The organism is Syntrophales bacterium, from assembly GCA_023229765.1.
In the GTDB taxonomy this organism is placed as follows: domain Bacteria; phylum Desulfobacterota; class Syntrophia; order Syntrophales; family UBA5619; genus DYTH01.
In genome coordinates this window covers 1-53,618 of the sequence record JALNYO010000022.1, presented here as the reverse complement: position 1 = coordinate 53,618, position 53,618 = coordinate 1, and the positions used below count along the sequence as shown (strand labels likewise).

General features: G+C 51.9%; 48 protein-coding genes. 18 read left to right on the top strand and 30 right to left on the bottom strand.

What is annotated here, in order from left to right:
* The 10 genes from M0P74_11950 to M0P74_11905 all read right to left on the bottom strand — a co-directional run.
* A partial coding sequence (locus M0P74_11950) for a fumarate hydratase C-terminal domain-containing protein (protein MCK9364294.1) occupies positions 1-206 on the bottom strand: 206 nt, incomplete at its 3' end.
* Between the two features lie 12 nt (positions 207-218).
* Entirely contained in the window at positions 219-1,058 is an 840-nt protein-coding gene (locus M0P74_11945) for a fumarate hydratase (GenBank protein MCK9364293.1), read from the bottom strand.
* A 299-nt stretch (positions 1,059-1,357) separates the two neighbouring features.
* The gene (locus M0P74_11940) at positions 1,358-2,512 is read right to left on the bottom strand and encodes a mandelate racemase/muconate lactonizing enzyme family protein (protein MCK9364292.1); all 1,155 of its coding nucleotides are present in this window, start codon (positions 2,510-2,512) and stop codon (positions 1,358-1,360) included.
* Positions 2,513-2,586: 74 nt separating this feature from the next.
* Positions 2,587-3,144 carry a Fe-S-containing hydro-lyase gene (locus M0P74_11935; protein MCK9364291.1) on the bottom strand — a complete coding sequence of 186 codons (558 nt, stop codon included), beginning with the start codon at positions 3,142-3,144 and terminating at the stop codon, positions 2,587-2,589.
* A 57-nt stretch (positions 3,145-3,201) separates the two neighbouring features.
* Positions 3,202-4,044, bottom strand: a complete 843-nt coding sequence (locus M0P74_11930) for a fumarate hydratase (GenBank protein ID MCK9364290.1) — start codon at positions 4,042-4,044, stop codon at positions 3,202-3,204.
* Positions 4,045-4,069: 25 nt separating this feature from the next.
* Entirely contained in the window at positions 4,070-5,347 is a 1,278-nt protein-coding gene (locus M0P74_11925; protein ID MCK9364289.1) for a TRAP transporter large permease, read from the bottom strand.
* 19 nt (positions 5,348-5,366) lie between these two features.
* The gene (locus M0P74_11920) at positions 5,367-5,900 is read right to left on the bottom strand and encodes a TRAP transporter small permease (GenBank protein MCK9364288.1); all 534 of its coding nucleotides are present in this window, start codon (positions 5,898-5,900) and stop codon (positions 5,367-5,369) included.
* Positions 5,901-6,040: 140 nt separating this feature from the next.
* Complete coding sequence (dctP, locus tag M0P74_11915; GenBank protein ID MCK9364287.1) at positions 6,041-7,069, bottom strand: TRAP transporter substrate-binding protein DctP; 1,029 nt, start codon at positions 7,067-7,069, stop codon at positions 6,041-6,043.
* A gap of 26 nt (positions 7,070-7,095) precedes the next feature.
* Positions 7,096-8,460 (bottom strand): adenylosuccinate lyase family protein, encoded by a 1,365-nt coding sequence (locus M0P74_11910; GenBank protein MCK9364286.1) that lies wholly within the window; start codon positions 8,458-8,460, stop codon positions 7,096-7,098.
* Positions 8,461-8,532: 72 nt separating this feature from the next.
* Positions 8,533-9,246: a GntR family transcriptional regulator gene (locus tag M0P74_11905; GenBank protein MCK9364285.1), complete on the bottom strand. Its 714-nt coding sequence runs from the start codon at positions 9,244-9,246 to the stop codon at positions 8,533-8,535.
* Positions 9,247-9,332: 86 nt separating this feature from the next.
* Between M0P74_11905 and M0P74_11900 the strand changes: the two genes are divergently transcribed.
* Positions 9,333-9,770 carry a hypothetical protein gene (locus M0P74_11900; GenBank protein MCK9364284.1) on the top strand — a complete coding sequence of 146 codons (438 nt, stop codon included), beginning with the start codon at positions 9,333-9,335 and terminating at the stop codon, positions 9,768-9,770.
* Positions 9,771-9,936: 166 nt separating this feature from the next.
* On the opposite strand, the gene cimA is transcribed toward M0P74_11900, so the two are convergent.
* Complete coding sequence (gene cimA, locus M0P74_11895) at positions 9,937-11,571, bottom strand: citramalate synthase (protein MCK9364283.1); 1,635 nt, start codon at positions 11,569-11,571, stop codon at positions 9,937-9,939.
* Between the two features lie 639 nt (positions 11,572-12,210).
* On the opposite strand from cimA, the gene M0P74_11890 reads away from it, so the two are divergent.
* Positions 12,211-12,426: an acetyl-CoA carboxylase biotin carboxyl carrier protein subunit gene (locus M0P74_11890; protein MCK9364282.1), complete on the top strand. Its 216-nt coding sequence runs from the start codon at positions 12,211-12,213 to the stop codon at positions 12,424-12,426.
* Positions 12,427-12,525: 99 nt separating this feature from the next.
* On the opposite strand, the gene rimO is transcribed toward M0P74_11890, so the two are convergent.
* From rimO to M0P74_11845, 9 genes are all read right to left on the bottom strand, one after another.
* Positions 12,526-13,914: a 30S ribosomal protein S12 methylthiotransferase RimO gene (gene rimO / locus M0P74_11885; GenBank protein MCK9364281.1), complete on the bottom strand. Its 1,389-nt coding sequence runs from the start codon at positions 13,912-13,914 to the stop codon at positions 12,526-12,528.
* Positions 13,911-16,112: a DNA translocase FtsK 4TM domain-containing protein gene (locus tag M0P74_11880; protein ID MCK9364280.1), complete on the bottom strand. Its 2,202-nt coding sequence runs from the start codon at positions 16,110-16,112 to the stop codon at positions 13,911-13,913. The genes rimO and M0P74_11880 overlap by 4 nt, the downstream gene beginning before the upstream one ends.
* The gene (locus M0P74_11875; GenBank protein MCK9364279.1) at positions 16,105-16,833 is read right to left on the bottom strand and encodes a 1-acyl-sn-glycerol-3-phosphate acyltransferase; all 729 of its coding nucleotides are present in this window, start codon (positions 16,831-16,833) and stop codon (positions 16,105-16,107) included. The genes M0P74_11880 and M0P74_11875 overlap by 8 nt, the downstream gene beginning before the upstream one ends.
* 82 nt (positions 16,834-16,915) lie before the next feature.
* Positions 16,916-18,265 carry a methylenetetrahydrofolate--tRNA-(uracil(54)-C(5))-methyltransferase (FADH(2)-oxidizing) TrmFO gene (gene trmFO / locus M0P74_11870; protein MCK9364278.1) on the bottom strand — a complete coding sequence of 450 codons (1,350 nt, stop codon included), beginning with the start codon at positions 18,263-18,265 and terminating at the stop codon, positions 16,916-16,918.
* The gene (gene topA, locus M0P74_11865) at positions 18,262-20,763 is read right to left on the bottom strand and encodes a type I DNA topoisomerase (GenBank protein MCK9364277.1); all 2,502 of its coding nucleotides are present in this window, start codon (positions 20,761-20,763) and stop codon (positions 18,262-18,264) included. Before topA ends, trmFO begins: the two co-directional genes overlap by 4 nt.
* Positions 20,764-20,765: 2 nt before the next feature.
* The gene (dprA, locus tag M0P74_11860) at positions 20,766-21,950 is read right to left on the bottom strand and encodes a DNA-processing protein DprA (GenBank protein ID MCK9364276.1); all 1,185 of its coding nucleotides are present in this window, start codon (positions 21,948-21,950) and stop codon (positions 20,766-20,768) included.
* 212 nt (positions 21,951-22,162) lie between these two features.
* Complete coding sequence (locus tag M0P74_11855) at positions 22,163-23,842, bottom strand: iron ABC transporter permease (protein MCK9364275.1); 1,680 nt, start codon at positions 23,840-23,842, stop codon at positions 22,163-22,165.
* Positions 23,843-23,879: 37 nt separating this feature from the next.
* A complete protein-coding gene (locus tag M0P74_11850) occupies positions 23,880-24,968 on the bottom strand; it encodes an ABC transporter ATP-binding protein (GenBank protein MCK9364274.1) in 1,089 nt (362 codons plus the stop codon).
* An 81-nt stretch (positions 24,969-25,049) separates the two neighbouring features.
* Entirely contained in the window at positions 25,050-26,057 is a 1,008-nt protein-coding gene (locus M0P74_11845; GenBank protein ID MCK9364273.1) for an extracellular solute-binding protein, read from the bottom strand.
* 308 nt (positions 26,058-26,365) lie between these two features.
* Here M0P74_11845 and M0P74_11840 point away from each other — a divergent pair, with 308 nt between their 5' ends.
* The 9 genes from M0P74_11840 to M0P74_11800 all read left to right on the top strand — a co-directional run bounded on the left by M0P74_11840 (position 26,366) and on the right by M0P74_11800 (position 33,931).
* Complete coding sequence (locus M0P74_11840) at positions 26,366-26,605, top strand: antitoxin family protein (GenBank protein MCK9364272.1); 240 nt, start codon at positions 26,366-26,368, stop codon at positions 26,603-26,605.
* Positions 26,595-27,035, top strand: a complete 441-nt coding sequence (locus M0P74_11835) for a putative toxin-antitoxin system toxin component, PIN family (protein ID MCK9364271.1) — start codon at positions 26,595-26,597, stop codon at positions 27,033-27,035. Before M0P74_11840 ends, M0P74_11835 begins: the two co-directional genes overlap by 11 nt.
* A gap of 149 nt (positions 27,036-27,184) precedes the next feature.
* A complete protein-coding gene (gene rpmH, locus M0P74_11830; protein ID MCK9364270.1) occupies positions 27,185-27,322 on the top strand; it encodes a 50S ribosomal protein L34 in 138 nt (45 codons plus the stop codon).
* A 55-nt stretch (positions 27,323-27,377) separates the two neighbouring features.
* The gene (rnpA, locus tag M0P74_11825; protein ID MCK9364269.1) at positions 27,378-27,725 is read left to right on the top strand and encodes a ribonuclease P protein component; all 348 of its coding nucleotides are present in this window, start codon (positions 27,378-27,380) and stop codon (positions 27,723-27,725) included.
* The gene (gene yidD / locus M0P74_11820; protein ID MCK9364268.1) at positions 27,718-27,957 is read left to right on the top strand and encodes a membrane protein insertion efficiency factor YidD; all 240 of its coding nucleotides are present in this window, start codon (positions 27,718-27,720) and stop codon (positions 27,955-27,957) included. Before rnpA ends, yidD begins: the two co-directional genes overlap by 8 nt.
* Before the next feature lie 28 nt (positions 27,958-27,985).
* A complete protein-coding gene (gene yidC / locus M0P74_11815; protein ID MCK9364267.1) occupies positions 27,986-29,683 on the top strand; it encodes a membrane protein insertase YidC in 1,698 nt (565 codons plus the stop codon).
* A 53-nt stretch (positions 29,684-29,736) separates the two neighbouring features.
* Entirely contained in the window at positions 29,737-30,684 is a 948-nt protein-coding gene (locus M0P74_11810) for a Jag N-terminal domain-containing protein (GenBank protein ID MCK9364266.1), read from the top strand.
* Positions 30,685-30,768: 84 nt separating this feature from the next.
* Positions 30,769-32,166, top strand: coding sequence for a tRNA uridine-5-carboxymethylaminomethyl(34) synthesis GTPase MnmE (gene mnmE, locus M0P74_11805; GenBank protein MCK9364265.1), 1,398 nt, complete (start codon positions 30,769-30,771; stop codon positions 32,164-32,166).
* A gap of 172 nt (positions 32,167-32,338) precedes the next feature.
* Positions 32,339-33,931 carry a hypothetical protein gene (locus M0P74_11800; protein ID MCK9364264.1) on the top strand — a complete coding sequence of 531 codons (1,593 nt, stop codon included), beginning with the start codon at positions 32,339-32,341 and terminating at the stop codon, positions 33,929-33,931.
* A gap of 45 nt (positions 33,932-33,976) precedes the next feature.
* Here M0P74_11800 and M0P74_11795 read toward each other — a convergent pair whose 3' ends face one another.
* A complete protein-coding gene (locus M0P74_11795; GenBank protein MCK9364263.1) occupies positions 33,977-34,741 on the bottom strand; it encodes an NRDE family protein in 765 nt (254 codons plus the stop codon).
* A 10-nt stretch (positions 34,742-34,751) separates the two neighbouring features.
* The gene (locus M0P74_11790) at positions 34,752-35,549 is read right to left on the bottom strand and encodes an NAD-dependent deacylase (protein MCK9364262.1); all 798 of its coding nucleotides are present in this window, start codon (positions 35,547-35,549) and stop codon (positions 34,752-34,754) included.
* 208 nt (positions 35,550-35,757) lie between these two features.
* Here M0P74_11790 and M0P74_11785 point away from each other — a divergent pair, with 208 nt between their 5' ends.
* The 7 genes from M0P74_11785 to M0P74_11755 all read left to right on the top strand — a co-directional run bounded on the left by M0P74_11785 (position 35,758) and on the right by M0P74_11755 (position 43,071).
* Positions 35,758-37,290 (top strand): diadenylate cyclase, encoded by a 1,533-nt coding sequence (locus M0P74_11785; GenBank protein ID MCK9364261.1) that lies wholly within the window; start codon positions 35,758-35,760, stop codon positions 37,288-37,290.
* 136 nt (positions 37,291-37,426) lie between these two features.
* Positions 37,427-38,419 carry a TRAP transporter substrate-binding protein gene (locus M0P74_11780; GenBank protein MCK9364260.1) on the top strand — a complete coding sequence of 331 codons (993 nt, stop codon included), beginning with the start codon at positions 37,427-37,429 and terminating at the stop codon, positions 38,417-38,419.
* Positions 38,420-38,662: 243 nt separating this feature from the next.
* Positions 38,663-39,199, top strand: coding sequence for a TRAP transporter small permease (locus M0P74_11775; protein ID MCK9364259.1), 537 nt, complete (start codon positions 38,663-38,665; stop codon positions 39,197-39,199).
* Between the two features lie 50 nt (positions 39,200-39,249).
* Positions 39,250-40,560 carry a TRAP transporter large permease subunit gene (locus M0P74_11770; GenBank protein MCK9364258.1) on the top strand — a complete coding sequence of 437 codons (1,311 nt, stop codon included), beginning with the start codon at positions 39,250-39,252 and terminating at the stop codon, positions 40,558-40,560.
* Between the two features lie 83 nt (positions 40,561-40,643).
* Positions 40,644-41,411, top strand: coding sequence for a 5-oxoprolinase subunit PxpA (locus tag M0P74_11765; protein MCK9364257.1), 768 nt, complete (start codon positions 40,644-40,646; stop codon positions 41,409-41,411).
* Positions 41,412-41,425: 14 nt separating this feature from the next.
* Positions 41,426-42,130, top strand: a complete 705-nt coding sequence (gene pxpB, locus M0P74_11760) for a 5-oxoprolinase subunit PxpB (GenBank protein ID MCK9364256.1) — start codon at positions 41,426-41,428, stop codon at positions 42,128-42,130.
* A complete protein-coding gene (locus M0P74_11755; protein MCK9364255.1) occupies positions 42,130-43,071 on the top strand; it encodes a biotin-dependent carboxyltransferase family protein in 942 nt (313 codons plus the stop codon). Before pxpB ends, M0P74_11755 begins: the two co-directional genes overlap by 1 nt.
* 170 nt (positions 43,072-43,241) lie before the next feature.
* On the opposite strand, the gene M0P74_11750 is transcribed toward M0P74_11755, so the two are convergent.
* The 8 genes from M0P74_11750 to M0P74_11715 form a co-directional block, all read right to left on the bottom strand.
* Complete coding sequence (locus tag M0P74_11750) at positions 43,242-44,612, bottom strand: sigma-54 dependent transcriptional regulator (protein ID MCK9364254.1); 1,371 nt, start codon at positions 44,610-44,612, stop codon at positions 43,242-43,244.
* A complete protein-coding gene (locus M0P74_11745) occupies positions 44,612-46,405 on the bottom strand; it encodes an ATP-binding protein (protein ID MCK9364253.1) in 1,794 nt (597 codons plus the stop codon). Before M0P74_11745 ends, M0P74_11750 begins: the two co-directional genes overlap by 1 nt.
* Before the next feature lie 532 nt (positions 46,406-46,937).
* A complete protein-coding gene (locus tag M0P74_11740; protein MCK9364252.1) occupies positions 46,938-48,296 on the bottom strand; it encodes a replication-associated recombination protein A in 1,359 nt (452 codons plus the stop codon).
* A gap of 23 nt (positions 48,297-48,319) precedes the next feature.
* Entirely contained in the window at positions 48,320-48,598 is a 279-nt protein-coding gene (locus M0P74_11735) for a hypothetical protein (protein MCK9364251.1), read from the bottom strand.
* A 171-nt stretch (positions 48,599-48,769) separates the two neighbouring features.
* A complete protein-coding gene (locus tag M0P74_11730) occupies positions 48,770-50,128 on the bottom strand; it encodes a TrpB-like pyridoxal phosphate-dependent enzyme (protein MCK9364250.1) in 1,359 nt (452 codons plus the stop codon).
* Positions 50,129-50,491: 363 nt separating this feature from the next.
* Positions 50,492-51,691, bottom strand: a complete 1,200-nt coding sequence (locus M0P74_11725; protein MCK9364249.1) for an NAD(P)-binding domain-containing protein — start codon at positions 51,689-51,691, stop codon at positions 50,492-50,494.
* Between the two features lie 30 nt (positions 51,692-51,721).
* Entirely contained in the window at positions 51,722-52,861 is a 1,140-nt protein-coding gene (locus tag M0P74_11720) for an acyl-CoA dehydrogenase family protein (protein ID MCK9364248.1), read from the bottom strand.
* Between the two features lie 17 nt (positions 52,862-52,878).
* Positions 52,879-53,442: an XRE family transcriptional regulator gene (locus M0P74_11715; protein MCK9364247.1), complete on the bottom strand. Its 564-nt coding sequence runs from the start codon at positions 53,440-53,442 to the stop codon at positions 52,879-52,881.
* Positions 53,443-53,618: the final 176 nt, after the last annotated feature.

The following is a 53,618-nucleotide window of genomic DNA, read 5'->3' as shown; positions in this document are numbered from 1 at the left end:
GCCGGGGTCGGACCGACGTAGTAGATTATCTGGCCCTTGACGTCGATAGGCAATTCCTTGCCCGCATTGACAAGCTCGATCATCCGCTTGTGGGCAGCATCCCTTCCCGTGTAGATAATGCCGGAAATAAGAACCTTGTCGCCTATTTTCAATTTATCAGTATCTGCATCGGTCAAGGGTGTTTTCAGCCGAATTTCGTTTGCCATGCTCTTCCTCCCTTAGATAGTTGCTTCCTTATGCCTGTTTTGATGACACTGAACATTCACCGCCAGCGGGAGGCTGGCGATATGGCAGGGTTCAACCTCGAAGAAAACCTCGAGCGCCGTGGTCGTGCCGCCATAACCCATAGGTCCTGTCCCGAGTTTATTGATCAGCTCCAGCACCTCCCGTTCGATCGCGGCAATCTTGGGATCGGGGTTGCGCTCACCCACCTTGCGCAGCAATGCCTTCTTGGCCAGGATGGCCGTTCTCTCAAGCGTTCCGCCGATCCCCACGCCGACAATTACGGGCGGACAGGGGTTGGAACCGGATTCCCTGATCCGGTTGACGATGTAATCCTTTATCCCTTCGACACCCGCCGAAGGGGTCAACATCTGGACGCGGCTCATGTTCTCCGCCCCGCCGCCCTTCGGGACGGCCATGATTTTGATTTTGTCTCCGGGGACAATATCGTAGTGGATGATGGCCGGGGTGTTGTCCCCCGTATTTTTTCTGGTAAAGGGATCGCAGGACGATTTTCGCAAATATCCGTCTTTGTAGGCCTGCCTCACGCCTTCGTTGAAGGCGTCTTTGATGTTCCCGCCCACAACGTGGACATCCTGACCAATATCGACGAACAGGACAGCGAGACCCGTATCCTGGCAGAGCGGATATTCGCCTTCTGCGGCAATCCTGGCGTTTTCCTTAAGTTCCGTGAGAACTTCCCTGGCGACGGGCGATTCATCGCTGGCAATCCCCCGATCGAACGCAGCTACGATATCCTGCCCCAAATGGTAATTTGCATCTATCAGTAAAGTTTTCACAGTTGAAACTATCTCACTGATATTGATATCTCTCATGGTCTTCTCCTGTTTATTAAACCTCAATACATGGCATTAAATACGCCTGCGCTTAAAACGGTTAAATATTCACACCTGACCCTGCCGCTTTCCGCCTAAGATCATGCTGCATATTCTCTCTTCCATCCTCTTTCGATAGTATTCAAATCCGGGAAGTATGGCGGAAGATAATCGAGCTGAAAGATATCTTGATGCCCTGTCAACCATGGGGTTAATGCCTTGGCATGGTGCCACCGGGCGTTATCCAAGATACCAGACATTGTGCGATCACGCTTCCTGAAAGGTACTATGGCGTATTTTTACATTATGTTTCGTGTAAATTTGTTTATAAAATCCCAGTTTAGCGGAATGCCGAGACCGATACCGTCGGGTACGTCCATGAACCCATCGGCCACGCGCGGCGGATTCTTCATAATATTGCGCCAGAGTGGATCGCGTTTTTCATTGGCAAAAATTTCCACAGGAGCGTTGAGTTTCACCACGGATAAGGTGGTAAGTGAGACCTGTGGCTCTTCGTGATGCCCCATGATGACGCCGTGCTGTTCGGCAAACTCGGCCACTCTCATCCATGCGGTGATGCCACCCACCAGAGTCATATCAGTGTTGAGCTGATCCACGGCTCCGTAACGGACCAAGTCACAACTCCTGTACTGGGAGATGTCGCCTTGTCCGGCTACAATGGGAATCTTTGACTCCTTACGTACTTCGGCAAGCCCGGTCAAGCAGTCGTACCATTTAACCGGTTCTTCCAGCCAAGCCAGTCCCAGATCGGAAACCTGCCCGCAGAATGTCTTGGCTTGTGAGACTGTCCAGCCCTGGTTCACATCCACGGCCAGCATGAAATCCTTGCCCGCCGACATCCAGGCTGCATTGATCCGCGCTAAATCTTCCTCAAAAGTAGCTCGCCCGACTTTCATCTTCAGCCCGCCCACACCGAATTCACGAAGTTTCGCGGCTTCATCGGCTGTTCCCTGGGGATCATTTGGGTGATAGTAGCCACCTATGCTGATGACAGGCAAGCGTGTACGCTTTGCTCCGCCAAGCAATTCGGTAACCGGTTTATTCTTGAGTTTGCCGAGTCCGTCCCAAAGCACCAGGTCGACTAGTGACAAGGCCTGTTGCTGAATTCCGTGGCGCCCCATATCCAGATCAATCAGAGCCCGGTACCCGAGGTCGATAGGTAAATTCATTAGATCATCGTAAACTTTAGCAATATCTTCCCGGGAATCGATGTCTCTGCCAACCAGGAAATGCTGGAACTCCTTGTTTATCAGTCCCACGACCCGATCCTGTTCCATGTCTTCGTCACCGCCGTAGGTCTCACCCGTAACGCCGTTTTCAAAAACCACCACAGTGACAATGGTGTCGCGGTTGGACACCTGATATGTGCCAGCACGGAAAACATCTTCTAACGGGTAATGAATCGGAATGGCTTTAAGTAATTTGATGCGCATCAGAATCTCCTTGAAATGTCTCTGTCAAACGATTCTTCTTTCCTCAATATTCCTTATCGACAGAGGATTTACATTCACGCTCCCTGAAATTTCATCGGTTCCGTTTCATAAAGATTATTCCCGAAGCAGTCAATAGCCACAATTAACGGAAAGTCGACGATTTCCAATCTTCTTATCGCTTCGGTTCCAAGATCCGGATAGGCAATGATCTCAGCCGTCCGTATTTTCTCCGAAATAAGGGCGCCGAGCCCCCCGAAAGCAGCAAAATAAACAGCTTTATACTTTCGTATTGCTTCAATGACTATTTTCCCCCGGTTTCCCTTACCGATCATGCCTTTCAAACCTTTGGCAAGAAGATCCGGCGTATAAATATCCATCCTTGAACTGGTCGTTGGTCCTGCCGACCCCAGTGCAAACCCCGGTTGGGCCGGGTTTGGCCCCACATAATATATTACTTGTCCAGAAACATCAAAAGGGAAAGGGTTACCTTCCTGAAATAGGAGGGACAAGCGCTTGTGCGCTGCATCCCGCGCTGTGTAGATTGTTCCAGAAAGCAAAACCCAGTCACCCGCCTTCAATTTCTCTATTTCGTCCTGTACGAGAGGAGCGTGCAGGGAAATGTAATTTGGCATAGTGGATAATCCCCTTCATTTATTGTTTCAAAAAGTTCCTTGGTTTGCTTAAAGGCTTTATAAAATGACCTCTTTGTGGCGATGGCTGTTGCACTGGATGTTTACGGCGACTGGAATGCTGGCAATGTGGGTGGGAAATGTCTCGATATGAACATCCAGGGCGGTAACCTTACCCCCTAATCCTTGAGGACCGATCCCTAATTTATTGATTTCATCTAACAGCGTCCTTTCCAGACCGGCAACAACTGGATCCGGATGACTGCTACCCAGAGGCCTAAACAAAGTTCTTTTTGCCATAATTGCGGCTTTCTCCATGGTTCCTCCGATTCCGACACCAACAATAATCGGGGGACAGGGGCTTGATCCGGCATTTCTGATTGTTTCAATAATAAAGTCCATAACTCCTGACATTCCCACCGACGGAGGAAACAAGACCACCTTGCTAAAATTTTCTCCGCCAAAACCCTTGGGGATCACGTTAAGCAGAAGCCTTGACCCTGGTACAATAGTCACATGAATAATGGCAGGGCTGTTGTCCCCTGATACTTTCCTCGTTATGGGTTCCACCACGGAAGAACGAAAATATCCTTCCAAGTATCCCCGGCGTACCCCCTCGTGAATAGCTGCGTAAAAATCCCCCCCTGTTACGTGGACATCCTGCCCCATGTCGGCAAAAACAACGACAAGGCCCGTATCCTGGCAAAGAGCAAGTTTTTTCTCTCGGGCAACTCTTGCGTTTTCGAGCATCTGCTGGAAGATCTCTTTGCCTATAGGAGATTCCTCGGCATTCATTCCTTCTTCATACGCTTTCAGGAGGTCCTCTCCAATATCTGTGTTGGCCTCAATGCACAGATCTCTTACTGCCTGAATAATTTTCTCTGTTCTGATTTCTCTGATCATGCCATGAATTTCCTTTTCAATACTCTTACTTCATTAGCAATCTTGGTAAGTACAGGCTTAACGACGGCCAGTACGTTACAAGCAACAAAAAAATCACGGAAAGTACGATAAAGGGGAAAACACCCCGAACGACAGTGGACAAAGGCGCCTTGCTAACATTTGAAAGGACATAGAGATTCAAACCCACTGGTGGCGTAATCAGGGCAACTTCCATATTAACGGTCATAATGATGGCAAAATGGATCGGGTCTATACCAAAGGCATGGACCATAGGCAACAAAATCGGCAGGGTGATCAACATAATGGAGACAACCTCGAGAAACATCCCCAAAATGAGAAGCATGATATTAACAACAATCAGAAATCCCCACCAAGGCAATTCATATGTCTTTACATACTCAACAAGTTGTGCTGGAATTCCTTCCTGAGTCAACCAGGTGCCAAAAACGATTGCCGTGGAAATGATAAACATGATCATCGCGGCAGATTTCATAGACTCGGCAGTGATTTTTACCATATCCCGAATTCTACATTCCCTGTAGACAGCCAGACTTACAAAAATCGCAGCAACCGCGCCCAGAGCACCCGCCTCTGTAACTGTAACAAACCCGGTATAGATGCCCCCGATGACGACTACTGGAATACACAGAGCGGGCAGCGCTTTAAGAAGAGCCGAACTGATCTCTTTTCCACTTTTAAGTTTATCTCCCCGGTAGTTCATCTTTTTGGAGTAATAGAGGATCCAGGCTATATAGATTCCTCCCTGGAGGAGCCCCGGGAGGAAACCTGCCATGAAAAGTCTGGGGATGGATTCGTCGGCGATAATCCCATAAAGGATCAGAGGAATACTCGGCGGAATCAGGATTCCCATCGTTCCCGAGGCGGCGACTAGCCCGGAGCTGAAGCTCTGGGGGTATCCCCGGTCCATCATCGCCGGAATAATAATGGTGCCCATCGCCATGGCCGTAGCAACGCTCGAACCACTGATGGCGGCGAAAATCATGCTGGTTAATACGCAAACGATGGCTAACCCTCCCGGGAGGAATCCCACAAGCGCATTGGCCGCATTAATGAGATATTTTGATGATCCTCCCCGAGCCATGAATTCCGCGGCGATGACGAAAAAGGGGATTGCCATAAGCGGAAAGGAGGCTAAGGCGTTGTACATGATTTCGGGAATGATTAAGAGTGGAGTACTCGAAAAAAATCCGAGGGTAATCAGGGAGGTTATTCCCAGCACGAAGGCGATCGGAATTCCACTGATCAGCAAAGCAAAAAATATCAACCCATAAAGAAGAATCATAATCTCGGCTCCTTTGCGCTCAGGACACTTTCGCCCTTTTATCTTCGTGCCCCTTTTTGAGAAATATCTCCGCATCAAATTTGGCGATAAGAAGATATGCCCGATAGATCAGGCTAAGGGAAATCAGGAAACACCCCGCCGGCACGGATAGATAGGCAATCCATAAAGGGAATCTCATCCGTGTAGTGGACCGTTCATCCATGCCAAAAGCCACTGAAACAACCTGCATTCCGTAGAATACAATGATCAGGCAGAAAATAAGACCCAGAACTGTTGTGACAATGGCAACTTTTTGCTGAAGACGAGGGGGCAGTTTCTGGACAAGAAAATCTGCCCCTACGTGCTGGTCCATTCTGACAAGTTTGCTGGCCATAATGAAAACCGCCCAGACAATCAAATAAATAATCGTTTCTTCGATCCACTCCGGAGAGTATTTAAAAAAATATCTTGTGACGGTTTGATAAAAAGCGATGGCAACTGCAAAAATGGCCAGGACTCCAACCAAATAAGTTTCAGTGAGATCCCACAGATTCAAAAATTTTTCGAATTTCACACTCGTGCCTCCTGAAAGAAAATAAACAGGCCGATGAATCCAGCCAAAAAACTTTCTTGCCCCGTCCAAAAGCGAGGGCAGAGCAAGAAGGTCCGGTTAGATCTCTGCCGATAATTTCCCTGAAATCTTCAAAGATAATCCTATTTCTTTTTCACGCTATCGTTGACGATTTTTTCAATAGCTGATACCAAGGATGTATCCAGTTTCAATTCTTTGACAATGCTAGCTTGTGCGGTCATAGCCTTTTCTCGCCACTTCATCAGGTCCGCCTCGGGAGGATCATAGATTTGGACGCCGTTTTTCTTCAGGATCGTTTCGGCGTTTCTCTGCTCATTATCGACGATTTCTCTTGCTTTTTCAATGTGCTCCTCCCATGTATCCATCATGATCTTTTGAAGGTCCTTGGGGAGCTTATTCCAGAAAATCATGCTGACCACGGGAATGTTGTGGAGGTAATACTCGTGGTCTTTGGTTATGAATTTCAACCCTGTATCCCACAATTTCGCGCTTTCAAAACTTTTGAGAGTCGTGAGACAGCCGTCCGCTGTTCCCTGAACCATCGCCATTGGAAGGTCGGGCCATGGAATTAGAATTGGGCTCGCCCCAAATGTTTCCATCCGGATGGCATTTGCCGCGCCGCCAGGATGGCGAATCTTTAGCCCGCTGAAATCCTTCCAGTCTTTAATGGCTTTACTTCTTGTCCCCGTATCCAAATACCCGTGATACGCCCATTTACCCAGCACTTTTACGCCCATCTTCTTTTCGATATCCCGGTTGATCATACCCCCGGCCTCTCCATCCACCAGGTCCTTGGTCACCTTCTCAGGCAACCCGTAGAACATCGGCAAAGCGGTAATCGCCGTGCTCGATGCAACCCCCTCCAACTGCCAGATCCCGGGAAGCCCCATATCCACAGTCCCCATCTTCAGGGCTTTGGGGATATCCTTGTCCTTGTAAAGCTGGGCGCTGTGGAAAAAAAGCGGTTTCAGACGGCCATGGGAATTTTTTGTAAGGAGGTCAATAAAGAGATGGAGACCCTTATTCCTGTGGTGGTTCTCATTTGAATCTACAGAGATTTTGAATTCAATCACTTTTTCTGCCGCAAATGCGGGGTACCCGATCATAACGGCCAGAACAAAAGCAAACACTGCTACAGAAATCCGCTTCATAAACTACCTCCTTTGTTTAATGTCGTTCACTTTTTATCTTTTCCTATCACATCGTTGATCAGACGATCCGTCAACCCTAAATAATTCCTCGGATCAAGAAGCTCAGTAATCTCCGCCTGCGTGAAATATTTTTGGAATTTCGGCGAAGTTGAAATGAATATGTCGAATGGGATTCCCTTTTCGAAGGCCTCCATTGAACTTTCATGGACCATTGACAAACCGGTTTCTTTTTTCCCTGTTTTTTTGGACAAGGCCAGCATGATAGCCTCTGTCATGATCAGCCCGCCACTCATTTTCAGATTTCTTTCCATATTTTCAGGTTTTACCACCAGTCCTTTAAAAATGATCTTTGCCTGGTTCAGCATCGTGCTTGCCAAAAGAATCGTTTCGGGAATAACAAAATCTTCCAAATAAAAGGGACTGTGGTCCCTAAGCTCACGCATGTAAATTTCAGAAAATCCGTTGCTGTTTGAGCGGATCTTTTTGGCAAGCGCTCTTATCATCTCACATCTATTAGGGTTTCTCTTCTGAGGCATCGTGCTGGAACTGATTTGCCTTTCGGTGTCAAAAGGCTCTTCCGTTTGGGCAAATTCGTTTCTCTGGAAGAGGAACAGTTCGTCAGCTATCTTTTCAAAAGAAATGCTCATAAGTGCCAAAAGCTGCAGAAACTCGCTCAGCCGTTCAATTTGGGGCTGTATGTCAATTACTGACGCCTTTAGTCCGAATCTATCCAGAACCATATTTTGCATTTCGTAGCATTTTTCACCGAAAAGAAAATAAAACGATGCAAAATTACCGACAGCAGCAGAAACAGTACCAACAAGAATCCTCTCCCGTGCATTTTGAAATCGATCGATATGTTTTCTAACCATATCGGACCAAATTGCCGTGTTGTAACCAAATGTTATGGGCAATGCCTGCTGACCGTGGGTAATTCCAGGCATGATGGCATCGCGGTATTTATCGGCGAGATTGTTTAACAATAATTTAATTTCGTCCAGATCTTGCTGGAAAATATCCATCGTTTTTTTAAGTCTGTATGCAAGTGTCGTATCAAATATATCCTGGCTTGTTGCTCCGTAATGGAGATACTCACCTGCGCCATTTTCGCAAACCTCCTTGAACGCCCGGATCAAGGATACGCTCGACAACATCGTCTGTGCATATATTGCCGCGACTCTTTCGGGTTTCACAAATTTTGTATTTCCTTTGGCCTTGATTTCGTCAGCTACTGTTTTAGGGATGAATCCTAACTCTGCCTGCACCTCAGCCAAAACAACTTCAAAATCAATCCAATCCTGAATAATCGATTCTTCTTCCCATATTTGACGAATCGTAGAAGAAGCGAAATCTTTACCATAAATCGTTGAATCTAAGATGTGTAGCGCCATAACAGCCTCCATTTCAATAATCGTTGAATTTTGAACAAATTAGAGTAAATGACCCAGTACGTGTTGCTTCAGCTAATCTTCCTTCTTTTCTGGTGCTTTCTCCTTCAAATAATCGACAAATTTGTCAAAGCCCTTGGCAAGATGATCCCTCATTGCTTCTTCCACCGCTTTTTCGTTGATTGGTTTTGTATGAAGTAATTGCAACAGTCCGTTGTGAATGGTTAACGATTTCTCGAAATCATCAGCGTGATATTGAAAATAGAATCGGTGCCTTAATGTTCTCATCCGCAACATGTTCAATGTGTCTATCAGCAGTTGATTGCCACAGGTTGAAATCAAAATATCGTGAAATTCAAAGTGGAATTTCCAAAATAGCTTTGCATCTTTCTGTTGAGCGGCGCTCTTCATATTGGCCAAGATGTTGCCAAGCTCCATCAGTTCGTTTTCAGAAATATGTTTGCACGCAAGCCCAGCGGCCAATACTTCCAAAACGGTTCGAACGGGGAAATTATCCTCAATTTCTTTGAGAGATATTGGCTTTACGAAGGTTCCCTTACGTGAAATGATTTCCACAAAGCCTCTTTTCTCAAGTTCACGGAAGGCTTCGCGAAGCGGTGTACGGCTTATGCCAAATTGCTTCTGCAATTTGGTTTCAATAAGTTGCTCACCACCTTTAAGAACATCATCCAGAATAGCGTTTATGAGGATATTCGATACCTGCTCGACTAACAAAGTAGGCCGGAATTCAATATTACCATTTCCCCTGGTAAAAATTTCTATATGCATTGCTGCCTCTCACTACCCATTTCCTGCATATTGTCCACTGTCGACAACCGACGGAGCTTATATTTAAGAAGCACATCAAATGTCAAGTGATTTTTTATCAGCTTGCAATTACCCATGATTTGATAACTTCACATGCAGGCTTGGCCCTTTTAAAGGCATTCGCTGCTGGTCTGGGATTTTCGGACACGGTTGACCGTAAAGTGAGCACGGACTTACTATTTGATGGCGAAAAGGCACCTTATCGGACACTGAACATAAGGGAAGCCCCGGTGTTTCCCCTGGTGTTCGTAACCAACGGGATTCGGCGACTGTGTGAAAAGATTGGATGTGTGCCTGCTTCCGATGTTGTTGCCCTCAGGAAGATTGCCAAGCACAGTGAGGATGCTGGCATTTACCTGAGTGAATTCCCCGTGTATGGGCCAACCAAAGACCAAATTTCCGGGGAAGGCTGTCAGTGTCGGGGAGTTCTGCCAAGGGAAATAACTGTTTTGCTAACTCTTTATAACGTTCCAAAACCTTTATAAATCTCCGGATCGCCTGTGAGACTGCCGATACCTGAAGACGTCTTTGCGGTCGTTTCCCCTTGAAGTGACATGACAGTGCGCATCGGAATATTCAATTCGTAAAGATCTGACCATTTTAGCTCTCCTTCGCTTCATCAATTTTCGGGAACGCTGTGTCTTGAAGGCGCTATTTTATCAATAGAGTAGGTCTGACACCCCTGTCTTTTCCGTTGGTCGGATTATGTTTGTTCAGATTGTCCTTGCTCAATTTGTATTGGATGCTGTCCACCAGGGCATGCCAACTGGCATCAATGACATTGGTTGAGACGCCGATCGTGCTCCAGAGATCATGGCCATCACGGGAATCCAGCAAAACCCGTACCTTGGCGCCGGTGCCTTCGCTGCTCTCGATAATCCTTACCTTGAAATCCACCAGATGCATCTCGGCAATCTGAGGGTAAAATTTTGTCAATGCCTTCCTTAAGGCGTGATCGAGGGCGTTGATGGGGCCGTTGCCTTCCGCCGCCGTCAGCTCTTCTTCAGCGCCGACCGTTATCTTGACAGTGGCGTGACACTGGGAGGGCGCCTCCTTCGTCTTGGAGTTGATGACCTGAAAACTTTCGAGAGCAAAAGGCGCCTTGAATTCCCCGGTTGCCTTCTTTATCAGCAGCGAAAGCGATCCTTCGGCTGCATCAAACCGATATCCTTCATCTTCCATCCTTTTTACTTCCGCCACGATCCTCCGACTCGTCAGCTCGTCGGTCCCCAGATCAATGCCCATCTCCCGCGCCTTGTATTCGATATTGCTTTTTCCGGCCAGATCGGAAACCAGAACTCGCTGGTGGTTGCCTACCAGCTCCGGTTTGATGTGCTCATAGGCGCTGGCGTTTTTCACGACCGCGCTCACATGAACACCCCCCTTGTGGGCGAAGGCGCTGCGCCCGACGTAGGGACTGTACGGAACGGGAGGGATATTTGCCAAGTCACTGACATAATGGGCCAACTTGGACAATTGGCGAAGCTGATCCTCTGTCAGGCACTGTTTGCCCATTTTGAGCTGCAAGTTGGAAATAATGGTAATCAGGTTGGCGTTGCCGCACCGTTCGCCGAAACCGTTCACCGTTCCCTGCACCATCCTTACGCCGCATAAAACTGCCGCCAGCGAGTTGGCTACAGCCACGCCGCAGTCGTTATGGGTATGAATGCCCAGCCGCTCCGGAGGAATCAATTCGCCCACAGAGTGAATGATTTCCGTGATTTCCTGAGGCATGGCGCCGCCATTGGTGTCGCACAGAACGATCATGTCCGCGCCCGCTGCGGCAGCCGTCTCGATAACCTGCAAGGCGTACCGGGGATTATTTTTATAGCCGTCGAAGAAATGCTCGGCGTCGAAAATCGTTTCCTTTCCCACAGATTTAAGAAAGAGGATGGAGTCACGAACCATGGCAATGTTTTCCGCAAGGGATGTCTGCAAAATCTCATTCACATGCAGATCCCATGACTTGCCGAAAATCGTTACCGTGGGCGTTGCTGCGGCCAGAAGCGCCTGCAGATTGGGGCAATCTTCCGGTTTGCTGTCAGGTTTGCGCGTACTGCCGAAGGCGGTAAGCCGAGCCTGCTTGAATTCAATCTCTTTTGCCAGTTCAAAAAAACGCATATCCTTCGGATTTGAGCCGGGCCAACCCCCTTCGATATAGTGAAAACCATTATCGTCCAGCCGCTGTGCAATGCGCAATTTTTCTTCGGCTGTGAAGTTGATCTGCTCTCCCTGGGTTCCATCCCGCAATGTTGTATCGTAGAGTAACATTTCTGCTGTTGCCATGACTTCTTGCCTCCCCCTTTGATAAAATCCCCGGATAAAAAAATCCGTTACCAGCCCGAGGCCTGATAACGGATCGCATTAAGTTTCAATTTGTTCTTGCTATAACACTACATCGCCGTCAGACCCCCTATGTGGGGGGCCTAATTATGCCTTCCCGGAGAAGGGCGGCCATTTTCCCCGTAACCACGGCGTCGACCGCCGGTACAGTTGTCTGAATGGTGAATAGATTATTCATAGTGGGGGTGTGTTTATAACCTCTTGGCGTCTTTGTCAATGTAATTTTGCGCAGGGGGTGTGCGACAAATTTATGGGTAGAGCAGTTTTTCACCCCTCTTTAGCAAAGAGGGGTTGGGGGAGATTTGATGGAGAATAAATATCCCCTTGCTTTTATTATGAATCCCCCCTGCCCCCCTTTTCCAAAGGGGGAATAAGTTTCTGCAAGTATATGATACCCACATTTTTGTCGCACACCCCTATATGATTTTCGCCTTGACTTGAGCGCCGAGTGCGTATAAGAGTCAAAAATCCGAGTATTCGGGAAAACATTTTCAGAGCGTTGGAGAAGTTTCGTTTGCAGTGGATATGCGACGCAACATATTCGTAATAACTCGAAAATAATTTTAACATGGAGGTAAGTCAATGAGTGAAGAAGTAAAGGCCCCGATGCCGGGCAAAATCCTCGAGGTTCTGGTCAATATTGGAGATCAGGTGAATGAAGACGATGAGCTGATCATTCTCGAGGCAATGAAGATGGAAAATCCGATTTACGCCCCGGTTGGCGGAACCGTCAAGGAAATCAAGGTCAAGGCAAATGATTCGGTTGATACGGACCAGCTCATGATGGTCATCGAGTAGAGAAGACATTTATCCGACAGTAATTTATTGAAGTTGCCCGAAATGGATCATCAGGGCGCGCGCCTTAAAATAGGATGCGCGCCTTTTTTCGTGGCCGGATCAGGCAATGATTTCGGCAAAAAGGTCGTAATCGTCAGAGGCGGTTATCCGGCAGGAGAAGATCTGGCCGATTTTGGCATTGCCTCCCTTGAGGTAGGTAATGCCGTCAATCTCGGGGGCCTGACGTCGGCACCTGCCGGTCATCGGGAAGTCGTCCCGCTCGCTTTTCCCTTCAACAAGAACCTCCTGCACGGAGCCGATCAGACGGGTGTTGATCTCCCGCGAGATAAATGCCTGTTCTTCCATCAGGATGTCCCGCCGGCGCTGTTTCTCAAGTTCTGAAATCCGGACGGGAAGGCTTGCCGCCTTGCTGCCCTCTTCCCGGCAGTAGGGAAAGGCGCCCAGATGGTCAAAACGAATTTCCCGGACGAACGAGAGCAAATTTTCAAAACGGCGGGGGGTTTCGCCGGGAAACCCGACGATCAGCGAGGTACGTAGCGCAACGCCGGGGATAATCTCCCGGGCCCGGGCAATAACACTGCGGAGCTGGGCGCTGTTGCCCCCGCGCCGCATCGCCGCGAGGATCGAATCGTCGCTGTGTTGTATCGGGATGTCAATGTATTTACAGATCTTTTTCCCTTCAGCAATAGTACGCAGAAGCTCTGGCGTGATCCGGCCCGGGTAAAGGTAGAGAAGCCGTATCCAGGAAATGCCGTCGATTTCGGCAAGCTCGCGGAGCAGCCGGCTCAGGGACGTCTTTTCCCTCAGATCCCTTCCGTAGGCGGTGGTGTCCTGGGCAATCAGGATCAGCTCGCGCACCCCTTGGGAAGCGAGTTCCTCCGCCTCTTGGATGATATCGTCAATCCCGCGACTGCGCGCCTTGCCGCGGATGGACGGAATAACGCAGTACGAACAACTGTTTGAACATCCCTCGGCGATTTTCAGGTAGGCGCTCCCCGCCGGGGTGGAAATAATTCGTTTATGGGCCGCGTTCATTAAAAAGGTAGGCTTGCCGATAACGGCGCATCCGTTTTTCCCTTTTTCCCCGGCAAAAAGCATCTTCAGGCGGCGGTCGATCTCGGGAACATCCGAGATGCCGAGAAACAGATCAACCTCGGGCAGCGACTCCGCAAGCTCGCTTCCGTAGCGCTGCGGCAGACAGCCGGCAACGACAATCCTTCTGCCCGCAGCGCCCTTTTTCCATAGAGCGGCTGAGAGAATTTCCTCGATCGCCTCCTCTTTTGCGGGCAGGATAAAGGCGCAGGTGTTGATCAGGATGACGGCGGCATCCTCCCGCCGTTCCGTCAGTCGGAAACCGCCTTTTTCCAGGAGAGATGCCATCACCTCGGAATCCACCTGGTTCTTGGGACAGCCCAGGCTGATTATCTGAACCTTTTTCCCCTTCACGCCTGGCCCCTCACCCCTCACGCCTGACGCCCCCTCGCTCAAGGCAGCTTCCTCGCGAGAACCTTACGCGGTTTCGCGCCGTCCGCCGGTCCGACAACCCCTTCCGCCTCCATCTTTTCGATGATGCCGGCAGCGCGGTTGTAGCCGATTTTCAGATAACGCTGCACCAGCGATATCGACGCCTGTCCCTGCTTCGTAACCAGTTCCACCGCCTCGTCGTACTTCTCGTCGAAGTCTCCCTCCGCCTTTTCCTCTGCCTCAACCGACTTCAATTCGACGAGAGATTCGTCATAAGCCGGCTTCCCCTGCTGCTTTACGAAATCAACGATCCGCTCAATCTCCTGATCAGACACATAGGCGCCGTGGATTCTCATCGGCACGGAGCTTCCCGGAGGGATGTAGAGCATGTCCCCGGCCCCGAGTAGCTTTTCGGCGCCGAGCTGATCGAGAATGGTGCGGGAATCGACCTTCGAGGATACCTTGAAGGAGATGCGCGTCGGGAAGTTGGCCTTGATGACGCCCGTTATCACGTCAACAGAGGGCCGCTGGGTGGCAAGAATAATGTGTATGCCCGCGGCCCGCGCCATCTGGGCCAGGCGGGCCAGCGACTCCTCTACATTTCGCTGGGCGACCATCATCAGATCGGCCAGTTCATCAATGATAATAACGATATAGGGAAGCCGTTCGGGAAGGGAATCTTTTTTTTCGGCCCCCTCAGCATCTATGTTCGGAGGCTTCGCTGCCGGCTGTTTTGCCGCTTGCATCAGGTTGTACGTATCGATGCTTTTTGCCCCCACTTCACTGATGGCCTGATAGCGGCGCTCCATCTCTTCGACCGCCCAGCGCAAGACCAGCGAGGCCTTTTTCGGATCGACGACAACCGGGTGGAGCAGATGGGGAATTCCCTCGTAGCCGGACATTTCCAGACGCTTGGGGTCGATCATGATGAACTTTACCTCTTCGGGCGAAGCCTTGAAGAGGATGCTGCAGATCATCGCATTCAGCGAGACGCTTTTTCCGGAACCGGTCGTCCCGGCGATCATCAGATGGGGCATGCGAACCAGGTCGGCAATAACCGGCGTTCCCAATATATCCTCGCCGAGGGCGATCGGCAGCTTATGGGTGGAGTCCTGAAAAGCCGGGTGGTCAAGGACATCCCGCAGGCTGACGGGGTTGCGTTCCTGATTGGGAATCTCGACGCCGATTGCCCCTTTGCCGGGGATGGGAGCAATTATTCTGATGCTCTGGGCGCGCAGCGCCAACGCCAGATCATCGGAAAGATTGGTTATTTTGTTTATCTTGACGCCCGGCGCCGGCTCCAGCTCGTACATCGTCACAACCGGCCCCGGCTTTACCTCAATCACCCTTCCCTCAACCCCGAAGTCAAAAAGTTTCTTTTCCAGCAAGCGGGAGTTTTCCAGCAGGGTTTCTTTCTTCACCCGGGTATCTTTCTTTTGCAGTTGTTCGAGAAGGGTTAACGGCGGCAGTTTGTATTTCCCGTTTGATTTGCCGGGAGCGGTAAAATCAAGATGCGTCTGTTCAGCCTTGGCCAGTTTTTCTTTTATCTTTTCGCTCTTGATCTCGGCAATCCGGGGGTCTGTTTTCGAATCCGGTTTTGCCGCCGCTTCCCCATCTCCCCATAGTTTACCCTTAAGCAGGGAGAAAAAGGCGCCTGCATTTTTCAGATTCAAAAGCGAAGCCACCGACTTCTTCACAAAAGCGACAAAAGAAAAGTCGAACAGGACGATCAGCGCCACTATAAAAACAAGAAAAAAAAGAATTGCCGATCCGGCCGGATGCAGCGATAACTTAAACAATTCGTATGTTTTTGAACCGAGCAGTCCTCCCGTATCCACGGAATTGCCATAAAACGAGATGTCCCCTGCCGTCATTTCCAATATCCCGGAGGTGGCGAAGATGAGGCCAATGACAGCGGATACAGCATCAATCCCAATACTGAACTGGGGAATTTGAAAGAAGCGGACGGCGAAAAACATTAAGGCAACAGGCAGCCAGAGGATGCCGAACCCGATCAGCCAGATCGCCGTATCGGCGGCATAAGCGCCGACGGTTCCTGCCCAATTGCGAACCGCTATCTCCTCCGGGCCGTAAAAAAGGCGGAGCGAGGGGTCGAGCGGATAGTAGGAAAGGAGGGTTATAAAAAGAAAAAGGGCGCAGGCAATACAGACCAACCCGGCTATTTCCGCCCATCTTTTTGAAAATGGAGAGTCACTATTCATCAGTTTTCGCCGACAATGCCCCCTTTTCAAAATTTCTGATTATGATGCCGCGAACCCGGTCGATCAGTTTCCCCCGTGTTTCAATCGTATATGGAGACACATCGACAGGCTTGCCGATAATCATTTTAATTCTTCCCGGTTTTATCAGGAGACTCCGCTTCGGCATGATCTCGCTGGCGCCGATGATGGAGATGGGAACGATGGGCACGCCCGACTGGATGGCGAGGTAAAACATCCCCTGCTTGAAATTCTTTATCTCACCGTTCCGGCTTCTCGTCCCCTCGGGAAAGGTGACCACCGATTTGCCATCCCGAATCTTTTTTGCCGCCTCGTCAAGGCTTTTCATCGCGTTTTCGTGGTGCTGCCGATCGATCTCGATATAGCCGGCATTTCTCATCGCCTTGCCGAAAATGGGAATTTTGAAAAGCTCTTTTTTGGCAATCCAGCGGAACTGTCCGGGGATATGCGCCAAAACGATCAGGATGTCGAAATCGCTCTGGTGGTTGGACATAAATATCTGTGGTTTGTCCAAAGAGACGTTCTCCACCCCTTCCACCTCAACCCGAATGACGGAGAGCCTAAGCAGCATCCTTGCCCAGATATTGGCAATCAGGTGGACCTTCTCTTCTCCGGGGGAAATAAATGGTAAAATAGTGGCAGATACGGCCATGAAGGCAGTTACCATAACCGAAAATGCTACAAGTATCGCGGATCGAAGCATAAACTTACCGTGCCTCATAAAATTAAGATGTGTGTTTATGAACGGATTGCACTGGCGTTGTGTTACTACCCGAATGTCTCTTTTAAGTCAACAGGGAAAGCGGCCCAAGGCTTTCCTGCCAGCAGGAAAGCGCGGCGAGGGCCCGTTGAGAATAGAGCCCGCCCCGGTCTTTCTTGGGGATTCGGCCCGGCAGGGGTGGAAAGAGGCCGAAGGTAACATTCATCGGCTGAAAGATTTTGCTCTCCCGATTTGTCAGATGGCCAAGCAGCGCACCCAGGGCCGTTTCCGGAGGCGGCGGAAGCAAATTCTTTTCTGTCAGCAGGCGGGAGACATTAACCCCGGCCACAAGCCCCATCGCCGCCGATTCGACATATCCCTCGACTCCGGTGAGCTGGCCGGCAAAGAATATCCGCTGGTCGGCGCGCAATTGGAGCGTCGGCAACAGCAGGCGGGGGGAGTCAATAAAGGTGTTGCGATGGATGCTTCCGTAACGGGCGAACTCGGCATTTTCCAGACCGGGGATCATGCGCAGCACTCGCCGCTGTTCCGGCCAGGTCATTTTCGTCTGAAACCCGACGATGTTGTAGAGGATGCCCTCCCTGTCTTCGCGGCGCAGTTGCACTGCCGCGTAAGGCTGGAGGCCGGTGTGGGGATCAAGCAGACCGACCGGCTTCATCGGGCCGTAGGAAAGGGTTTCAATCCCGCGTTGCGCAATGACCTCGATCGGCAGGCAACCCTCAAAAAACTTTTTCTCCTCGAACTCCCGAAGCGGCACATTTTCGGCTTCGGTCAGCGCCTTCCAGAACCTCTCGTACTCGGCGCGAGACAGAGGACAGTTGAGGTAGTCAGCCGTGCCGTGACCGTAACGGGACGCGGCGAATACCTTCGTCATGTCGATTGATTCCGCTTCGACAATCGGCGAAATGGCGTCATAAAAAGAGAGGCTGCCGGCATTGGTCAGCCGAAGCAGCGCCGCGGCAAGGTTATCGGAGGTAAGCGGCCCGGAGGCGATGATGATTATTCCCCCGGGCGGAATTTCCGCTATTTCGCCGCGAACGATCTCAAGATTTTGACATTCAGAGAGTTTTTCCTCAATATAGCGGGAAAAGGCGGTTCGGTCCACGGCCAGAGCCTTTCCCGCCGGAACGGCCGTGGCGTCGGCAGCGGCAATGATCAGCGAATCCATCTGGCGCATCTCTTCCTTCAGGAGGCCTACGGCATTGTGGAGATCATCGGAGCGCAACGAATTGCTGCAGACAAGTTCGGCCAAAAGCGGCGATCTGTGCGCCGGAGAAAAACGCTCCGGCTTCATTTCGTAAAGGCGCACCCGGCATCCCCGCCGCAGCAGTTGCCACGCCGCCTCGCAGCCGGCCAGCCCTCCGCCGATTACCGTAACCGGCTCGCCGTTAATCGCCGCTCCCTCCCCTCTCACTCCTCCGGTTCCTTGTATTTCTGGATGTTCTTGCATTCCGGATAGCCGGTGCAGGCAAGGAATTTTCCGTAGCGCCCCCTCCGTACAGCCATCGGCTTGCCGCATTTTTCGCAGAGGACATCAGTGATCTCAAGGGGGGCCTTTTCCTTTGCCGTGCCCTGGGACGTCCGCACAATATTTTTGCATTCGGGATATCCGGAACACCCCAGAAATGTCCCAAAACGCCCCTTCTTTACAACCATCGGCTTGCCGCATTTTTCGCAAACCTGCGCTGTTTCCTGCCCCGCCTCTGTCTCCCCTCCCGGTATTGCCCGGGAAGTGGTTTTAAGGATAAATCTGCACTCAGGATATCCCGAGCAGCCAAAGAACGTACCATAACGTCCCTTCTTTGCAACCAGCGGCTTGCCGCATAGCGGGCAGGTCTCGTCCGTCGTGGGAGCTTTTTCCGGAATGATCTTCCCGTCGGCGTCTTCAGTGAAATTTGCCGTGTTCTTGCAGGTCGGATAGTTGGAACAGGCGAGGAATCTGCCGTTTCTTCCCATCTTTACAACCATCGGACTCCCGCATTTTTCACAGCTTATACCTGCCTGAATCTCTGTGGCAACTATTGTCTCCGGGATAATCTTCCCGCTGGCATCCTGGGTGAAATTCGTCGTGTTCTTGCAGGTCGGGTAATTGGAACAGGCAAGGAATTTGCCGTTTTTCCCCCACTTTATCACCATCGGGCTCCCGCATTTTTCGCAGACGATATCGGTCGGGATTTCCTCCCGCTTTACATTGCGCATCCCGGCACTGGCCTTTTTCAGCTCGTCCGAAAAAGTGGCATAAAAACTGTTCAGCATCTCCAGACGCTTGGTCTGACCCTCCGCGATCTGGTCAAGCTGCGTTTCCAACGACGCGGTAAAAGCAACGTCGAGAATCCGGGGAAAGTTCTTCACGAGCAGTTCCGTAACGAGCACACCCAGATCAGTGGGAAAGAACTTGCTCTTTTCCAGCGTGACGTATTCCCTGTCCTGGATTGTGCTGATGATGGCCGCGTAGGTGCTGGGGCGGCCGATGCCCTTTTCCTCAAGTTCCCGGACAAGCGTCGCCTCCGAAAAACGGGGCGGCGGCTGGGTGAATTTCTGCTCCTCGTTAAGGGAAAGCAGTTTGAGCGTTTCCCCTTTGCGAACCTCCGACAGCAGCTTCCCGAATTCCTTATCCTCCCCATTGTCATCCTTGCCTTCCGTGTAAAGGAGCGTAAAGCCGGGGAATTTCATGATCGCCCCCTGCGCCCTGAAGAGGCAATTCGCGGCATCAATGTCAACCGTAGTCTGGTCGAGCAGGGCGGGGTTCATCTGGGAGGCGACGAAGCGGTTCCAGATGAGCTGGTACAATTTGAACTGATCGGGGCTGAGGAATTCCTTGATCTCTTTTGGCGAGCGGGAAACCGCCGTCGGCCGGATTGCCTCGTGGGCATCCTGCGCCGCATCCTTGACCTTGAAGGCCTTGGCCTTTGCCGGCAGGAAAGGGTCGCCATAAACGGATTTTATGTAATCCCGCGCTTCACTGACTGCCTCGGCGGCGACGCGGACGGAATCGGTTCTCATATAGGTGATAAGTCCAACCTGACCATCCCGGCCCAGTTCGATCCCCTCGTAGAGTTTCTGGGCGGTTGACATCGTCTTTTTGGCGGTAAAATGCAGCCAGCGGGCGGCCTCCTGTTGCAGTTTGCTCGTCGTAAAAGGGGCCGGCGCCTGCCGCTTGACCTCCTTTTTTTCGACAGCGGCAACAATAAAAGCCGCCGCTTTTACGGTGGCGGCGATTTTTGCGGAAGTTGCCCCATCCGGAACCTTGGCCTTTTTTCCATCCACCTTCAGCAGCTTCGCCTCAAACGGGGGCGGATTTTCCCCTTCGAGAACAGCGGTAAGATTCCAGAATTCCTCCGGCTTAAACCTTTTTATTTCTTCTTCCCGGTCGCAGATAATCCGGACGGCAACGGACTGCACCCGGCCGGCGCTCAAGCCCCGCCTCACCTTTTCCCACAGAATCGGGCTTATCTGATAGCCGACCAGCCGATCGAGGATGCGCCGGGTTTGCTGAGCCTCGTACAAATCGAAATTCAGTTCGCGAGGGTGCGCTATGGCGTGGAGTATCGTCTCCTTTGTCAGGTCGTTGAAAAGCACGCGCTGGACAATCTTCTTGCTGCCGATTTCCTCGGCGACGTGCCAGGCGATTGCCTCTCCCTCGCGATCCGGGTCGGGGGCAAGCAGAATGCGATCCGCATGCGCCGCGGCCCTCTTGAGCTCCGCCACCACCTTTTTTTTGGTTTCCATAACCGTGTAGGTCGGCTCGAATCCATTTTCAGTATCGATCCCGAGCTTGTTTTTGGGAAGGTCCTTGATATGGCCGACGGAGGCCCTTATTTCAAACCCCTTGCCGAGATATTTGCCGATGGTTTTCACCTTGGTTGGGGACTCAACGATAATTAACGAATTAACTGGATTTTTTTCTTTCAAATTTATGACTCCTTAAGTGAATAATTCTTGCCGGGAAGCTGCTTGATCAAACCGGACAGCTCGAGAGTAAGTAGTGAATTTTGTACGGCCCGGGCGGACAGACCGGATTTTTCAATAAGCGTATTGATGTCAAGCGGCCTTGAAGACAGCAATGATAGCAGCCGGCTTTCGCCATCGGTGATGGTCGGATTTTCCGCAGGCGAAGCGAGCCTTTCTTTCGCTCCCTGGTTCATGGCTTTATCAGACCCGGCGAGCGGTTGTTGCGCCGGCAGCGAGAGAGGCAATTCACCCGTATCCGGCCGGAAAAAACCGGCCTGGGGCATGATTTCCTCAAGAATGTCATCAATGCCCTCGAGCAGCGTCGCCCCCTGCTTGATCAGATGATTCGTTCCCCGCGAGCCCGACGCCCCGAATTCCCCCGGAACGGCAAAAACAGAGCGTCCCTGCTCGGAGGCGATTCTGGCCGTGATCAGCGAGCCGCTTTTCTCCCCGGCCTCTACAACGACAACCCCGAACGAAATGCCGCTGATGATCCGGTTCCGGGAGGGAAAATTGGGGGCGTTCGGCGGCGTGCCCAGCGAAAATTCGGTAACAAGCGCCCCATTTTCGCTGATCTGTTCGGCAAGCTTGGCGTTTTCCGGCGGGTATATCGTGTCGATTCCCGTGCCGAGAACCGCAATTGTCCGCCCCTTGCCGGCAAGGGCGCCCCGGTGCGCGGCAGCATCTATACCGCGCGCCAGACCGCTTGCCACCGTTACTCCCTTCAGGGCCAGCTCGCGGCTCAGCTTCTCCGTCGTATAGCGTCCATAAACAGAAGCCAACCGCGATCCGACAATCGCCACGCAGACCTCATCCGGCAGAAGCGTGCCCTTCACGTAGAGAAAAGGCGGATAATCATATATATTTAAGAGGTTATTGGGATAGCGGGGGTCCGTGCAGACAACTATCTCGACGCCCATCTTTTCGGCGTTGGCCAGCTCCTGTTCAATTTCCCCCCAAGACGAAAACGAACGGATGTTATCGGCAGTTTTCGGGCCGATGCCGGGAATTACCCGCAGCGTCTGCCCGGAGGCCGAAAACACCTCCCGGGGCGACCCAAAGGCCTTAAGCAGCGTGCGAAAACCCACGCAGCCGACATCCTCAACAGCCCTGAGCGCGAGCCAGTATTTTAGTGTCTCCCTATCCATCCCCGCCTATTATCCAAAAGTAAAATTTGCGGGAGGATATACGCACATAACCGGGGTGTCAAGTTTTTTAGGGAAAACATCGTAATTGCATATCCCCATTTTACCATGAAAATTAAATTAAGCATTTATCAGGTCGTTCAGGACTGCCTCCATCGTCGGGTATGTGAAGGCAAGGCCGTGTTCGAGGAAGCGGCAGGGATAGGGGAGACGACCTAAGATTTTACCGCTGTCAGCCTCTTGCCAAGCAGCGAAGCGACGAGCACCAGCGTCGTGGAAATGAAAATCATCAGTATTCCCAGGGCTGACAATCTTCCCCAGAGCCCATCTTCGGCAAACCTCAAGATCTGCACGGCAAGCACCTCCGTGCCTGGGCGGGACAGGACAACGGACAGGCTCAGTTCCCGGACAAACATCGTCGCCATCAAAATCCATCCCGAAACGATTCCCGGAACCAGGAGCGGCAGGACGATCCGTCGCATCGTGTAGAGCGGGCCGCCGCCGCAAACGCGGGATGATTCCTCAAGGTTTCCGTGGATCTGGACAAAGGCGCTGGTAAGCGGCCTGATCCCGTAGGGAAGATACGTCGCGATGTAACCAATCAAGAGCGCCCAGATCGTCGAATAGAGGGGCGTCTGCACAAAAAACCACATGAAGCCGATCCCGACGACAATGCCGGGGAACGAAAAGGAAAAAAAGCTCAAAGATTCAAGAAATCCTGAGGCTTTTGACCTTATTTTAACGATTGTATAGGCGACAAAAAACGAAAGGACTATTCCGAGGGTCGCGCCTCCGACCCCGAGCAGCAGGCTGTTTTTCAGGGAAAGAAGCGAAACCGGATCGTTCAGCACCGCCAAGTAGTGCCGCCAGCTCATGCTGGCAAACGCCTTCGCGCTCGGCGCCATGGAATAGGGGATTAAAGACGTGTAGAAAAGCACCGCGACGGGCAAAACTATCAGAATGAAGGAAAGAACGCCAACAATCCCGAAGAGCGGATAGCGCGCCCCTTTCAGGTCAATCGTACTCGGACGGTAGCCGCGGCTGGTGACCGTCACGTACTTTTCCCCCTCTTTCGTGAGACGCCGATATACGAAAATCAGCGTAATCGACGCGACCAGCGCGCTCATCCCGACTGCCGCCGCCAGACCGTAATCAGTGGCGTAACCTGTTGCCACTACGCGATAAATGTGAGTAGCCAGCACATATATTCTTCCTGGCATGCCGATTACGGAGGGAACGGCAAACGAGGCCATGCTGCGGACGATAACGAGCGTCGCGGCAGCCAGGATCGCCGGGCGCAGCACCGGGAGCGTAATCCGAAAAAGGGTGCGCCAATTCGAAGCCCCGCAGACCCGGGACGATTCCTCCAGCGAGACGTCAAAAGACGACATCGCCGGGGCGATGACCAGATAGGCAATCGGCAGATCGAGGAGTCCCTCCACAAGAATCATTCCCTTCAAGGTGTAAATGTTCAACGATATCGCCTCAAACCCCAATATCTGGCGGAGAAAGAGATTGAGCATCCCGTTGGTCGGGTTAAGCAGCAGTACCCAGCTCACGGCAAACAGGATATGGGGAACCATCATCGGCACGAGCGAGATGATCTGGAAAAGAAACTTGAACGGGATATTCGTCCTGGTGTTCAGATAGGCCAGAAAGAGCGCCAGCACCGTTGCGACAATGGCCGAACCAACGGTAAAGATGACCGTATTGATGATTATTTTTGCAAATTCAGGGTCAGTGTAGGCGCTTACATACTTCGCCGTCGTAAAGGTTCCGAACGCGCCGAGCCCCTCGCTAAAGCTCCCGAGGGCAAGCATTACAACCGGACAGACCGTCAGGAAGCCGACTATTGCAATCAGCGTCGGCGAGAGAATCGCACCTTGTTTTTTCATAAGGATATGCCTTATTGCCTGTTATAGTATTGAGCGGTCAGTTGAACAACAGCGAGCAGTAACGCCGATTCAGATGAAGAAAAATATCGTCGCCCATGGCGATGGGCAGAGTCGGATCGATGCGCAGCACAAGCAGCGTATCTTCGATCCGCACCTCCGCCTCCCAGACATCCCCGACAAAAACAAGGGATTCAATTTTCCCCCGGAAAATATTTTCACCGTTTCCGGGGTTATCGCGGCAGGTTGTAATGAACTCAGGACGAATGCCGACCGTCACTTTTCCGCCCACAGGGTAATCCTTCTTCTTTTCGCAGACGATCGGGCCGATTGACGAATTTACAACTGTGAAATCGAGGCCGGCCTCCGCGATGCTGCCTTCGATGAAATTGACGCGCCCGATGAAATCGGCGACAAAACGGCGATCGGAATCAAAATAGATCTCCCAGGGGGTGCCGATCTCAACAATTTGCCCACTTTTCATAACCGCGACATTGTCGGACAGTGAAAGGGCCTCCAGCCGATCGTGGGTAACGTAAACAGCGGTAATCGCAAGCTCCGTCAGAAACCTCCGCAACTCCTTGCGCGTTTCCTCCCGCAATTTTGCATCCAGGTTGCTGAGCGGCTCATCGAAAAGAATCACCTTGGGCTCCGCTGCCAGAGCCCGCGCGAGGGCGACCCGCTGCTGCTGCCCACCGCTGAGCTTCGTCGCCGGACGATTCCCGAATCCGTCTAACTGGACAAAATGGAGCGTCTTTTCCACCCGTTCGGCGATTTCCTCTTTGGGGATTTTCTGCGTCTGCAACGGATAGGCGACGTTATCGAATACATTCATGTGCGGCCAGATGGCGTAGCTTTGAAAGACCATCCCCAAGCCCCGCTTCTCCGGCGCCAGCGAAATACCTTTCTGCGATGAAAAAACCACCTCGTCGCCGATGACAATCTCCCCTGCGTCGGGCATCTCCAAACCCACGATACACCGCAAAAGCGTGGTCTTGCCGCAGCCGCTGGGGCCCAAAAGCGTAAAAATCCTGTTGGCGGGGATGGTCAGATCAATATGATCGAGCGCCGCAAAACTCTTTTTCTCCACGATGTAGTTTTTACAGAGATTTCTGATCGTTATTTCCATAATTGCATTTCCTGAAATGTTCCGGAAGCGTTGCACAAACTCCCGGAACATTGAGAGATAAAAACAGGCGGAGACAAAAGATTACGGTCTCGCGAAAATCTTTTTGAATTCCTTGCCCCAGCTCTTGATCTCCTCATCGGAAAGCTCCCGGATCGGGATGACCTTCGCCTTGTCGATCCCGGCGATCGGCGGGTAAACGCCCGGGGTAAGAACATATTCGCCGACCTTGGCGGCCATGATGGTCATCGCTTCCTTGGAGAGCCAGTAGTCCATAAACAGACGGGCCGCATTCGGGTGGGGCGCCTTGGCGGCAATCGCAATCCCGCGCGGCGTTCCCATCATCGGCTGCGAAACATGCGCCCAATCGAGCGGCGCCGGGGCCTTGGTAACAATATATTTTGGCATCGAGATGCCGATCAGCTTCTCGCCGCTTTCAATCGGGGCGGGGGTCGGACCGAACGATGCGACGAACATGGGGTCGTTCGCAGCCAGCCCCTTGAGAAATTTCATCCACTCGGCATCGGACTTGATAACATTTTCCTTCAGACCAACCAGCCAGGAAATGGTCGTCGGATGGGTGGCGGGATCGGCCATGACGATCTTCCCCTTCCATTTGGGATCGGTCAAATCCTGATATGTTTTAGGAACATCAGCCGGTTTTACCAGTTCCTTGTTGTAGATGAGGGCAGCGTATTCAATCCCGAAGAGCTGAATTTTGCCGTCGGTGTTCGCCCATTTCGGATAACCGGCCGCGGCAGGCGAGACGTAGGAGGCAATAACCCCCTTCTCCTTCAAGAATTCGAGCACCGGAACCGGCGCCTGCAGGACATCGGCGGTCAGCTTTCCGGCGGCGTGCTCCGTCATGATCGTCGCCACAAACTTGGTTGTGGAAAGCCTCGTGTACTCCGCCTTCACGCCGTATTTTTTCCCAAAATCCGCGATGATCGGCTCAATGGCGGTCATGTTCGCGTAAAAGGCAACCTTGCCCTCCGCCTTCGCCTTTTCTGCAAGCGCCGCCCCCGGCTCCGCCGCGAACGCACCCGCAGCCGTAATGACGGATAGAATTATCCCCAATGCCAGCTTTTTCATATTTTTTTCTCCTTTCCGTTATTTAATCAATTATTTAAGCGCTTTCAATCTTCTTTTCCGCTCTATCAGCCACTGCTGAATATACGGTAAACCTGCCTCACACTTCAACCGTAACCAGTAAGTCGATTATTATATCCCCCGTTACAAAAGCAAGAAAAAAATCAAACCGGCGACAGCCCTTTATGGCGCCTTCCCAAATTTCTTGACTGCACGTTCAATTCCTTCTATTATAGAGGTGTTGCAAGTCTCACATAACTACTGGGAAAATAATGTATCAGATTTTAAATAATCATGGAGGTAGAAAACTCATGCAACAGGTATTTACGGCAGTCTTTGAAAACGGCGTTTTCAAGCCCATACAACACATAGAGATGAAGGAACACGAAGAGGTGACGATGAAAGTTGTCTCCCGTGATGACTGGCAAAGCCGGTTTGACCGAATCATCAAAAAAATTCACCAGAAATCCACCCTGCAAGGCTCCGCGGTGATAGAATCCGATATCGTAAGAGCTATCGCCGAAGTTCGGGAAGAAAAGAATGGCCGTTAGAGCCGTTATCGATACAAATATATGGGTTTCCGCCATATTGAATCCCTTCGGGTTCCCGTCCAAACTGCGCAAATCCTTTACAGAAGGTCTGTTTCAACCCGTCATTTCCGAACAGATGTTCGTGGAGCTGGCCGAAGTGCTCAACCGCCCCCGGATCAAGGATAAATATGGCCTCACTGCTGCTGATATAGAAGAACTACTCATATTGCTTGAAGAACGATCGGAATCTGTTCAAATTTCCGGCGATCTGCAATTATGCCGGGACAAAAACGATGATATGGTTCTCGAAACAGCCATCAAAGGCCATGTTGAATATCTCGTCACCCGTGATGATGATCTTAAACATGACAGAGAAGTTTCGTCTTTCCTGAAACAATACGATGTATCAATCCTCACCGTATCAAAATTCCTGTACATCCTTGAAAAGTAAATATGACGCCTTGCCCTTTATATCATTGATGCTTAAACGCGAATTTTGTTTACCATGCTTCACTGTTGCAGGCCTTCATATTGCTTGACAAATTATCGTGACTATGGTTTAGAGCCTCACTAATAAACATCGGATTTGGAGAATATAAAATGAAGAAGACATTGACCACATTCAGCAATACCAAAAGAAAACGCACCCATGGGTTCTTGGTGCGCATGGCCACCAAGGGCGGTCGGAATGTCCTCAGCCGAAGGCGGGCAAAGGGCCGCAAACGGCTGACGGTTTAAGGGATTTACAGTTTCAGGCGGGGATAACCAGCCCCTTTCACGGGGGGCAACTTGAATGGAATCTCAATCGTTTCAACCAGAAGAGCGGATCAGAAAAAGGCAGGACTACCTGCGAATCTATGATCAGGGTAAAAGGGTTTACACCAGAAACTTCACCATCATCACCTGCCCTAATCAGACCAATACAAGAAGACTGGGAACCACGGTAAGCAAGAAAGTTGGAAACTCCGTTAAAAGAAACCGAATCAAACGTCTTTTACGGGAGTTTTTCCGGCTGAACAAAGAAAGACTTCCGGCAGCGCACGATATCGTGGTAATCGCCAAAAGGGGCATTTCACAATTGAAATATAAGGATGTTTACGCTGAGCTTGAGAGTCGGCTGCTAACGAGAACAGATGTCTAAAAAAAACATTTTTTCAGTGACATTCGGAAAACTGCTGGTGATACTGGTGCGTATCTACCAGATAGCCATTTCGCCGCTTATCGGTTCCAACTGTCGATTTTACCCTACCTGTTCCGAATACACGATCACTGCTTTGCAGCGTTACGGCCCTTTCAAGGGGATGTTTATGGGCGTCATGCGCATCCTCCGCTGCAACCCGTGGAACCACGGCGGGTATGATCCGGTAAAATGAAAATAACGTTATAAATTTGGAGGTTTTAATGGACAAGAAAACCATTCTTGCCGTTGTTCTTTCGGTTGTTGTTTTGATGGGGTACCAATATTTCTTCGCCAAGCCCCCGGTCAAACCGCCTGTGCAGCAGCAGTCCGCCGCCGTATCCGGTGCGGATAAAAAGGCCCCTGCTTCGGCTCCGAAGAGCGTGCTGCCGGCAGTCGCAGCCAACAGCGCCGCCACCGCGGCGGGTACGATAACGTCCGCAGCCGCAATCACCGGCTCCGAACGAGACGTTGTCGTGGAAACCCCCCTTTACCGGGCGGTCTTCACCACCCGAGGCGCGGCGCTAAAATCCTTTCAGTTGAAGCAGTACAAAACATCTATTCCCGGCACCAAAGACATTGCCGAAACCTTCTATGGGCTGATCGGCAAGAAAAAACCGGTTCATGAAGCGCCTCAGCCAATCGAGCTCGTTCATGTAACTGAGGGAATGCCCCTGCCCTTTACCGTAACTTTTCCGGACTCAACGATCAATATTCCGGATAACGCCTTTTTTGAGGCGCAGGGCAGTCTGCTTGATCTGAATAGAGGGGAAGCAACCCGCAGTCTCGTCTTCACGCAATCCTATCCCGGCGATCTGCGCATCGACAAGATATTCACCTTCAATCGCGAAAACTACGCCTTTGATCTGGAAGTGAAGGTGCACAACCTCCGGGATGCGCCAATCAACGAAAACGCGGCCCTCACCTGGAACCAGTATGTGGATCCGGAGGCGCCGACCGACAGTTACGGCCACGATGGACCGGTTTCCTATGTGGCCGATAAAATAGATCGTCCCGCGGTCAAGAAGATGGATGCGGACAAAACAATGGGGCCCTATGTCTCCTGGGGAGGCTTCGAAAGCAAATACTTCATTGCCGCGATGATCCCGCAAAACCCTTCCTTGACAAGCATGAGGCTGGTTAAAACTCAAGGCGATCTGGTTTCTGTAAGTATGCTGGGGCCAAAGAACGTGGTTCCGCCAGGGCAACCGTCCGTCTTCAAGTACAAATTGTTTCTCGGCCCCAAGGATTACAATGTGTTGAAGGCACAGGGCATCAAGCTGGAGAACGCCATCGATTTTGGAGACTGGTTGAAATGGCTTGCCATTCCGATGCTGCTTACCCTCAAGTTCATCTACGGATATATTCATAATTACGGAATAGCGATTATCCTGCTCACGATTCTGATCAAGCTGATCTTCTGGCCGCTGGGAAACAAGAGCTACCGATCAATGAAGGAGATGCAGAAGCTACAGCCCAAAATGGCGGAATTGCGTGAAAAATACAAGAATGACAAGGCCCGGCTCAGCCAGGAATCGATGGCTCTCTACAAAACCCATAAAGTGAACCCGATGGGCGGCTGCCTGCCGATGGTCGTGCAGATACCCGTTTTCTTCGGCCTCTACAAGGCGCTGCTGTACGCGATCGAGTTGCGCCACGCCCCGTTTTTCTGGTGGATTCAGGATCTCTCCGCAAAGGATCCCTACTACATAACGCCTCTGATTATGGGCGCAACGATGTTCATGCAGCAGAAGATGACCCCGACGGGCGCCGACCCCATGCAGGCAAAAATAATGATGTTTATGCCGATTATTTTCACTTTCATGTTCCTCAATTTCCCCTCGGGGCTCGTTGTTTACTGGCTTCTCAATAACGTAATCAGCATCGGCCAGCAGATGTACACCAACAAAAAACTGGCGTGAGGAAGATGGTTCGGGAGCGTGGCTAATGTTCAAAATGGAGATAGAGTCACAAGATGGAAGCGATTGATATTGAAGCCAAAACAATAGACGAAGCAATAGAAAAGGCTTGCAGGGAATTTCAGACAACACGGGAAAAACTGAAGATAGAGATAATTGCAGAGGGAAATCCAGGCTTTTTAGGATTTGGCTCCAAAAAGGCCCTGATCAGGGCCGGCGTTCTGCATATCGACCGGGAGCTTGATAATCTAATAAATGACGCCCCTCCGTTTGCGCCTGTTCTTTCGCCCGCAGTAAACGCAAGTCCAACATTGGCGCCCTTCCCTTCCCCGACGGTACGGGAAAAGAGAATGGAAAATAAAACCGAAGTCAAGGCTGCAAAAAAGAAACGTAATCCGGAAAGGAATTCCCCGTCAGTTAGTTCTGATGGAGGTTGTAACCAAAAACGGTCGGCCGCAAAAGACACTGCTCCCGCAGACCTTTCGGATGCCCCCTCTCCCGCCCAACCGGAAGCGATAAAAGCGCTGGAACTTGTCGAAGGAATACTGTCAAGAATGAATATCCCTGCCCGGGTAAAGCTACAGGAAGCAGCGGATATGGTGATCCTTAAGATTCAAGGAGATGGGGATGGCCTGCTGATCGGCAAGGGGGGGCAGAACCTCGACGCCATTCAGTATATAGTGAACAAGGCTGTTCACCACTCCATAAACGACGGCAAACGGATTGTCATAGACACCGAGGAGTACCGAAAAAGGCGGGAAGAATCCCTGCTGACAACGGCCATGCAAACCGCCAAAAAGGTCAAAAAAACACGCAAGCCGGTAACGCTTGGCCCCATGAACCCCCACGACCGCCGCATCATCCATCTTGCCTTGAAAAATGACAAAGCGCTTACGACCATCAGTCGCGGCGAGGGAGAGTATCGCAAAATCGTCATCGTCCCGGCAAGGCAGGAACAAGCCGCTGCAAACGACGTTGCGACAAACCTGCGCGATGAGGAATAAATATTCAAGGGCAGAGAGGCTTAGGTTGCGGAACAATCCAGGGAATTGCGCGCATGCAAATTTCTCTGTTTATTAATATACACAATGGCAAATAAAATCATGATGTTCAGGGACACCATTGCCGCCATTGCGACCCCCCCCGGTGTTGGCGGCATAAGCGTAATCCGGATAAGCGGACCGGACGCGGAGAACATTGCACTCCAGATTTTCAGCCCCTTGCCCCCGCATAATTTTCACTCTCATCACCTTTACCACGGCCAAATAGTGTCCCCGGAGACAAAGGAGTTGCTCGACGAGGTTTTGCTAACCCTCTTCCGGGGGCCGCATTCATTTACCGGAGAAGACACCCTGGAAATAAGCTGTCACGGCGGCGCCCTTATCACCCAAACCCTGCTGGAGGCGGTTCTCCGGGCAGGAGCCCGTCCGGCAGCCCCCGGTGAGTTCACAAAACGGGCCTTTCTGAACAACCGTCTGGATCTTGCGCAAGCCGAGGCTGTTAATGACCTGATAAAAGCGCAGACAGGGAAGGGCTTGAAGGCCGCCTTTAACCGTCTGCAAGGAGGTCTTTCCAGTCAAATACAGGAAATCAGGGAAGAACTACTGGACATGGTCGCCGCCATAGAGGCCGCGCTCGATTTCACCGCCGAGGAGGGAATGGGGGAAACAGCGGACGATCATATTTTGAAAATAAATCGCGTCATCGATAAGATAACGTCTCTCGTCGCTACCTACAAACGGGGGAAAATAGAGCGGTTGGGGTTCGGCGTCGTGATTGCGGGAGCTCCCAATGTCGGTAAATCGAGTCTGCTGAACAGACTCCTTGGAGGAAAAAGGGCCATCGTCTCATCCACCCCGGGAACGACACGGGATTTTATCGAAGAAACTGCGGATATGGAGGGAATTCCCGTGCGTTTGACCGACACCGCCGGGCTGCGCGTCCCCCAGGATGACATTGAAAAGGAGGGCATCGCCTTTCTCTGGGAAAAAGCTGATAGCGCCGATGCCATTATCTTTCTGCTTGACGCAAGCAGGGAGATAACGACCGACGACCGGGAGCTGTTAAAAAAGATATCCGGAAAAAAGGTTCTGCTGGTTTTCAACAAATCCGATCTGCCCCCCCGGGCGGACGAAAAATCACTGACAGGCCTTTTACCAGAAGGGTTGTCACCGGCTCTGAGAATTTCGGCAAAGTATGGCGAAGGAATCGATATTCTCACCGCCGCCATCCGTAAACTCGCGGTCAACACGGAGGCCGGGGAAGCTCCGTCTGCGACTATTGCCCACTCGCACCAAAAAACCTCTCTGGAGAATGCGAAAGAATGCCTTAGCAGAGCCGCTTCTGGCCTTGTCAACGGCATGCCCGCGGAAATCGTCGCCCTGGAAATCCGGGAAGCACTGGACTTCATCGGAGAAATAGTCGGAAAAACCTCAAACGAAGATATCCTGAACAGAATATTTTCCAAATTCTGCATTGGAAAATAGGATTACGGGCAGCAACTGCCTTGCTCTCCGCAATCAGCGATTCGGCAGCAAGAAAAAAACTGTAATGGCCGAAAAAGCCTTTCACCACGAGTCAAGCATACGAGATTTGATGAAATGTTGACAAATCTCCTTTACTTTACCCATCATCCGAAGCGGGAAAGGAAAGCGCACGATGGCGGTTGATAAGGAAACCCATAAGGATTCGATACGTCCCGAACTGGCGGAGGTCATCGAGAGGCATGCACTCGGCCTTGATGAACGACGTCCCGAAGCGGTGGCGCGGCAGCAGCAAAAAAAACGGCGCACGGCTCGCGCCAACGTCACAGACCTCTGTGATAACGACGGTTTTATTGAATACGGCGCTTTGGCAGTCGCCGCGCAGCGAGGGCGCCGATCCGCGGACGATCTCGTCAGCAGGACCCCGGCCGATGGCTTGATCGCGGGGATCGGATCGGTGAATGGCTCTTTGTTTGGAGACGACAAGTCCCGCTGCATGATCATGGCCTACGATTATACGGTTCTGGCCGGCACCCAGGGTTATTTCAATCACAAAAAGATGGACCGCATGCTGAAATTGGCGCACGAGCAGCGCCTGCCCGTTGTTCTCTTCGCGGAAGGCGGCGGCGGAAGGCCGGGCGATATCGACGCTGCCGGGGTAATGGTGGCGGGTCTTGATTTGTCCACCTTCGGCTCGTTCGCAAACCTGAGCGGCAGGGTCCCGCTGGTAGGCATCGTATCGGGGCCCTGCTTTGCGGGCAACGCCGTCTTGCTTGGCTGCTGTGATGTGATTATTGCTACCCAAAATTCCAACATCGGCATGGGTGGTCCGGTGATGATTGAAGGGGGCGGACTCGGTGTTTTTAAACCGGAGGAAATCGGCCCGCTGGATGTGCAAATCCATAATGGCGTGGTGGACATCGCCGTGGCCGTTGATCCGGAGGCGGTGGCTGTGGCCAGAAAATACCTTTCCTATTTTCAGGGAGCGACTTCGCCATGGGAGGCCGCCGACCAGCGTATTCTGCGCGGTTTGATTCCGGAAAGCCGGCGGCGCATTTATAACGTGCGGACCGTAATCGAAGCGCTGGCCGACAAGGGCTCCTTTCTCGAGTTGCGGCCCCAATTCGGCCCAGAGATGATTACGGGATTGATCCGCATCGAAGGGAGGCCTTTCGGCCTCATGGCCAATAACTGCATGCACATGGCCGGAGCGATTGAAGCGGAAGGCGCGGATAAGGCCGCCCGATTCATGCAGCTATGCAATGCTCATGGTCTCCCGATCCTCTCCCTGTGCGATACACCGGGATTCATGGTGGGACCGGAGATCGAGAAGCGCGCCCAGGTTCGCCATGCCTGTCGCATGTTTGTGACCGGCGCCCATGTCACGGTGCCTTATTTTACCGTGGTTTTACGCAGGGGATACGGCCTCGGCGCGATGGCCATGGCCAAGGGCGGCTTCCATGAATCCTTCTTCACCGCTTCCTGGCCGACCGGAGAATTCGGCGCCATGGGGCTGGAAGGGGCGGTGAAAGCCGGTTTCAAGAAAGAGCTTGAGGCCATTGAGAACCTTCAGGAGCGTGAAGCCCTCTACGATAAACTGGTGGCCCAGTTGGTTGAAAGGGGTAAAGCCATCAACATGGCCTCTTACCTTGAAATCGATGCGGTCATTGATCCGGCGGATACGCGAAAGTGGATTATACAGGGGTTGAAGTCCGTTCCCGCCGGAGGCGCCAGAGGGACAGGCCACGATTTTGTCGATCCGTGGTAGTACAGGTTTCCCGTCAAACATGGCCCTTCTGCTGCCTTGCAGTCGTTATACGGAACTGAACGCCGTTTTCGTCGTCATCCACGGGGCGCCGTGTTCGTTAAACACCCGCTCGGTAAATGTTATTCTCCCGTTATTATCGACCAGCAAAACCGTCGATGAGCGCGTCCCATAGGAGGGGCTCTGAATGAAAAGGGAAGAGAGAACCCTCTCCCATTCCACCCCGACCCCCGTTTCGGGAAGCTGGTCATCGGGCGGCCGGCTGTGGTCGGATAAAAGCTCGAAGAGCCACTCTGACGTCGGCTTCCTCTTGCCGGCGAGCAGCTTTGCGAGTTTCCTTTTTCCCAGCAGAACCTTCGGCCAGGGAACATCTATCAGACTATTGCTTATGCCGTAGATTCCCGGTTCCAACCACTTCTGCGAACCTCGGTTCGAAAAATAATAAAGACTGGAACAATCCCCGAGCAGCAGATTGAAAGCGTTGTATTTACCGGCATCCAGTGCAAGCCCCTCAAGATAGCTCGTTGCATTTTTATCGCCGCGAAGATACCCGCTCACCAGCCCTCCGCGCGAAGGGGCGCTTGCCTTCAACGAGGCGGGATCGCGGTAATTCGTCAAGGCGGCAATCCTGCCGGTTCGCGTAATCCCGAGCCAGGTTCCCCCTTCTTTCAGATCGCGCCCGGCAAGAATCTCCGGCTCGTCGTCCCAGAAATCGACCGGAGCGGAGGGTCTCTCGTAGAACTCATCGCGGTTGGCGGCAAGCACCAGCGGATAATCGGCGTGAACCCTCCAGGCAAAAAGTAAAAGGCACATACTTAACCCATTATAATTGATGGTTTGCGAATGAAGACAGCCCGCTTGCGGCAATAATCCTCTCCAGCGCTTCTCCAGCCGCGCAATGGATCACCAGATCGGCCAGTTCGTCCAGCGGGGTGGGAGTAAAATTAATGATGACCATTTTTGCCCCTCCCGCTTTTGCATGCTGGGGCAGGGAGGCGGCGGGATAAACGACAAGGGAAGAACCGACAACGATGAAAAGATCACAGCAGCCGGCGTGAAATGCCGCCTGGCGCAACGCTTCTTCGGGCAGCGCCTCTCCGAAAAAAATGACGTCCGGCTTCAAAATGCCGCCACATTGTTTACAGACGGGCGCTTCTTTTCTATCAGGATTCATAGAGAGAATTTCTTCGATGGGATAGCGGGTGCGACAGTCAACACAAAGCGCCGTACGGGCATTTCCGTGGAGTTCAAAAACCCGGGCAGGGTCGTTACCCGCCTTCTGGTGGAGACCATCAATATTCTGGGTTATGATACAGGCCAGTTTGCCGCTCTTCTCCAGTTCGGCAATGGCCCGATGCGCCCTGTTGGGCGAAGCATCCGTCAACAAACCGCCCGACAGCAGCAGCTCCCATTGCTTTTGCCTGGTTTGCGGGCTTTTCATAAACTTGTCGATCGTAAAATCATCCGGATCAAACTTCGTCCAGATGCCGCCTGGGCTGCGGAAATCAGGAATCCCCGATTCCGTGCTGACTCCCGCTCCGGTAAAGCAGACGACACGTTTCGCGTTCACGATCATCTTCGCGACGCTGTCCAGAATTTTTTCCTGCACCTGATCGAGCATAGCCTCTCCCACTTATAGCAGCGGCGACCTTTCGCCCTCGCCGCTGAATATATCCGAGACCGCATAAAAAATACAATAAAAACATGTACGCGTAAATCCAGAGGCGTTATCGTAGGACAAATAGCTTCGTGAAACAGGTATTCTTCCCCGCAACGGATAATTTCTTGACACTTATAAGGGCTTTTGGTTATATGTCCTTAAGAAAAAAATGGGAAGGAACTGCCTTACCCGGGAAATTACCCTCTTTCACATGAAGGGAACCCAAACGGGATTCGCCATGCTCGAATATGCCCTGAAGATTATAAAAATGATCCGTTTATTGGATATACTTGATATCGCGATCATCTCGTTCATGATCTCGGCAATCCTCATCTGGTTCAAGGATCGGGCGTCGCGTTTTGTTTTTTTTGGAATCACGCTTTTAGGCGCTATTTATATCATCGCCCGTTTCTTCGAACTCTATCTGACCACCGTCTTTCTCCAGTCCTTCTTTGCAATCCTGCTTTTCGTTCTTGTCGTTATTTTTCAGGAGGATCTGCGCCGATTTTTTGAGCGGCTCGCCATGCTCGGACACTTCCGCAAGATGTTCTCGCCGGCCGCCTCCTTCAACGAAAGCACCGATATCCTGGCGGAAACAGCGGCCGATTTTGCACGCAAGAAAATAGGCGCCTTGATCGTTATTCAGGGGAAGGATCCTCTGGACCGTCACCTTACCGGTGGTAACGAACTAGCGGGAGTCATCAGCAAGGCTCTGCTCGACAGCGTCTTCGATCCCCATTCCTCGGGTCATGACGGCGCCGTCCTTGTCGAAGGCAATCGGGTCATGCGTTTCGGATGCCACCTTCCTCTTTCCGCCAATGCCTCCACTCAAGGCAACCTTGGTCTCAGGCATACCGCAGCGCTGGGACTCTCGGAAAGATCGGATGCCATCTGCATCGTGGTCTCCGAAGAAAGCGGCGATATTTCCCTCGCCAGCGGAGAAAAAATTAGAAAAATTGCCAATGCGTCTGCCCTGCGAGTTGAGTTGGAAGCTTTTTTCGAGAAAAACGGCGCCCTTTCCCGTCAGAAACCTTTCCTCCGATGGCTCAAGGAGAATACGCGCGAGAAGGTTCTCGCCATCGTTCTGGCCTGCATCTTGTGGGTTGTTTTCGGCTATCAGCGGGAGATAATCCGGCGGGAATTCGCAGTGCCGATCGAGTACCTCAACGCGCCCATGGAGCTGGTTATAGAAGAGCCAAAAATTGCGGAAGCCAATGTAATGCTGATGGGACACGCCCAGGCACTGCAGCTGCTTAATCCTGCCGACCTGAAAATATCGCTTGATCTTGAAAAAATCCGTCCGGGAAAGCAGGAAATATTACTGACGGGAAAAATGGTAAAAAATGCGCCGAATCTTAGTGTGACCAGCATAAGCCCGGAGAGGGTCATCGTGTCAACCTCTCGTCTCCTACCGGTGAGCGTGCCAATCGAGGCCATTACCGATAACAAGCCTCCTGCCGGCATTGAGGTAGAGTCGATTACGGTGACGCCAAGGGAGGCGCGGGTGCTAATTCCTAAAACTCTCAGCGGCAAACGGGTCCGAATCATCACCGATCCGGTTGATTTGTCGCAACTGGATGTCCAGCGAGCTTTCACCCCCTCGCTTCGCTACCCCAAGGATATCCGTTTTGTGAGCGGCAAACCTCCAGTGGTCCGGGTGGTTATCAAAACCAGGCACGTTGCACCGGGAACCAGTCGGTGAAACAGCCATTGGGGTTTTGCCGTTTTGCGGCGATTGCCGGCATAAATGTTATGAATCAAGTTTAGATCAGTCTTCAAAATTACTTGGAGCTGTCAATAACAACCTTGTAAAACCATAAAAGAAAGGGGAAAATTGTATGAAAAAAGTTGTTCGCGTCTTGTTGGTATGTGCCTTTATCTTGGGGATGACTGTTACTCCCGCCCTCGCCAAAACGGTTTGGAACGCCAATTCGGTATGGCCTCCCAAAAATCTCCACAGCGTCGGCCTCACGGATTTCGCTGAAAAAGTGAAAACGGCGACAAACGGCGACCTGGAAGTGGTGGTCAGCACCGGCGGCGCCTTGGGCTACAAGGGCCCGGATCTGCTGAAGGCCGTGCGCGACGGGCTTGTTCCCGTCTCCGACATGCTCATCAGCGGCGTGGCGGGAGACGAGAAGTCCTTCCAGATCGTCACCCTCCCGTTCCTCGTACGGAATTTCGACGAACTGCGGCTTCTGCTCGACATCTCCCGTCCTTACTTTGACAAAAGCGCCAAGAAATGGGGGCAGAAAATCCTCTACGTCGCCCCTTGGCCAGGCGCCGGTCTCTGGACCAAGAAAAAGATTACCACCCTTCAGGAACTCAAAGGGTTGAAGACAAGAACCTACGACAAGAACGGCGCCCTGGTGATGGAGGCAGTCGGCGCAACCCCGTTCGCGCTTCCGTTCAGCGAGGTATATACTTCTCTGCAAACCGGCCTCATCGATTCCGTCATGACCTCGACGCCGACCGCCGTTGACGGCAAGTTCTGGGAAGTGCTTAAGTACTTTGAACCCCTGAACATCACCATCGCGACCGACATGGTTACCGTCAATCTGAAGGCGTTCAACAAGCTTCCCAAGGCCCAGCAGGACTTGCTCGTGAAGATCGGACGCGAGCTGGAAGGCACAATGTGGGCAAACGTCAAGACCTGGGACAAGGAGCAGGAAGCCATCAGCAACAAAAACGGCATTGAAACGGTGAAGCCCTCCACCAAAATGGTGGGCGAGCTGGAAAAAATTACCGAAGGCATCCGCGCCGATTGGCTCAAAGGCGCACCGGCGGATGGCAAAAAGATTTACGACGAGTTCATGAAGAGGGTAAAACGATAAGACAGCCTGTTAACTAATCAATTTTCGTATAGACAATATCGGCAAACTTGGAAAATTGTCAACGCGCTGCCGGTCTTGTCTTTCATAATTAGAACTGCCCTATAAACCCCCATGCCCGTGGGGCACAACGAAGCATGAAAATCCCCCCTTGCCCCCCTTTGGCAAAGGGGGGATGGGGGGATTTTCATACAAACAGACGCCGGATTATTACTCCGGTGCCGAGAGGTAAAGAAAGAATTATCGATGAAAAAAATTATCACCGCCATTGATCGGGTTTCCGGCTTCAGCGGCGGAATTTCCGGCCTGTTGGTCGCCATTGCTCTAATCATAGTGGTTGCGGAAATCGTCACGAGGTCCGTTCTCGGCAAAACCATCTATATTTCAGACGAGTATTCTGGATATCTGATGTCGATGCTTACCTTCATGGGTCTTGCCTATACATTGCGCGAACGTGGGCATATCCGGGTCTTGGTAATGACGCACCTTTTGCGGGGGAAACGGCGGGTAATTTACAACATGGTCTGTTCGCTCGCCGGTTTTCTCTTCTGCATGGCGCTTACACGCTATACGTTTGTTTTCTTTTGGGATTCCGTCGTCAATAAAACACAGTCCATGCAGATTACCGAAAGCTATCTGGCAATCCCGCAGATTTTCCTTCCCCTCGGTTCCTTTTTGTTCATGCTTCAGTTTTTATCTGAATTTCTTAAGGGAATCGCAATTTTAAAAAATAACACGGAAGGTCTCGTCATCCTGGAGGAAACCGATGAACTGGGGAGATAACCCAAACAGCGAAAAAAACTCTTTGTTTTCGGTCAAAAGGAGAAACCCCGGTGAACGTTGATATAGGAACAGTTTCCGCAGTCATTGTAGCCCTTCTGATCGTTTTCTTAGGAGGATCGATCTGGATAGGGATCGCCCTGTTTCTCGTCGGCATGGGGAGTTTTTTTATTTTCACCGACGTTTCCTTCGGCTCCATTCTGGCAAATATCGCCTGGAACAACACCAGCGGCTCGGCGATGATGGCGCTGCCATTTTTCATCTGGATGGGGGAGATCCTCTTCCGCAGCAGCATTTCGGAAAATCTCTTCCGAGGGCTCTCTCCGTGGATGGACTCCATCCCGGGGAGACTTATCCATGTGAATATTCTCGCCTCCACCTTCTTTGCCGCCGTTAGCGGCTCTTCCGCCGCGACTACCGCCACTGTCGGTAAGATAACCATCCCGGAGCTGGAAAAGCGGGGATACGACCACAGCCTGTCGATTGGATCGCTGGCCGGAGCGGGAACACTGGGGTTCATGATCCCGCCCAGCATGATGATGCTTGTTTACGGAATAATCGGGGATGTCAGCATCGGCAAGCTCTTCATTGCCGGTTTCATCCCCGGCTTCCTGATCGCCATCATGTTCAGCGGCTATATAACTATTCGCTGCCTGATTTCGCCCGAGATGGCGCCGCGCAGCGCTGAGAAAAACACATGGAAGGAGCGTTTCCTCGCCATTCCGGCCATCCTGCCAGTCGTCATTCTTGTTCTCTTCGTCCTCGGCAGCATCTACATGGGCTGGGCGACGCCGACGGAAGCCGGGGCAATCGGCGTCATCGGCGCCCTGTTTTTTGCCCTGATCACCAGAAGTCTTGACTGGGGGGTTTTCAAAACGAGTCTCATCGGCACGGTCAAGACAAGCTCCATGATCATGCTGATCGTCATGGGGGCGGCGTACCTTTCCAACGTTATCGGCTACATGGGAATTACCCGGGCGCTGACAACGCTGGTAACCGAAATGGGACTTTCCCCCTACATGCTGATCGTCATTCTGACAGCCCTTTATCTCGTTCTCGGCTGCCTCATAGACGGCTTTTCGATGATCGTCATGACGACGCCGATCGTCGTACCCTTGATACAGGCCGCAAAATTCGACACGGTCTGGTTCGGCATCTACCTTGTCCTGATGATCGAGATCGCCCAGATAACGCCGCCGGTTGGTTTCAATCTGTTCGTCATCAGCGGACTGAACAATGACAACCTGGGAACGATCGCCAAGGCGGCATTTCCCTTTTTTCTGATTATGCTGCTGGCCGCCATTCTGCTTACGGTCTTTCCGGAAATCGCCCTTTATCTGCCGAACCGGATGATCGGCAAGTAGCCCCTTTCCGTTGCAACTTTAAGCGAGGCTGGAACAATAGATGAGGGCAAGCGACATTTCCTGATTCATCAAAGGAGTCGGCAATGAAAAAAATTGACATCAACTGCGACATGGGCGAGAGTTTCGGCGCCTACACCCTCGGCATGGACGGCGAGGTGATAAAACACATAAGTTCCGCGAATATCGCCTGCGGGTACCATGCCGGCGATCCGCAGGTTATGAGCAAAACGGTGAAGCTTGCCTGGGAAAACGGCGTTGCCGTAGGCGCGCATCCCGGATACCCCGATCTGGTCGGATTCGGACGGCGCAACATGGATTGCACCCCCGCTGAGGTTCGCGACTTTGTCATCTACCAAGTTGCCGCGTTAAATGGTTTTTGCAGCCTGCACGGGGCAAAAATGCAGCATGTAAAGCCGCACGGCAATCTCTACAACATGAGCGTCGGCAATGAAAATCTATCCCGGGCAATCGCGGAGGCAATCGCCGCGGTCGATCGCAATCTTATCTGGGTCGTCCTGGGCGGCGCCCAGGCTCCTCTGGCCAGAAAAATCGCCGACGCAGCGGGGATCAGGGTCGCCTTTGAGGCGTTTCCCGATCGCACCTACGACCCGGACGGTAAACTCACTTCGCGCAAGCGTCCCGGCGCCGTGATCGAGGATCCTAAACGGAGCGTCGAGCAGGCCCTGCGGATGGCCATTGACGGCGAAGTAATCGCCGTTGACGGCTCCCGGCTCCAGATGGAAATCCACACCCTCTGTCTGCATGGCGACAACCCCTCCGCTGTTAAACATACCCAGGCAATAAGACTGGCTCTCGAAACCGAAGGGATTGGGGTCAGGTCTTTAAATTAAGCGTTTTGGAAACTATGCCTCATCTTTTTGACGAACCGCATTTCAGACTGAGCGGGGACCGGGCGCTGCTGGTTGATTACGGCGAGGGCATCGATCTTTCCGTAAACGAAAAAGTACTCGCAATCTCTTCGCTGGTTCGCCAGAATCCTCCCAGGGGGGTACAAGCCGTTGTGCCTGCTTACCGCTCCTTTGCTATTCTTTACGATCCCCTCCTGACAGAACCGGACACATTGAAAAGGGAAATAAGCAGCATCGAAAATTACCACAACAACGCGCTCCGGCCGGAAATGCAGATTGTTTCCATTCCCGTCTGCTATGGCGATGAATGGGGACCAGACATCGACATCGTATCATCGCATACGGGGCTCAAAACCGAAGAAATCATCCATATCCACTCCTCCCGCGAATATCCCGTTTACATGATCGGCTTCACACCGGGGTTCTGTTATCTCGGAGGGATGGACGAAAGGCTGAAAACTCCCCGCCGGGAAACGCCGCGCGTCAGTATTCCCGCCGGCTCCGTGGGAATAGCGGAGATGCAGACCGGCATGTATCCCATCGAAAGTCCCGGTGGATGGCAGATAATCGGCAAAACGCCGCTAAGGCTGTTCGCCCCGGAGAGAGAAAACCCTTTTCTTTACAAGGCGGGCGACCGCATCCGCTTCGAACCCATATCTATGAATGAATTCAAACGATTATATGAAAAGGAACGCTCCTGATGGATCTTTTTATCGTCAAAAACCCAGGAGCGCTCACGACCATCCAGGATCTCGGCCGTTTCGGCTTTCTCGACAGAGGAGTCCCCCCTTCCGGAGCGCTTGACTCCTTTGCCTGTCGCATCGCCAATCTGCTTGTCGGAAATCAGGAAAACATGGGCGTTCTGGAAATAACGGTCATGGGACCCCTTTTTGAGGCGATGGCGGCGGCCGATATCGCGATCGCCGGCGCGGAAATGGGAATGACAATCAACAAAAGTCCAGCCCCGGCGTGGCGTTCCATACGGATAAAAAAAGGGGATGTCATCAGGATTCCCCGAGCGGAAAAGGGATGCCGGGCCTATCTTGCGGTGAACGGCGGGTTTGCTGCGCCGGTTGTCATGGGAAGCCGCTCCACTTTCGTCCGGGCCGGCTTCGGCGGCTTCCAGGGACGGGCGCTGGTGAAGGGGGATATATTGAAAAAGGGCAAAGCCGCCCTGCTGGAGCGGCCGCGCCTCCTCCCCCCTGAATTTATTCCGGAATATCCAAAAGAGATTGTATTGGGGGCAATCCCGGGACCGCAGGCGGACTCCTTTAAGCGCGCGCTCAACCTATTTTTTACAGCAAGCTTTGAGGCAACGGCGCAAAGCGACCGAATGGGATACAGACTTAGGGGACCTCTGATCGAGCATGACCCGGATGCGCCCAAAAGCATTATAACCGAGCCTGTTGTGCCGGGAAACATTCAGATTCCTGCCGATGGCCAACCTATCATTCTACTGGTGGAACAGACAACCGGGGGCTACTCTAAAATCGTCACCGTCACCACAGCAGATATCAAGAAAGTGGCCCAAGCCCTGCCCGGCAGCATCGTAAGATTCGCACAGACCTCCATCGAGGAGGCACATCGCCTCTACCGGGAGGAGGAAAACCGTTTAGAAAAAATACGCGCACTCTTCCGTTGAGATGTCATAGCGCTTCGTTCACCGTCCATTCTTACATAAAACTGTCTGCATAGCCGCCAGTCCCCGGATGGCAGGCAAATCTTCAATTATCTTCTCCACTTTATTAATTTAGAATAACCGGATTGATACGATCAGCAGAACGATGCCGATTATGATTTGAAAACCCTTTATCACTGCCCCGCCTTCAGACCGTATTTTTTTAGCTTATAGCGGAGCATCCTTTCGCTGATGCCCAAAAGCGCGGCCGCGCGGCTTTGATGATCGCCGGTTTTTTCCATCGCCTCGGCAATCAACTTTCTTTCCAGCTCCTCAACCGATTGACGCAGAGCCCCATCCTCCGTCTTTTTTCCCCCGTCCGTTTCTTCGATTCCCTCGCCAAAAGGAAGATCGGCAACGGAGATAACATCTTCCCGGGCAATAACGACCGCTCTTTCTATGATGTTTTCCAGTTCCCGGACGTTTCCGGGATAGTCGTATTTGAGCAGCATGTCCAGCGCCTCGCTGCTTGTCCCCTCAATTTCCCTGGAGTTTTCCTTGGCATAGCGAACAAGAAAATGGTCAATGAGCGGCGGGATGTCCTCCTTACGTTCCCTAAGCGGCGGCAACTGCATTGTAACGACATTGAGCCGGTAGAAGAGATCTTCGCGAAACCCTCCTCCCTTCGCCATCTTTTCCAGATCGCGGTTTGTCGCGCTTATCACCCGGACATCGGCATGAAGGGTCTGATTGCCGCCGAGACGCTGAAACTCCCGCTCCTGCAAAAACCGCAGCAGCTTCACCTGAACCTGCGGCGAAAGCTCGCCGATTTCATCGAGAAAAAGCGTTCCCCCGTCCGCCTCCTCGAACCGGCCGATCCGACGCGCGGCAGCGCCGGTAAACGCCCCCTTTTCGTGGCCGAAAAGCTCGCTCTCTAACAGATTCTCGTTCAAGGCGCCGCAATTAACGGCAATAATTCTTCCTTCCGACCGCGGACTCAAATTGTGGATCAGGCGGGCAAAAAGCTCCTTGCCCGTCCCGCTTTCCCCCTGCAGCAGGATCGTCGCCCGACTTGCTGCAACCCTTCCTGCCATATTGATCAGGGCGCCCATCTTCTCGTTGCGGAAGACTATTTTATCCGTGGAAACGCCTTTCTGACCTAGGTGTTCGCGGAGAATTTCATTTTCCCTGATCAGCGTCCTCCGTTCCGAGACGCGCTCCACCAAAAGAAGAAGTTCTTCGAATTCAACAGGTTTCGTTATATAATCCAAGGCGCCCGCCTTCATCGCCTCCACGGCCGTCTCGATCGTCCCGAACGCGGTTATGATCACGACATCGATCTCGGGATTTATCTTTTTAATCGCCTGCAAAACCTCCATCCCGTCCATGCCGGGCATTTTATAATCGAGCAGCAGCAGATCGAAGTGTCCATCTCTGACCTGCTGAATGGCCAGTGGCCCGTTTTCCGCTTCGCCGACCGAGTGCCCCTCCTTTTTCAGGAAATCCCTCAACATCTCTCGCTGAGAACGACCGTCATCAACAACCAGTATATTTAGTTTTTTCATTATTTTGCAGCCGCCTTTTCATTGAGCCTTTCTGTCGGCATAAATATCTCGAACACCGTCCCCTCGCCCTTTTGGCTTTTCACCCGTATCTCTCCCCCATGTCCGCGGATTATTTCGTGGGCCAGCGAAAGACCAAGTCCAAGGCCCTTTTCCTTTGTCGTGTATTCCGGATTGAAAATCCGCTCCACCTCTTCCGGTGTCAATCCGCATCCCGTATCGGTGATTATGATATTAACCAGACCTTTTTCCTCATTGAGGATGGCAAGGGTCACGTCTCCGGCGCCGCTGATCGACTCCACGGCGTTCTTGACAAAATTCAGCAGGGCCTGCTGGAGCTTGTCCATATCCATCGGGATCACGATCGGCTCTTCGGGCCAATCGGTCCTGATACTGACGCCCTTCGCGGAGGCCTCTGCGGAAACTAAATTCACAATCTTCCGTAAAACATCCTGGACGGCACTTTCCCGCAGCTCCAGGCGCCGGCTTTTGGAAAAGGTCAGAAACTCCTCAATGATTCCGTTCAGACGTCTGATCTCGTCACGGATGACCGTTGTTATCGTATCAAATTCTTCTTTCTTCCCCAGTTCAGAAGGAGGGAATTCCCTCTTCAGACGTTGACTGGCCATGCTGATCGCGTTGAGCGGATTGCGAATCTCGTGGGCAACGCCGGCGGCAAGCATCCCCAGAGAGGAGAGCCTTTCAGCCTTTTCCAGTTGTCTGGTCATCTCCACTACCCGCCCCAAGTGCCGGTTCTGATTATGGTAAAGAAGCCACAGAGAAAGCAGGGTAATCGCAATCACAAAAACAAGAAACAGATAGACGTTCCTCCTGTTTTCCATCAATATTTTGTCGGTGTTCCCCCGGTCGAGGCCCAGAATAATAACACCCAAAATCTCTTTCCCGAGGTAAAAAGGGGCTGTTATTTCCTGAACGCTGTTTTCTCCACGGCTTGTCTTCCTGCTTTCGAACCTCCTGGAGCCGGAAAGAATGCCGCTTCTCAGCGAATCATCCAGCCCTACCTCTCCCGGCATGTACCCGATACTGCCGAGATCATGTCCCTTGTCGTCGCTTATGTCGAGGTAAAGGAGCCCCTGACCTTTCCCCAGTTTCTCTATCGCCCGTTCCACGGAAACCCTCATTCCCCAATAACGCATACTCTCCCGGTCGAGGGCAAGAATAATGGTTCCGCTTTCATCCCTGCGGCTCATGGCAATAAAGCCGATTTTCTTTTGCCGGTTCAGGGTGTTTAACCCCTTGATAAGCTTCGCCGCGCTTTGTTTTATGTTTTTTTTCTCCTGAACGTCGGCACGCAGGTTTTCGGCGACCGGCCGGCTCTGGAATATAACATTACCCGCGGCATTAAGGACGGCTACCAGCCAGATGTTCTTTTTCCGTGCGAATTCACTTATGTATGAACCGCTGATATGCTCCTTTTTCCAGTGATTGTCTATTTCCCTGCCCATCGCGATGATCTTTTCGGTCAGCAGCGTATCGGGAGAAAAAATCGGCTCTTTCAGGGAGATGGTGACGCTTCCCGGAGTTTTCTGAGAGGCCGCAATCATGTTCTTCAGATTTTCCTCGGTCAGCTTTTCCACTACCCCAATTACCCGCCGGCCCTGATCTTCGATAAAGCCGCTCAGCATTCGTTCACTGCGCCGCATATCGATCAAGCCCATGGTCAAGATAAGAATAATGAAAATGGCGCTGACCAGGATGACAGCGAAAGGTTGAATAAACCTAAGCTTGAACCGGTGAGCTCCCCGCAGACGGGTAGTATTTTCTTCAAAATTCATAAAAACTTTCCATAAAAGTTAAAATCCCCCCGAATTGGTTGACGGTTCACCGAACAGCGGGAGGAATAAAGACGTTTCGACATTTTTGTCGATTGCTGACAAAAAGGCTCTCCTTCTAAAACTAACTGTTATCATTCACTTTAATTATTATTAAAATCAGCCGGGGCGACATTTATTGCCTCCCTTTTGCGAAAGCAGGAAAAGACAGTATCGATCGCCATACTATAATTATAAATTATTTCATTGCCTTATCGGCATTACTTATCTATGGCACACTTAATGCTATATAAACCTACAAAGATACATGCTGACTGATCGCGGGCACGATCAAACAGCGCTGAAATAGAATAAGGAAGGCCAACAAGCTTTCCAACTCCTGAATGAGGGGGGGTTCTTTGGACCTCCCCTTTTGTTATTAACCCGTGTCCCATTGTCCATTCCACCTTCCACCTAACCAAGAAATATGCCAACTCCGATAAAAAAGTCGCCGCTGACAGACAATTCCTGGAAAAAGGGATATCCCTCTTACTTTTTACCTTTTCGTTCGTCTTGCGGCGTCGGAATTCTTCATCAGCCGCCATTGTTCAATTCGTTCCCGGATGATCTTCTCATAACCCCGGTCTGTCGGCTTATAGAAGCGCCCCTTTTCGCCGCGGAGTTCGTCGGGCAGATATTCCTGGGCAACAAATGCATCCGAAAAATCATGGGCGTAGAGATATCCCTTCCCATAGCCCAGCTCCTTCATCAAACCAGTTGGGGCGTTACGGATATGCAGCGGCACAGGAAGCGCGCCGGTTTTCTCTATGGCATGTCCAGTTCTGCCGTAGCACTCATAAAGCGCGTTGCTCTTCGTTGCCGTGGCAAGATAAACGGCCGCCTGGAAAAGCGCCAGTTCCCCCTCCGGCGAACCAAGAAAATGGTACGCCTGCATCGCATCTATTGCCACGCTCAGCGCCCGGGGATCGGCATTCCCGATATCCTCTGAGGCAAAGCGGATCATCCGTCTGACGAGATAAAGGGGATCCTCGCCCGCCATGAGCATCCGTCGCAGCCAGTAAACGGCCGCGTCTGGGTCGCTTCCCCGGAGGCTTTTGTGCAGCGCCGAGATCAAATTGTAGTGTTCTTCGCCATCTTTATCATACAGGAGCGCCTTTTTTTGAATCGCCCGCTCGACAACTGCGCGGGTGATCAGGCCGTTACTTTCCAAGCCTTTGTCCACAAGCGAGGCTGCCGCTTCGAGATTGTTCAGCGCAGTTCGGGCGTCGCCATCCGCATAATCGGCAATTTGCAAGAGGGCGTCCGGCTCGATCTCAAGCTTGAGGGCGCCCAACCCGCGCTCGGCATCAGTCAGGGCGTTCCTGACTATCCCGGAAAGTTCAGTAACGGTAAACGGCTTGAGAGTAAGAACCCGCATCCGGGACAACAGCGCCGAGATAACCTCAAACGAGGGGTTCTCAGTTGTCGCGCCGATCAGGGTTATCAGGCCGCTTTCGACATGGGGCAAAAAGGCGTCCTGCTGGGCCTTGTTGAAGCGGTGAATCTCGTCCACAAAGAGAATCGTCCGGCGACTGCTTAACCGCAGCAGCCCGGATGCCTCCTCAACGACAGAGCGTATTTCCTTTACTCCGGAGAGCACAGCGGAAAAACTGATGAAATGGGATTTGGTCTCTTTGGCCAATATTCGGGCCAAGGTTGTCTTTCCTGAACCGGGCGGCCCCCAAAATATTATCGAAAAAAGGTGATCCTCCGCAATGGCCCTTTTCAAAAGGGTATCGCCAGCGAGGAGATGCCCCTGGCCAAGGTATTCATCAAGACTCCGCGGGCGCATCCGGTCAGCCAGCGGTCGGTTGTCTGTTCCCAGGTTTTTTTTATCGAACAGCTCCTTTTTCAATCCCAATCCTGTTGATAATTAATCTATTTTATTCGTTTTTTTGCCTTCTCAACAATATCGAGAATATTTGTCAGTTTATCCTTCGGCGGCTGACTGTTAAGTCTTATCCACGCTGCCTCTGACAGTGTCTCCCGCAGATAACCCTCGACCGAAAATACTCCCTCCCAGCAGCCCACAACCATTCGGCAGGGGAGATCGCCCCCCTCCTTTTCACAGTAGGCAAAGGGAACTTCCCCGCCGAGGCGCGGACATCTGATTATCAGGGTTTTATAATCGCTTGTTTTTTCATCCTTGCGTTCCATTGCGCACCCCTGTTTTTTTTCTTTATCACATTATTGGGTAAAGCTGCCACTAAAGAAGCGCTTGCTTCCCGAGAGCTGGCAGTCTATCCATAAGGGCATTTACAAAAGATAAATGGTAAAAAAATTCCGGGACCACCTGTAAAAGGCTGGTCCCGGAATTTCTACCCTTTTCTAAGGCTTGGGAAGGCCTTCGATCGCCTTGAGCGCCCTTTTCATCTCATCGTCGGAAAACTCGTATGCTTCCAGTTTGCCATTGAGATAGGCGTCATAGGCCGCCAGATCGACCAGCCCGTGACCACTCCAGTTGAAGAGAATCGTTCGCTCTTTTCCCTCTTCCTTCGCCCGCCGGGCCTCCGCGACAACGGCGGCGATGGCGTGGGTCGTCTCCGGCGCCGGGATAAACCCTTCCGTTCTCGCCCATTTAATGCCGGCATCGAAGGTGTCGAGCTGGTTGTATGCCTGCGCCTCAATAAGCCCTAAATTCAGAAGGTGGCTGACAAGGGGGGCCATTCCGTGATAGCGGAGCCCGCCGGCATGAATGGGGGCAGGCACGTAATCGTGGCCCAGGGTGTGCATCGGCAAAAGCGGCGTTTTCTTGGCGAGATCGCCAAAATCGTAGGCAAACGGCCCCCGCGTCATCGTCGGGCAGAGGGCAGGCTCCGCGGCGAGTATCCGCAACTGCTTTCCGTGGATTTTATCACGAACAAAGGGAAAGGAAATGCCCGCAAAATTGCTGCCGCCACCCGCACAGCCGATGACGACATCGGGATACTCGCCGATCTTCTCAAACTGTTTTTGCGCCTCAAGACCGATGATTGACTGATGCAACATGACGTGATTCAGGACGCTTCCCAAAGCGTAACGGGAGTTCTCATGAGAAACCGCGTCTTCGACAGCTTCGCTGATCGCGATCCCGAGACTCCCAGGGGAATCGGGATGTTCGGCGAGAACCTGCCGTCCGGCCTCGGTGAGGTTGCTTGGACTCGCGAAACAGTTCGCCCCCCAGGTATTCATCATCAAGCGCCGGTAAGGTTTCTGCTCGTAACTGACTTTGACCATAAATACCCGGCATTCCAGACCAAACATCTGGCAGGCCATGGCAAGGGCGCTTCCCCACTGCCCGGCGCCTGTTTCCGTCGAAAGGCGCTTAATCCCGAAGGCCTTGTTGTAATATGCCTGAGGTATCGCCGTGTTAGGTTTGTGGGATCCGGCGGGGCTGACTCCCTCGTTTTTGTAGTAGATTTTGACCGGGGCATCGAGGAGTTTCTCGAAATTGCGCGCCCGGTAAAGTGGACTCGGTCTCCAAAGCAGGTACTTGTCGAGCACCTCGCCGGGGATGTCGATCCAGCGCTCCTGACTGACCTCCTGCTCGATCAGGTTCATTGGAAAAATCGGCGCAAGATCATCGGCAGTAACCGGCTTTCCAGTCCCCGGGTGGAGGGGCGGACTCATCGGCTTCGGCAAATCCGCCTGGATGTTGTACCATTGTTTTGGGATTTCGTAATCCTCAAGAACGACTTTAGTCTGCATAACAATTTTCTCCTTTCCTTTTTAAAGTTGGTTGATAAAAGCTCCTGACAAGACAAAACAAAAGGCCACGGGATCCTCCCATGGCCTTTTGTTTTATGACTTATCAAGAGCAATGGGTAGGGTTTCCCCCTGCCCACACCCCTTTTAAAAGGATTAAGGGCAGACGCTTATCGTCCGCCACCACCAGAAAAGCATTACATTTTTTGAATCCATGCGTCTATCCCCGAACACTATTAATTTGATATGTGGTTTGCGCCTAACACAATCAAACAATTCATGTCAACATTTTTTTTATAGCAAAATTTTTTACCTAAAAATGGAACTGGCCCGGCGATCAGTAAAAAAATACAGAAAAACTTATAGTTACGGTTTGGAAAGTAACCCCCGGTGCCGCCGGTACCAGAGATTCGGGAAAAGGCGATAAAGCAATCGGGAAACAGGACCGATGTACTCTCTGGTCCGGCGGTCAAACTGAGTGGCATTAATGATCTGCTCCTTTATCCCCTCCCGGCTGCGCTCCTCGTTGAAAATCTTATACGCGCAGTGAAAAATCGGGCTGTACATATTGCGCTTTTCCAGAAACTTGTGAACGTTCAAGATAGTATTGGGGCCTTCCGGTTTGCCGTCTATCCTTTTTAGTACGTTTAAGTGGGTATCAACCGGATTGCCGTTGAACATCTCGTAGAAATAGCTTCCGTAACGATGATTTTTGCTCGCTTCGGACGCAAGGGTTACATACATGTCGCCGACGCCGGCCTGGCTTTGAAAGGCCTGAAAGCTACCCCCCAGAATCTTTGACAAAGCGCGAATCTCCACTCCGGAACGGGAGAAAATGGTCCCCGGGATCGAATCGCCCAGCGCAAGGCAATCGGTAACCCCTTTTAAATTTGCCACGATATTTTTGAGCGCCCCGCAGGCCTCCGCCCCGACTATGTCAAAATTATACAGAGAGGTCAGCTCCCGGCGATTGGCGCCGAGAAACTCCTTGCGGATGGTGGCGCAGATCTGCTTCGGCCCCGCCACAGTAAGACAGACTGGATTCCCCAGCGCGACATCCATGTCAAAAAAAGGCCCCCCCAAAGAAACAATCGATATCTTTTCGCTCATTCGGTAGAAACGGTTGGCGATAAGCTGCGAGGGGGTTATAAGCTGGCAGACCGTTTCAACGGCGGAAAGCCCCTTTATCGGCGAAATAAAGCATGTATTGGTTGTCTTGCGCTGCAAAATCGGTTCGATCTGATCGAGGATCTCGGGCAGACGGTCCATCGTGACGGAAAGAAAGATAAAGTCGCTCTCATCTACGATACGGTCGAGATCATTCGTCGCCTTGACAGTCGCAGCGAGGCGGGGCACCAGATCCATGCCGCCGAGACGCCGGGCGATGTCCTCGGTGAGATGCCTCGGGTTGATGTGCTCCCGGTTAATAGACCGGCAGAAGTCCACATCCTTGTAGTAGATGGCAACACGCTTACCGTCTCTGCCAAACTTGTACGCAAAGGACGTTCCGAGACGTCCCGGTCCAATTATGGCAATCCTGCTCGTATCTAAAGGATCAATCAGCATTTATCGTCTTGACTTCATTACCCATAAGCTTTAGTCCGCCATGACCTCGCGGGCGATCACAAGCCGCTGCACCTCTGAAGTCCCCTCATAAATGGCGGTTACCCTGGCGTCGCGGTAAAGCCTCTCTACTTTGTACTCTTTCATGTATCCATACCCGCCGTGGATTTGCAGGGCCCGGTATGCCGCCCTGTTGGCCATCTCAGAGGAGAACAGTTTCGCTATCGACGCTTCCCGTGTAAAAGGAATTCCCCGATCCTTTCTTTCCGCCGCTGCCAGCGTCAGCCAGTGGGCCGCCTCGATTTCCGCGGCAGTATCGGCAATCATCCACTGAATTGCCTGAAAAGAACCGATACTTTTGCCAAATTGCTTTCTGGTCTTTGCGTATTCGATAGCCTCATGGAGACAGGCTCGGGCTATCCCCAGGGATTGCGAGGCGATGCCAATGCGCCCGCTGTCAAGGGCCACCATCGCAATTTTAAATCCCAATCCCTCCTTGCCGATGAGATTCTCCTTTGGCACAATACAGTCATCAAAAAGGAGCTCGACGGTATTGGAGGCACACAGCCCCATTTTGTCTTCCTTGCGGCCGATTTTGAAACCGGGCATATCCGGGGTCACGATGAACGCCGAAAGCCCCCGGTTCGATTTATCAGTGCCGGTCCGGGCGATAAGATTAATAACCCCGGCATAACCGGCATTTGTTATAAATACCTTGGAACCGTTTACCAGGTAGTGATCCCCCCTGTCCTCGGCGCGGGTTGTCATGGAACCGGGGTCTGAACCGGCATCCGGCTCGGTAACGGCGAATGCCCCAATCATTTTTCCACTTGCCAGCGGCATCAGGTAGCGCCGCTTTTGCTCTTCGCTGCCATATTTAAAAACGGGATCGGACGAGAGGTTTGTCACCGACATGGTGACTCCCGTTGAGGCGCAGGCATAGGAGATCTCCTGAAGGGCAAGGCAATAGCTGACCGCCCCGGCGCCGGCGCCATCGTATTCAGCGGGGATCATCATTCCCAAAAGTCCCAACTCACCCATTTTTTTGATTGCCGCTTCCGGAAAGATCTTTTCCTGCGACCACTTTCCGGCAAACGGCTCAAGCTCTTTTTTGGCGAAATCCCGCGCCATCAGCCGGATCATTTCTTGTTCCTGGGTCAGTTCAAAAGCCATCTTTTTTCTCCTCCAATTCAGGGAACGTAAATGATAACGAGAAGCTCGGCAGGCTCTGAATTCGGGTTACTCAGTTTGTGGCGCAACCCGGAATTGAAGTGGATGCTTTCCCCCTTGGAAAGCTTTGTTATATTTTCTCCGACCTGAACGGTCACGGCCCCGCTCAGCACATATTCAAACTCCTCGCCTTCATGGTGGTACTCCACCCCTTTATGCTCGGTGTTGGCATCAACGTTCACCAGATAGCCGCGCAGGTGTTTGTCCGTCCCCGGCTTGCTCAGCACCGTATAGGCATAGGAATCCACCCGCATCTTGTGACCTTTGGTGCGCCTTTTGGGGGCGTTTCCCTTTCCATTGGACTCCGGCTCATCCATGTTCATTTTCAGCGCACGGCTTAACTGGAGGACAAGCGAAACGGGCGGCACACTTCTTCCCTCTTCAACCGCGCTCAGATTCTCATGCACATATCCCGTCTCCAGGGCAAGATCCTCAATGCTGATCCCCATTTTTTCGCGGGCGTCCTTCATGCGGCGCCCAAAGGATGACTTCTCCGGTTTTTTCACTACCTTTTTTGTTGCCATTAATACCCCCCTCTTCTATTTTTTACCTGTCCAGACAGCTAAAAAACTTTAGATCAAGATATGGATACTATAATGAAGCAATTGCAAAACCATTTGTCATTCCCGAATGTCTCTATCGGGAATATGGTTTTTCAAGCAGTTAGAACCAGATTCCCGCTCAGAATCGTTGCGGGAAT

What these genes read in the sequence shown, in the direction of transcription:
- M0P74_11725 (MCK9364249.1), bottom strand. Translation starts at nt 51,691, where the DNA reads ATGCTGATTGATCCTTTAGATACGAGCAGGATTGCCATAATTGGACCG.
- rnpA (MCK9364269.1), top strand. Translation starts at nt 27,378, where the DNA reads ATGGAATCTCAATCGTTTCAACCAGAAGAGCGGATCAGAAAAAGGCAG.
- M0P74_11750 (MCK9364254.1), bottom strand. Translation starts at nt 44,612, where the DNA reads ATGAAAAAACTAAATATACTGGTTGTTGATGACGGTCGTTCTCAGCGA.
- M0P74_11730 (MCK9364250.1), bottom strand. Translation starts at nt 50,128, where the DNA reads ATGCAGACTAAAGTCGTTCTTGAGGATTACGAAATCCCAAAACAATGG.
- M0P74_11795 (MCK9364263.1), bottom strand. Translation starts at nt 34,741, where the DNA reads ATGTGCCTTTTACTTTTTGCCTGGAGGGTTCACGCCGATTATCCGCTG.
- M0P74_11905 (MCK9364285.1), bottom strand. Translation starts at nt 9,246, where the DNA reads ATGCATATAGAAATTTTTACCAGGGGAAATGGTAATATTGAATTCCGG.
- M0P74_11745 (MCK9364253.1), bottom strand. Translation starts at nt 46,405, where the DNA reads ATGAATTTTGAAGAAAATACTACCCGTCTGCGGGGAGCTCACCGGTTC.
- M0P74_11810 (MCK9364266.1), top strand. Translation starts at nt 29,737, where the DNA reads ATGGAAGCGATTGATATTGAAGCCAAAACAATAGACGAAGCAATAGAA.
- M0P74_11945 (MCK9364293.1), bottom strand. Translation starts at nt 1,058, where the DNA reads ATGAGAGATATCAATATCAGTGAGATAGTTTCAACTGTGAAAACTTTA.
- yidD (MCK9364268.1), top strand. Translation starts at nt 27,718, where the DNA reads ATGTCTAAAAAAAACATTTTTTCAGTGACATTCGGAAAACTGCTGGTG.
- M0P74_11875 (MCK9364279.1), bottom strand. Translation starts at nt 16,833, where the DNA reads ATGCTTCGATCCGCGATACTTGTAGCATTTTCGGTTATGGTAACTGCC.
- M0P74_11790 (MCK9364262.1), bottom strand. Translation starts at nt 35,549, where the DNA reads ATGCTCGATCAGGTGCAGGAAAAAATTCTGGACAGCGTCGCGAAGATG.
- M0P74_11935 (MCK9364291.1), bottom strand. Translation starts at nt 3,144, where the DNA reads ATGCCAAATTACATTTCCCTGCACGCTCCTCTCGTACAGGACGAAATA.
- M0P74_11855 (MCK9364275.1), bottom strand. Translation starts at nt 23,842, where the DNA reads ATGAAAAAACAAGGTGCGATTCTCTCGCCGACGCTGATTGCAATAGTC.
- rpmH (MCK9364270.1), top strand. Translation starts at nt 27,185, where the DNA reads ATGAAGAAGACATTGACCACATTCAGCAATACCAAAAGAAAACGCACC.
- cimA (MCK9364283.1), bottom strand. Translation starts at nt 11,571, where the DNA reads ATGGCAACAGCAGAAATGTTACTCTACGATACAACATTGCGGGATGGA.
- dctP (MCK9364287.1), bottom strand. Translation starts at nt 7,069, where the DNA reads ATGAAGCGGATTTCTGTAGCAGTGTTTGCTTTTGTTCTGGCCGTTATG.
- M0P74_11755 (MCK9364255.1), top strand. Translation starts at nt 42,130, where the DNA reads ATGGATCTTTTTATCGTCAAAAACCCAGGAGCGCTCACGACCATCCAG.
- M0P74_11925 (MCK9364289.1), bottom strand. Translation starts at nt 5,347, where the DNA reads ATGATTCTTCTTTATGGGTTGATATTTTTTGCTTTGCTGATCAGTGGA.
- M0P74_11930 (MCK9364290.1), bottom strand. Translation starts at nt 4,044, where the DNA reads ATGATCAGAGAAATCAGAACAGAGAAAATTATTCAGGCAGTAAGAGAT.
- M0P74_11835 (MCK9364271.1), top strand. Translation starts at nt 26,595, where the DNA reads ATGGCCGTTAGAGCCGTTATCGATACAAATATATGGGTTTCCGCCATA.
- M0P74_11940 (MCK9364292.1), bottom strand. Translation starts at nt 2,512, where the DNA reads ATGCGCATCAAATTACTTAAAGCCATTCCGATTCATTACCCGTTAGAA.
- pxpB (MCK9364256.1), top strand. Translation starts at nt 41,426, where the DNA reads ATGCCTCATCTTTTTGACGAACCGCATTTCAGACTGAGCGGGGACCGG.
- M0P74_11800 (MCK9364264.1), top strand. Translation starts at nt 32,339, where the DNA reads ATGGCGGTTGATAAGGAAACCCATAAGGATTCGATACGTCCCGAACTG.
- M0P74_11775 (MCK9364259.1), top strand. Translation starts at nt 38,663, where the DNA reads ATGAAAAAAATTATCACCGCCATTGATCGGGTTTCCGGCTTCAGCGGC.
- mnmE (MCK9364265.1), top strand. Translation starts at nt 30,769, where the DNA reads ATGGCAAATAAAATCATGATGTTCAGGGACACCATTGCCGCCATTGCG.
- M0P74_11780 (MCK9364260.1), top strand. Translation starts at nt 37,427, where the DNA reads ATGAAAAAAGTTGTTCGCGTCTTGTTGGTATGTGCCTTTATCTTGGGG.
- M0P74_11910 (MCK9364286.1), bottom strand. Translation starts at nt 8,460, where the DNA reads ATGGCGCTACACATCTTAGATTCAACGATTTATGGTAAAGATTTCGCT.
- M0P74_11720 (MCK9364248.1), bottom strand. Translation starts at nt 52,861, where the DNA reads ATGGCTTTTGAACTGACCCAGGAACAAGAAATGATCCGGCTGATGGCG.
- M0P74_11785 (MCK9364261.1), top strand. Translation starts at nt 35,758, where the DNA reads ATGGGAAGGAACTGCCTTACCCGGGAAATTACCCTCTTTCACATGAAG.
- M0P74_11735 (MCK9364251.1), bottom strand. Translation starts at nt 48,598, where the DNA reads ATGGAACGCAAGGATGAAAAAACAAGCGATTATAAAACCCTGATAATC.
- dprA (MCK9364276.1), bottom strand. Translation starts at nt 21,950, where the DNA reads ATGGATAGGGAGACACTAAAATACTGGCTCGCGCTCAGGGCTGTTGAG.
- M0P74_11850 (MCK9364274.1), bottom strand. Translation starts at nt 24,968, where the DNA reads ATGGAAATAACGATCAGAAATCTCTGTAAAAACTACATCGTGGAGAAA.
- M0P74_11890 (MCK9364282.1), top strand. Translation starts at nt 12,211, where the DNA reads ATGAGTGAAGAAGTAAAGGCCCCGATGCCGGGCAAAATCCTCGAGGTT.
- M0P74_11880 (MCK9364280.1), bottom strand. Translation starts at nt 16,112, where the DNA reads ATGAATAGTGACTCTCCATTTTCAAAAAGATGGGCGGAAATAGCCGGG.
- M0P74_11840 (MCK9364272.1), top strand. Translation starts at nt 26,366, where the DNA reads ATGCAACAGGTATTTACGGCAGTCTTTGAAAACGGCGTTTTCAAGCCC.
- M0P74_11845 (MCK9364273.1), bottom strand. Translation starts at nt 26,057, where the DNA reads ATGAAAAAGCTGGCATTGGGGATAATTCTATCCGTCATTACGGCTGCG.
- yidC (MCK9364267.1), top strand. Translation starts at nt 27,986, where the DNA reads ATGGACAAGAAAACCATTCTTGCCGTTGTTCTTTCGGTTGTTGTTTTG.
- M0P74_11715 (MCK9364247.1), bottom strand. Translation starts at nt 53,442, where the DNA reads ATGGCAACAAAAAAGGTAGTGAAAAAACCGGAGAAGTCATCCTTTGGG.
- M0P74_11765 (MCK9364257.1), top strand. Translation starts at nt 40,644, where the DNA reads ATGAAAAAAATTGACATCAACTGCGACATGGGCGAGAGTTTCGGCGCC.